At 45.8% G+C, this 57,671-nt stretch carries 49 protein-coding genes and 1 tRNA gene (1 of these 50 running past the window's edge); 30 read left to right on the top strand and 20 right to left on the bottom strand.

All coding sequences use genetic code 11. The annotated features are described in order from the left end of the window. Positions 1 to 723: the start of an ATP-binding protein gene (locus tag H6F77_RS27675; protein WP_242021793.1), read on the bottom strand. Its footprint begins 2,772 nt before the window's first position; only the first 723 of its 3,495 coding nucleotides appear in the window; its start codon is at positions 721 to 723; the stop codon falls past the left edge of the window. A 656-nt stretch (positions 724 to 1,379) separates the two neighbouring features. Between H6F77_RS27675 and H6F77_RS00440 the strand changes: the two genes are divergently transcribed. The 7 genes from H6F77_RS00440 to H6F77_RS00410 all read left to right on the top strand — a co-directional run bounded on the left by H6F77_RS00440 (position 1,380) and on the right by H6F77_RS00410 (position 6,174). Further along, positions 1,380 to 1,526: a hypothetical protein gene (locus tag H6F77_RS00440; protein ID WP_190484159.1), complete on the top strand. Its 147-nt coding sequence runs from the start codon at positions 1,380 to 1,382 to the stop codon at positions 1,524 to 1,526. Between the two features lie 256 nt (positions 1,527 to 1,782). Beyond that, positions 1,783 to 2,703, top strand: a complete 921-nt coding sequence (gene lgt / locus H6F77_RS00435) for a prolipoprotein diacylglyceryl transferase (RefSeq protein ID WP_190484297.1) — start codon at positions 1,783 to 1,785, stop codon at positions 2,701 to 2,703. Positions 2,704 to 3,528: 825 nt separating this feature from the next. Further along, positions 3,529 to 4,362 (top strand): precorrin-4 C(11)-methyltransferase, encoded by an 834-nt coding sequence (cobM, locus tag H6F77_RS00430; protein ID WP_190484158.1) that lies wholly within the window; start codon positions 3,529 to 3,531, stop codon positions 4,360 to 4,362. Positions 4,363 to 4,392: 30 nt separating this feature from the next. Continuing rightward, the gene (locus H6F77_RS00425) at positions 4,393 to 4,794 is read left to right on the top strand and encodes a zf-TFIIB domain-containing protein (protein WP_190484156.1); all 402 of its coding nucleotides are present in this window, start codon (positions 4,393 to 4,395) and stop codon (positions 4,792 to 4,794) included. Between the two features lie 140 nt (positions 4,795 to 4,934). Continuing rightward, positions 4,935 to 5,069, top strand: coding sequence for a zf-TFIIB domain-containing protein (locus tag H6F77_RS28800; RefSeq protein WP_375335907.1), 135 nt, complete (start codon positions 4,935 to 4,937; stop codon positions 5,067 to 5,069). 181 nt (positions 5,070 to 5,250) lie between these two features. After that, on the top strand, positions 5,251 to 5,733 hold the full coding sequence (locus H6F77_RS00415) for a flavin reductase family protein (protein WP_190484154.1): 483 nt from the start codon (positions 5,251 to 5,253) through the stop codon (positions 5,731 to 5,733). Between the two features lie 87 nt (positions 5,734 to 5,820). After that, a complete protein-coding gene (locus H6F77_RS00410) occupies positions 5,821 to 6,174 on the top strand; it encodes a phenylpyruvate tautomerase MIF-related protein (RefSeq protein ID WP_190484153.1) in 354 nt (117 codons plus the stop codon). A gap of 47 nt (positions 6,175 to 6,221) precedes the next feature. Here H6F77_RS00410 and H6F77_RS00405 read toward each other — a convergent pair whose 3' ends face one another. Next, positions 6,222 to 6,395, bottom strand: coding sequence for a hypothetical protein (locus H6F77_RS00405; protein ID WP_190484150.1), 174 nt, complete (start codon positions 6,393 to 6,395; stop codon positions 6,222 to 6,224). Here H6F77_RS00405 and H6F77_RS00400 point away from each other — a divergent pair. After that, complete coding sequence (locus tag H6F77_RS00400) at positions 6,395 to 6,598, top strand: hypothetical protein (protein WP_190484148.1); 204 nt, start codon at positions 6,395 to 6,397, stop codon at positions 6,596 to 6,598. The two genes, H6F77_RS00405 and H6F77_RS00400, sit on opposite strands and share 1 nt — an antisense overlap. Before the next feature lie 180 nt (positions 6,599 to 6,778). On the opposite strand, the gene H6F77_RS00395 is transcribed toward H6F77_RS00400, so the two are convergent. Further along, positions 6,779 to 7,024 (bottom strand): AbrB/MazE/SpoVT family DNA-binding domain-containing protein, encoded by a 246-nt coding sequence (locus H6F77_RS00395; protein WP_199321101.1) that lies wholly within the window; start codon positions 7,022 to 7,024, stop codon positions 6,779 to 6,781. Between the two features lie 199 nt (positions 7,025 to 7,223). Between H6F77_RS00395 and ispG the strand changes: the two genes are divergently transcribed. From ispG to ctpC, 3 genes are all read left to right on the top strand, one after another. After that, a complete protein-coding gene (gene ispG / locus H6F77_RS00390) occupies positions 7,224 to 8,441 on the top strand; it encodes a (E)-4-hydroxy-3-methylbut-2-enyl-diphosphate synthase (RefSeq protein ID WP_190484146.1) in 1,218 nt (405 codons plus the stop codon). Between the two features lie 328 nt (positions 8,442 to 8,769). Next, positions 8,770 to 9,417 (top strand): hypothetical protein, encoded by a 648-nt coding sequence (locus H6F77_RS00385; RefSeq protein ID WP_190484144.1) that lies wholly within the window; start codon positions 8,770 to 8,772, stop codon positions 9,415 to 9,417. 84 nt (positions 9,418 to 9,501) lie between these two features. Beyond that, positions 9,502 to 10,782, top strand: a complete 1,281-nt coding sequence (ctpC, locus tag H6F77_RS00380) for a carboxyl-terminal processing protease CtpC (protein WP_190484142.1) — start codon at positions 9,502 to 9,504, stop codon at positions 10,780 to 10,782. 44 nt (positions 10,783 to 10,826) lie between these two features. Here ctpC and H6F77_RS00375 read toward each other — a convergent pair whose 3' ends face one another. Together H6F77_RS00375 and H6F77_RS00370 are read right to left on the bottom strand one after the other, a co-directional pair. After that, positions 10,827 to 11,015: a DDE transposase family protein gene (locus tag H6F77_RS00375; RefSeq protein ID WP_190484140.1), complete on the bottom strand. Its 189-nt coding sequence runs from the start codon at positions 11,013 to 11,015 to the stop codon at positions 10,827 to 10,829. Positions 11,016 to 11,104: 89 nt separating this feature from the next. Further along, positions 11,105 to 13,168 (bottom strand): elongation factor G, encoded by a 2,064-nt coding sequence (locus H6F77_RS00370; protein WP_190484138.1) that lies wholly within the window; start codon positions 13,166 to 13,168, stop codon positions 11,105 to 11,107. A 283-nt stretch (positions 13,169 to 13,451) separates the two neighbouring features. Here H6F77_RS00370 and H6F77_RS00365 point away from each other — a divergent pair, with 283 nt between their 5' ends. Further along, complete coding sequence (locus H6F77_RS00365; RefSeq protein ID WP_242021791.1) at positions 13,452 to 14,519, top strand: tetratricopeptide repeat protein; 1,068 nt, start codon at positions 13,452 to 13,454, stop codon at positions 14,517 to 14,519. Positions 14,520 to 14,585: 66 nt separating this feature from the next. Here the strand turns inward: H6F77_RS00365 and H6F77_RS00360 are convergent, their stop codons facing one another. Both H6F77_RS00360 and H6F77_RS00355 read right to left on the bottom strand, forming a co-directional pair. Beyond that, a complete protein-coding gene (locus tag H6F77_RS00360; RefSeq protein ID WP_190484136.1) occupies positions 14,586 to 15,731 on the bottom strand; it encodes a fatty acid desaturase family protein in 1,146 nt (381 codons plus the stop codon). A 510-nt stretch (positions 15,732 to 16,241) separates the two neighbouring features. Next, positions 16,242 to 16,523, bottom strand: coding sequence for an HNH endonuclease (locus tag H6F77_RS00355; RefSeq protein WP_190484134.1), 282 nt, complete (start codon positions 16,521 to 16,523; stop codon positions 16,242 to 16,244). Between the two features lie 302 nt (positions 16,524 to 16,825). Between H6F77_RS00355 and H6F77_RS00350 the strand changes: the two genes are divergently transcribed. Next, positions 16,826 to 17,566: a PspA/IM30 family protein gene (locus H6F77_RS00350; RefSeq protein ID WP_190484132.1), complete on the top strand. Its 741-nt coding sequence runs from the start codon at positions 16,826 to 16,828 to the stop codon at positions 17,564 to 17,566. A gap of 66 nt (positions 17,567 to 17,632) precedes the next feature. Here the strand turns inward: H6F77_RS00350 and H6F77_RS00345 are convergent, their stop codons facing one another. From H6F77_RS00345 to H6F77_RS00335, 3 genes are all read right to left on the bottom strand, one after another. Continuing rightward, complete coding sequence (locus H6F77_RS00345) at positions 17,633 to 18,262, bottom strand: cytochrome c oxidase subunit 3 (RefSeq protein WP_190484130.1); 630 nt, start codon at positions 18,260 to 18,262, stop codon at positions 17,633 to 17,635. 60 nt (positions 18,263 to 18,322) lie between these two features. Beyond that, on the bottom strand, positions 18,323 to 20,086 hold the full coding sequence (gene ctaD / locus H6F77_RS00340) for a cytochrome c oxidase subunit I (protein ID WP_190484128.1): 1,764 nt from the start codon (positions 20,084 to 20,086) through the stop codon (positions 18,323 to 18,325). A 170-nt stretch (positions 20,087 to 20,256) separates the two neighbouring features. Further along, a complete protein-coding gene (locus H6F77_RS00335) occupies positions 20,257 to 21,354 on the bottom strand; it encodes a cytochrome c oxidase subunit II (RefSeq protein WP_190484126.1) in 1,098 nt (365 codons plus the stop codon). Between the two features lie 362 nt (positions 21,355 to 21,716). Here H6F77_RS00335 and H6F77_RS00330 point away from each other — a divergent pair, with 362 nt between their 5' ends. The 6 genes from H6F77_RS00330 to H6F77_RS00305 all read left to right on the top strand — a co-directional run bounded on the left by H6F77_RS00330 (position 21,717) and on the right by H6F77_RS00305 (position 29,899). After that, the gene (locus H6F77_RS00330; protein ID WP_190484124.1) at positions 21,717 to 22,754 is read left to right on the top strand and encodes a COX15/CtaA family protein; all 1,038 of its coding nucleotides are present in this window, start codon (positions 21,717 to 21,719) and stop codon (positions 22,752 to 22,754) included. Positions 22,755 to 23,057: 303 nt separating this feature from the next. Beyond that, positions 23,058 to 24,044, top strand: a complete 987-nt coding sequence (locus H6F77_RS00325) for a heme o synthase (RefSeq protein ID WP_255515674.1) — start codon at positions 23,058 to 23,060, stop codon at positions 24,042 to 24,044. A gap of 552 nt (positions 24,045 to 24,596) precedes the next feature. Continuing rightward, on the top strand, positions 24,597 to 27,068 hold the full coding sequence (locus H6F77_RS00320; protein ID WP_190484122.1) for a diguanylate cyclase: 2,472 nt from the start codon (positions 24,597 to 24,599) through the stop codon (positions 27,066 to 27,068). Between the two features lie 366 nt (positions 27,069 to 27,434). Further along, the gene (locus H6F77_RS00315; protein WP_190484120.1) at positions 27,435 to 28,454 is read left to right on the top strand and encodes an ABC transporter ATP-binding protein; all 1,020 of its coding nucleotides are present in this window, start codon (positions 27,435 to 27,437) and stop codon (positions 28,452 to 28,454) included. Between the two features lie 83 nt (positions 28,455 to 28,537). After that, complete coding sequence (locus H6F77_RS00310; protein ID WP_190484118.1) at positions 28,538 to 29,434, top strand: ABC transporter permease; 897 nt, start codon at positions 28,538 to 28,540, stop codon at positions 29,432 to 29,434. A 66-nt stretch (positions 29,435 to 29,500) separates the two neighbouring features. Further along, positions 29,501 to 29,899 carry a hypothetical protein gene (locus tag H6F77_RS00305; RefSeq protein ID WP_190484116.1) on the top strand — a complete coding sequence of 133 codons (399 nt, stop codon included), beginning with the start codon at positions 29,501 to 29,503 and terminating at the stop codon, positions 29,897 to 29,899. A gap of 96 nt (positions 29,900 to 29,995) precedes the next feature. On the opposite strand, the gene H6F77_RS00300 is transcribed toward H6F77_RS00305, so the two are convergent. Further along, complete coding sequence (locus tag H6F77_RS00300) at positions 29,996 to 30,436, bottom strand: peroxiredoxin (RefSeq protein ID WP_190484114.1); 441 nt, start codon at positions 30,434 to 30,436, stop codon at positions 29,996 to 29,998. 198 nt (positions 30,437 to 30,634) lie between these two features. Between H6F77_RS00300 and H6F77_RS00295 the strand changes: the two genes are divergently transcribed. From H6F77_RS00295 to H6F77_RS00275, 5 genes are all read left to right on the top strand, one after another. Further along, complete coding sequence (locus H6F77_RS00295; RefSeq protein ID WP_190484112.1) at positions 30,635 to 31,045, top strand: Npun_F0494 family protein; 411 nt, start codon at positions 30,635 to 30,637, stop codon at positions 31,043 to 31,045. Positions 31,046 to 31,156: 111 nt separating this feature from the next. Next, positions 31,157 to 32,662, top strand: a complete 1,506-nt coding sequence (gene cobQ / locus H6F77_RS00290; protein WP_190484110.1) for a cobyric acid synthase CobQ — start codon at positions 31,157 to 31,159, stop codon at positions 32,660 to 32,662. 70 nt (positions 32,663 to 32,732) lie between these two features. Next, a complete protein-coding gene (locus H6F77_RS00285; RefSeq protein ID WP_190484109.1) occupies positions 32,733 to 32,993 on the top strand; it encodes a 2Fe-2S iron-sulfur cluster-binding protein in 261 nt (86 codons plus the stop codon). A gap of 784 nt (positions 32,994 to 33,777) precedes the next feature. Continuing rightward, complete coding sequence (locus H6F77_RS28680; RefSeq protein ID WP_190484107.1) at positions 33,778 to 35,712, top strand: serine/threonine-protein kinase; 1,935 nt, start codon at positions 33,778 to 33,780, stop codon at positions 35,710 to 35,712. 467 nt (positions 35,713 to 36,179) lie between these two features. Beyond that, on the top strand, positions 36,180 to 36,461 hold the full coding sequence (locus H6F77_RS00275; protein WP_190484105.1) for a hypothetical protein: 282 nt from the start codon (positions 36,180 to 36,182) through the stop codon (positions 36,459 to 36,461). Between the two features lie 263 nt (positions 36,462 to 36,724). On the opposite strand, the gene H6F77_RS00270 is transcribed toward H6F77_RS00275, so the two are convergent. The 3 genes from H6F77_RS00270 to H6F77_RS00260 form a co-directional block, all read right to left on the bottom strand. Beyond that, on the bottom strand, positions 36,725 to 37,171 hold the full coding sequence (locus tag H6F77_RS00270) for an SRPBCC family protein (protein ID WP_190484103.1): 447 nt from the start codon (positions 37,169 to 37,171) through the stop codon (positions 36,725 to 36,727). Positions 37,172 to 37,239: 68 nt separating this feature from the next. Beyond that, the gene (zds, locus tag H6F77_RS00265) at positions 37,240 to 38,706 is read right to left on the bottom strand and encodes a 9,9'-di-cis-zeta-carotene desaturase (protein ID WP_190484101.1); all 1,467 of its coding nucleotides are present in this window, start codon (positions 38,704 to 38,706) and stop codon (positions 37,240 to 37,242) included. Between the two features lie 91 nt (positions 38,707 to 38,797). Further along, on the bottom strand, positions 38,798 to 40,435 hold the full coding sequence (locus H6F77_RS00260; RefSeq protein ID WP_190484099.1) for a DUF6930 domain-containing protein: 1,638 nt from the start codon (positions 40,433 to 40,435) through the stop codon (positions 38,798 to 38,800). Between the two features lie 316 nt (positions 40,436 to 40,751). Here H6F77_RS00260 and H6F77_RS00255 point away from each other — a divergent pair, with 316 nt between their 5' ends. The 4 genes from H6F77_RS00255 to H6F77_RS00240 all read left to right on the top strand — a co-directional run bounded on the left by H6F77_RS00255 (position 40,752) and on the right by H6F77_RS00240 (position 42,753). Next, a complete protein-coding gene (locus H6F77_RS00255; RefSeq protein WP_190484285.1) occupies positions 40,752 to 41,108 on the top strand; it encodes a HesB/IscA family protein in 357 nt (118 codons plus the stop codon). 84 nt (positions 41,109 to 41,192) lie between these two features. Then, positions 41,193 to 41,615 (top strand): tetratricopeptide repeat protein, encoded by a 423-nt coding sequence (locus H6F77_RS00250; RefSeq protein ID WP_190484097.1) that lies wholly within the window; start codon positions 41,193 to 41,195, stop codon positions 41,613 to 41,615. 197 nt (positions 41,616 to 41,812) lie between these two features. After that, on the top strand, positions 41,813 to 42,691 hold the full coding sequence (locus H6F77_RS00245) for a M48 family metallopeptidase (RefSeq protein WP_190484095.1): 879 nt from the start codon (positions 41,813 to 41,815) through the stop codon (positions 42,689 to 42,691). Beyond that, a tRNA-Leu gene (locus H6F77_RS00240) sits at positions 42,670 to 42,753 on the top strand. The genes H6F77_RS00245 and H6F77_RS00240 overlap by 22 nt, the downstream gene beginning before the upstream one ends. Positions 42,754 to 43,013: 260 nt before the next feature. Here H6F77_RS00240 and H6F77_RS00235 read toward each other — a convergent pair. From H6F77_RS00235 to H6F77_RS00210, 6 genes are all read right to left on the bottom strand, one after another. Beyond that, entirely contained in the window at positions 43,014 to 50,000 is a 6,987-nt protein-coding gene (locus tag H6F77_RS00235) for a PAS domain S-box protein (protein ID WP_190484093.1), read from the bottom strand. A 429-nt stretch (positions 50,001 to 50,429) separates the two neighbouring features. After that, entirely contained in the window at positions 50,430 to 51,689 is a 1,260-nt protein-coding gene (locus H6F77_RS00230; RefSeq protein ID WP_190484091.1) for an alpha-L-fucosidase, read from the bottom strand. A gap of 266 nt (positions 51,690 to 51,955) precedes the next feature. After that, on the bottom strand, positions 51,956 to 53,104 hold the full coding sequence (locus tag H6F77_RS00225) for a WD40 repeat domain-containing protein (RefSeq protein WP_190484089.1): 1,149 nt from the start codon (positions 53,102 to 53,104) through the stop codon (positions 51,956 to 51,958). Continuing rightward, the gene (locus H6F77_RS00220) at positions 53,101 to 53,568 is read right to left on the bottom strand and encodes a heavy metal-responsive transcriptional regulator (RefSeq protein ID WP_514131580.1); all 468 of its coding nucleotides are present in this window, start codon (positions 53,566 to 53,568) and stop codon (positions 53,101 to 53,103) included. Before H6F77_RS00220 ends, H6F77_RS00225 begins: the two co-directional genes overlap by 4 nt. Then, on the bottom strand, positions 53,540 to 53,833 hold the full coding sequence (locus H6F77_RS00215; protein ID WP_190484087.1) for a hypothetical protein: 294 nt from the start codon (positions 53,831 to 53,833) through the stop codon (positions 53,540 to 53,542). Before H6F77_RS00215 ends, H6F77_RS00220 begins: the two co-directional genes overlap by 29 nt. Before the next feature lie 215 nt (positions 53,834 to 54,048). Next, on the bottom strand, positions 54,049 to 54,222 hold the full coding sequence (locus H6F77_RS00210; protein WP_190484085.1) for a CAB/ELIP/HLIP family chlorophyll-binding protein: 174 nt from the start codon (positions 54,220 to 54,222) through the stop codon (positions 54,049 to 54,051). A gap of 188 nt (positions 54,223 to 54,410) precedes the next feature. Between H6F77_RS00210 and ald the strand changes: the two genes are divergently transcribed. Further along, a complete protein-coding gene (gene ald, locus H6F77_RS00205) occupies positions 54,411 to 55,499 on the top strand; it encodes an alanine dehydrogenase (protein ID WP_190484280.1) in 1,089 nt (362 codons plus the stop codon). A gap of 117 nt (positions 55,500 to 55,616) precedes the next feature. After that, a complete protein-coding gene (locus H6F77_RS00200; protein ID WP_190484083.1) occupies positions 55,617 to 57,449 on the top strand; it encodes a serine/threonine protein kinase in 1,833 nt (610 codons plus the stop codon). Positions 57,450 to 57,671 lie beyond the last annotated feature (222 nt).

The raw sequence follows: 57,671 nt of genomic DNA, 5'->3' as shown, positions 1-57,671 counted from the left end.
CAACGTTTCTTTGGGACGTTGGCTATCGGCGACAAACACCGCCGCGGTTTCACAGCCATAGCCTCCATAAGCTGCCATAAAGTACCACTTTGCCCAGTCTTCAAAGTTTAGGTTTGACCAACTGGTGGGAAAAAAACCGGGGCTATTTGGCGAGAAGGCTAACCACCCCATGCCTTGAGTGCAAAACAATAGTAGAAATCCGAATGCCGGAATAACGAAGAATAAGTGCAGGATACTCAAGGCGCGGATACCGCTAAACGCCACAATATAAGCGATCAGCGTGAAGCCAATTCTTAGACCCCATTCCGGATAGGCAATACCTAAAGGCTCTAAGTTGTACTTAATAAGATCTGTGAGGACGATAGCGGTTACGGGTGGAATGGAGACCCATCCCAAGTAGTAACCGATTGCTCCGTAACGTCCCAACCCTGGATAATTTTTCAGTAGCCTAGTTGTGTAATTCGGCGTTCCTCCTGCTACTTCGGGCCAGTGTTCTCCTAAGCGTTTCACCTGTAGGTTCAGCAGTAAGCTGACGATCGCTATTGGCACCCACACGAAGAGGGCTTGCGTTCCAATAGCCGCGTGGAGCGCAGGTGCCGTACTAATCCATGTGAGATGAGGCGTGAGACCAAAGCCCCAAGTTTCAATGGCGCTGAGGCTCCGAGGAAGGCGCGTTGAGGAAATGCGATGATTATTTGCTGTTAAAAATTTTTCAGCAATCATTCTTTATTTGCTATTTAAATGTGCATTAGTAATTACACTATCGTCTTCTTATACAGTTAATACGGACTAAATTATTAATTTCTAATTAATGACAAGAGCATTAATATCAGTAAATTTACTGATATTAATGCCTAGATGAAAATCTCGCTCGGTATTTTTCAGGAGGAAAAATTTCGTTATAGTAGGTACGCCAATTTTGTCTGCAATGTAAGAAATAGGTTTAATTAAGCTAGTTTAATATTTTTGTAAAATAATTAACGCTCTCAGGTTAGATTTTTTTGTGCTTTTAATTTTTTAAACAATTCTCCTACTAACTTAGTCAAAACTTCATAACTTGTTTTTATAAAATTATCAATTTTTAAATTTATAGATAATACCAGGTGTTAAAGTTATCACCTGGCCAAGATTGTCTTGTACGACAGCAGTTTGCGCCTAGCTTAAAGATTTTTTGGCGATCGCAGGCTCTAAGCAATTTACTTTTGCAATTGCTGGCGTGTTTAGAAGCTTGCGAATATAGAAAAGCACAAAACAAAATAAATCATATCGGCTGCGTTATACCCGTCTGGGTAGAAATTAAGCAGTTGACCTACACTACCTAAGAGAATTTTTATGCTAAAAACCAGGAATTGCTCTGGCAAACTCTTAGCAAACCGCTGATGTTGGAAGAATTTGGGGGGGAGCAGCTTGCAAAAATTCAGGCGCAGATGATTTGGTCAGCGATCGCTCTCGCTTCAAGATTTTCCCGCCTACATATCCCCCCGCCAGACAAAGTAGATAAATCGCTCAAACGCACAATCCTGTAGATCGGTACAGTTTCCGTCAAGCTGAAGAAGGATGCGATCGCGCCATAGGAGGGCAATCCAGGATAGTCCGCACTATAGGTTGATCAAGATGCAGACTAATCGTCCCCAAGCAAGCCGACAAAAGAGAGATACCTAAAAACTGTCCAAAAATAGCGATCGCCATTCCTAGCAACCCAAGGCAACATACAATCTATCGTGTAGCTAACTGTAGGGGGTGAGGAGTTTTCTGCCTCTCATCAGGATGACAATAAATTCTATGCTGCTGGGGATGTTTACTCTGCCCCTAGCTTTTCAATTTACTTCTCCTGGCCCGATTCTCTATAAATTTGGGCCTTTAAGCATCCGTTGGTACGGCCTTTTAATCGCGTCTGCGGTGTTAATTGGCGTCACCCTTTCCACTTATCTGGCTAAGCGCCGCAACGTTAATCCAGATTTGTTGGGCGACTTGGCAATCTGGCTCGTTGTTGGTGCTATACCCAGCGCCCGCTTATACTACGTGCTGTTTCAGTGGGAAGAATACGCCCAAAAGCCTATGGAGGTCTTTGCAATCTGGAAAGGTGGCATTGCAATTCATGGTGCGATACTGGGGGGCTTGCTGGCAGCGCTAATTTTTGCCCGACTCCAAAAAGCTTCTTTCTGGCAATTAGCAGACCTTGCGGCTCCCTCAGTGATTCTCGGTCAGGCAATTGGTCGCTGGGGCAATTTCTTCAACTCAGAAGCTTTTGGGCGTCCGACTAACTTGCCTTGGAAACTGTATATTCCGCCGTATATTTTCCAAGACGATGGTCAAAAAAGAATGCTCCGTCCTCCGGAGTACCCCAATGTTGAATACTTTCATCCCACATTTCTGTATGAGTCGCTGTGGAACTTGATGGTATTTGGGTTACTGCTTACCCTGTTCTTTCGGGATTTGCGGGGTAAGCCGCGCCTCAAGGTGGGTACTTTGTTTCTGATTTATGTGGTGGGTTATAGCGCCGGACGTGTTTGGATTGAGGGATTACGCACCGACAGCCTAATGCTAGGGCCGTTACGGATAGCTCAATTGGTGAGTTTAACAGGAATGACGTTGGGGTTGATAGGTCTGGCGTGGCTTTACCTGTTGCGTCGCCCTCTGCCCGATGTTGTCCAAGACATCAGCGATCGCAATCCAGAAGGCAGAACAAACGATGAATTATAATGGCTTGCGATGTTTTTCGCAGCTTTAGCCCCGGTTGCATTTTTGCAAAAAAAAACTCTAGAGCCAAACTCTAGAGTTAAACCAGGGTGCATCTACCAATTCTTAATTACTAGGAATATGGGTAAAATCCGGAACAATACTGCCAAGAAATAAAAAGTGTTGAACAAGTCAAGGAGTCATTAATTAAGACAATAACCATAATTAAATTACCAAAATAAAAAGCCCTAGAGTCCAAACTCTAGAGCTTAACCAGGGTGCATCTACCAATTATTACTTACTAATAAAATGGGGTAAATCCGGAACGATACTGCCAATAAAAAAATTCAACAAGCCTAATGTTCATTACTTAAGGGGCAAAATATCTTTCAAATTTCCCAAAATAAAAAGCCCTAGAGGTTGGCCTCTAGAGCTGAACCAGGGTGCATCTACCAATTCTTAATTACTAGGAGAATGAGGGAAATCCGGAACGATACTGCCAAGAAATAAACATTCTTTTTGGCAAATCCCCACTTTGCACCCGCCAACGCTGAAAGCAGAGGGAGGTAGTAAGGCGGAGGATGTACATCATTAATACGCAAAAAAAAAGCCCTAGAACTTGAGTCTAGAGCTAAACCAGGGTGCATCTACCAATTCTTAATTACTGCGAAAATAGCAAAAATCCGGAACGATACTCGCAATAATCCCAAAATTTTAGCCGCGTCCCACCATCCGGATGAACCAGGAAGTATGAAGTATGAATTAGGCTGCCTTAACCCTGCCGTAAATCCTAAAAGTTCTGATAAGCTGTATAACCTTTAAAAGCCAATTGTACAAAAGAGGTATTGTGTGTCTGACTTTGCTACCCAATCGGATTTGCCAAAATCGCTTCCAGCTTTAGCACCAGCGGTTTATATTGTAGGTGCTGGGCCTGGAGATCCAGATTTGTTGACGGTCAAGGCGCAGAAAATACTAGCAGCAGCCGATGCGATATTATTTGCTGATTCGCTTGTACCCATAGAGATTTTGCAGCTTTGTCGTCCTGATGCCGAGATTATCCGGACTGCGAATAAAACGTTAGAAGAGATTTTGCCAATGATGATTGAAAAGGTGCGATCGCATCTTTCTGTCGTCCGCCTCCACTCTGGCGATCTCAGTCTCTACAGTGCCATACACGAGCAAATGCAAGCTCTAACGGAAGCGGAGATTCCTTTTGAGGTAATACCCGGAATCAGCGCTTTCCAAGCCGCTGCTGCGAAGCTAAAAGTTGAGCTAACCGTCCCCGGACTGGTGCAAACTATCATCCTCACGCGCATCAGCGGACGCGCCTCAGCAGTACCATCGGCTGAAGAGTTATCCTCCCTCGCAGCGCATCAAGCCAGCCTTTGCCTTTATCTAAGTGCGCGGATGGTGGAAGAGTCGCAAGCAAAGCTGATGGAACACTACCCAGCCGATACTCCTGTAGCGATTTGTTTCCGTGTGGGTTGGCCAGATGAGAAAATTTGGGTGGTGCCTTTAGATCAGATGGCAAGTGTAACTCGACGGGAGAATTTAATTAGGACTACACTTTATGTGATTAGTCCAGCATTGAAGGGAGCAGAGGTAAACGCTAGCCAAGCGCGATCGCGTCTTTACGATCCCGAACACTCCCACTTGTTTCGCCCAAATCGTCCTATACGCTGACCTAAAAACAGGCTGTGAATGTCAAGCACTATGAGCGAGATAAAGTGCCCAAAATGTCAGCAAAGCCTAGAACAAGTAGTCTATGCCAGTATTGAAGTAGACCGCTGCCTAAACTGCAAAGGGATTTGGTTTGATTCCCTTAAGGCTGACAAGCTAAAAACTATTCAAGGTTCTGAAAGTTTAGACATTGGCGACCCTGAAACTGGTACTGAGTTCAACCAATCAGAAGGCGATATTAATTGCCCGCGATGCAGTGCCAAAATGATTCGTATGGTAGAAATCGACCAGCACTGTATTTGGTATGAAAAATGCCCCGCGTGCCAGGGTATTTGGTTGGATGCAGGTGAATTTAAAGATTTCAAAAACAACTTCAAACCAAAAGGAATAATCAAGCGATTTAGAAATATTTTTACCAGAGGAGTTAAAGACTAAAAATATTGCTTGGTGCAAACTGCGGTTTGAGGTGGGCGATCGCTGGTTGCTTCTAGTATTTTTTTTGTAAAAATGGCGATTTATAATTCTTGTGTTCTTGGTGTTAATCTTCTAGCCTTAAATAGCACCGAGGTTGAGTAATGAGCAATATACAATACCCGAGGTTTCAAGGAAGCTGGGAACAAGTAGTCTATTCCAATACTTTGTATGAAAAATGCCCTGTGTGCTATGGGGTGTGGTTTGATGCTGGGGAATTCAAGGATTATAAGGAATAATGGAAGTTTTCAGAGATTTGTTTCTCAAAGGCCGAAATTAAGTCTAAAACTAGCGGGGGTTTTAGATTTCAGTACTTTTATCAATTATAAAATCCAATGTGCGCCTGCCTAAAGCATTATGCTTAGGTTTGTAAAGATTGCTAAACTTAAACACTGTAGTATCAATTAGGTAGGCAAAGCTTTGCTAGACGAACAAGCTAAAAAGACAATTCTGCGTAAGATTCCTCATGGACTCTATATCTGCGGTGTAAAAGATGGCGAAGAAGTCAACGGCTTCACAGCCAGTTGGGTAATGCAGGCTTCGTTTAATCCGCCTTTAGTGGTGAATTGCGTTAAGCAAGATTCCAAGTCTCACGCGATGATTAAAGCCAGTGGCGTTTTTGCTCTCAGCATCTTGGAAGCAGGACAAAAAGAAGTAGCGCAGAAATTCTTCAAGCCGCAGCGCCGCGTTGGTAATAAGTTTGAGGATGTGGAATTCTATCCGGGCGAACAAACTGGCTGTCCTATAATCTCAGACACTCTTGGCTATGTTGAGTGTAAGGTTGTGGGAGCAGTGGAACAAGGGGACCACACTGTTTATGTGGGTGAAGTTATCGGCGCTGGCGTCCACAGAGAGGGCGAACCTCTGTTGCTGGAAAGCACTGGCTGGCAGTACGGTGGCTAAATAATTTTGTAGTGGTTAACGGTCATTGGTCATTAGAATGATGGAATAATAACTAATGACTAATGACTAACATATAGCAACAAAGTTATGCCGCTAATCAAAGTTCAAACTTCTGTTACAGCCCCAGACAAAGCTGAAGTTGAAGGATTGCTTAAAAATCTTTCAGGGATGTTGGCGCATCATCTGGGGAAACCGGAATCTTACGTGATGACTGCTTTTGAACCTGGGGTTGCTATGACTTTTGCTGGAACTGTAGATCCAGTTTGCTACATCGAAATTAAGAGCGTTGGTAACATGAGTTCGGGGCAAACTAAGACAATGAGTGAGGAGTTTTGCCAGCAGATAAACAAGACGCTGGGCGTGCCCAAAAATCGGATTTATATTGAGTTTGCCGATGCTAAGGGTTCGATGTGGGGCTGGAATGGTTCGACTTTTGGCTGAGTAAGATCGCTGTGTGATAGCGCTATAGGGTAGCCCGCGATCGCATATCACTTTGGGTAGAGGTTCCTATCCAGAGCGATCGCACTTAAGACAGCTATAACTCGGCGAAATATTATTATAATTTGTAAAAGTGAAATGGTGGTAGCGATCGCTTGTTTGCCCTGTGTCCGAGCAACCCATCTGCTAGCCGTCTTGAGAATTAGAGAAAGGGAAGGTGACAATGGAAGTTACTGTGAACTGCGCTGAAGCCTGCGTAAACGGCTGCATTTTAGGCGACAAATGCCCCAATAAGGAAAATGCAGCAGCAGCCTCAAATTTCATCAATAATACTTCGTTGGATAAGATGCTAGAGATTGCTGAAGAAGCGCGAAGAAAAAAACTCACGGAACCTCCGAAATGGATTATTCCTGACTTTCCTGAGTGAACGTAAATAAAATAATCTATTACTAGGGTGGGCATTGCCCACCTTATGTTAATTAAGCTTATCTACTTACTATTGACAGGTTTTATTATTCTTTAATTTAAGGATGTTTGTACTTAAAAAATTACTCAAAAAAGTATTAAAACCTCAACCCGATAAAACCGCGCTGCTTGAAAATATAATTCACCAAATTTCTTCAACCTCTGTTTTACCCCAACAGGCTTCTTCGCTAGATTCAATAAATCCAGCTAACAATTCATCCAACGTATATTCTGGAGGACTTTGTACTGGTTCTATTATCAATTTGCCGTCTTCTACACTACAAATAACAGTATCCTTCACATTAAGTTCTAGATACATGGCAATATGCTTGGGGATTCTAAAAGCTAAAGAGTTTCCCCACTTGCCTATGTGCGCCTTAATTTCCATATAAATTTAAACACAAAATATACAATGTAAATCTTACCAATATCCCGTAGCGTTAGCGTTAATCGCCTTATCCTTTGCCCTCCTACAGAAAGACAGCAGATGCACTAGCAGCATCGCCTTACCCAAACGGCCCCATCTATGGCAACCTGAGAAACAGGAGACAACCGCATCACTCGCTACAAAAATTACCTCACAGGTTATGCAAACTCTGCCGATTCCTAACACCGCATCTAAGCAACCCACCTTTGACACCACCATCAAGCGGCGCAAAACCCGTCCCGTCAAGGTGGGTTCCGTTACCATTGGCGGCAGCTACCCCGTTGTAGTGCAGTCGATGATTAACGAAGACACCCTAGATATAGATGGTTCAGTTGCCGGAATTCGTCGTCTGCACGAAATCGGCTGCGAAATTGTCCGCGTAACCGTCCCTAGCCTCGCACACGCTAAAGCTTTGGCGGAAATTAAACAAAAGTTGGCTGCAACTTACCAAACCGTCCCCCTAGTTGCCGACGTGCATCACAATGGGATGAAAATCGCCCTAGAAGTTGCCAAGCACGTTGATAAGGTGCGGATTAATCCGGGTTTGTATGTATTTGAGAAACCCAGCACAACTCGCACGGACTATACCCAAGCCGAATTTGAAGAAATTGGCGATAAAATCCGCGAAACTCTAGAACCTCTAGTCGTTTCCCTGCGCGATCAAGGTAAAGCTATGCGAATCGGCGTCAATCACGGCTCCCTCGCCGAGAGGATGCTGTTTTCTTATGGCGATACCCCAGAAGGCATGGTAGAGTCAGCCCTGGAATTCATCCGCATTTGCGAATCCCTCGACTTCCGTAACTTGGTTATCTCAATGAAAGCTTCGCGGGTTCCAGTCATGCTAGCTGCTTATCGCCTAATGGCACAGCGCATGGATGAAAACGGCATGGACTACCCCCTGCATTTGGGTGTAACTGAGGCAGGAGATGGCGAATACGGACGCATCAAGTCTACCGCCGGAATTGCCACCCTGCTAGCTGATGGCATTGGCGATACTATTCGCGTGTCTCTCACAGAAGCCCCAGAAAAAGAAATTCCAGTCTGCTACAGCATTCTGCAAGCTTTAGGGCTGCGGAAGACGATGGTAGAGTACGTCGCCTGTCCTTCCTGCGGTCGTACCTTATTTAACTTAGAAGAAGTGTTGCACCAAGTCCGCGAAGCAACCAAACACCTTACGGGGTTAGACATAGCGGTTATGGGGTGCATCGTTAATGGCCCTGGTGAAATGGCCGACGCTGACTACGGCTATGTGGGCAAACAGCCGGGTTACATTTCTTTATATCGCGGTCGAGAGGAAATAAAAAAAGTACCAGAATCTCAAGGTGTAGAGGAGTTGATTAACTTAATCAAAGCAGATGGTCGGTGGGTAGATCCATAGTCAGTGTAGCTGCTTCTTTTGAACCCAACCTCTTCAGCCGTCTTCAGATGAGGGTGGTTAGGAGGTTGGGAGAATTACTTGAAAAACCTTGAATTTAAGCACTCAACAGTCTGTGCGAATCCGGATTTGAAATCTATGTACGTGCATAGAGATATGAGTGGACTTGCTCCTACCATTGCCTGTGCTAGAGTTAGCCTAGAGGCTAGTACTCAATTTTCTGGTATAACATAGGTAAAAGTAGCGTAACGCGCTAGCAATATTTTGTTAACCGCATTGCGCGAAAAATGTAGATTTTAAATAGCCTATAAACAATTTAAGTTACATAAGAATGATAGTAGTAGAACGACCCGTAGCAAATAGGTCAATAAATCGCGTATTTAACCAAATTAAAGCAGCTCTACCATCTTTCTTAAGTATTAACCGTATAAGCAGTAAGCGGGTTCAAAAAATTACTCTGAACCGCCTTAAACAAGTGGCTAACTATCAGTATGGCTGCAATAGCAACTTGATTATCGGCCGGGTAGTAAGGCGGGAACCAAGGCAGCAAGTTAGTGGTTACAATACTAGAGCGAAGCAACAGCTTGAAATAGATAAACTAAGCGATCGCAAGTTTGCAGGCATTCCCCATCGGAAAATGGTGCAGCTACAATACAAAGTGGCGCTATCTGGAATCGAAGTTAAATTAACTGACGAGCCTTACACCGCTAAAACTAGCTTCTTAGATAAAGATTCTGTGAGTAAGCATCAGCTTGGCCAGGGATATCAAGTCAAAAGAGGCTCGTTTGGGGCATCGTGGGGAAAGTTGATAAATGCCCCCTTCAAGTTGGCATTTATCACAAAACTCTCTTCTTCCATTGGGGGTTGGGGGTTGGCATTCGGGAAGGACGTTTTTGCGTCGGACTCGATAGAGGCGTTTGCGGTTGCGCCAGTAAGGGACCAGCCCTTGCGAATCCATAAAATGCAAAAAGCTGCCTAAAATGTCGGTCAATACCGCATACAAGCAGTGTTTAGCATACCGCAATCACTTTGCAGTAGTTTCCATCCGGCTTTTGAAAGGATCATGGTAATCACAAAACGCGGTCTGGTTCTCGGTGCGACAGCAGTACTGCTATCGACCGTTGCTGTTACAGTCACGGGCTGTCAGATATCTCCGAGTCTTGCTAGCTTGCGAGAAAGCCCCAAAGAGTTAGTCGATGAAGTATGGCAAATCATAGACCGCCAATATGTGGATGGAACGTTTAACAAGGTAAATTGGCGGGCGGTTCGCAACGATTATCTCAAGCGAAACTATACCAGCAAGCCGGAAGCCTACAAAGCGATTAGAGAAATGCTCAAGAAATTGGGCGACCCCTACACCCGCTTTATGGACCCAGAAGAGTTCAAGAATATGCAGATTGATACTTCTGGGGAATTAATCGGCGTGGGTATCCAGTTGGCTAAAGATGAGAAAACCAAAAAGCTGGTAGTGATTTCGCCTATTGAGGATACACCCGCCTTCAAAGCTGGCATACTCGCCAAAGATATCGTCACGAAAATTGATGGCAAGAGTACCGATGGGATGGATGTCAATGACGCGGTAAAGCTGATTCGCGGGCAAGAGGGAACGCAAGTGAAGCTTACCATCCTCCGAGAAAGTAAAGAAATAGATTATCTGGTGAAGCGGGCGCGTATTGAGATCCATCCAGTGCGCGAAGCGTATCAGCAGAGTCCGGCGGGTGGTATTGGTTACATTCGCCTGAAGCAGTTTAGCGCCAATGCTACGGCTGAAATGCGTCAGGCAATTGAGAAGCTAGAAAAGCAGAAGGTTGCTGGCTATATTTTGGATCTGAGGTCTAACCCAGGTGGCTTGCTTTACGCCAGCATAGAAATAGCCCGGATGTGGCTGGACGAAGGCACCATTGTCTCTACAAAAGACCGCCAGGGAACAACAGACCTGCAACAGGCAAACCACAAGCCGCTGACTAAGAAACCTTTGGTGGTGCTGGTGGATGGTGGTTCCGCTAGTGCCAGCGAAATTCTATCGGGGGCGTTGCAGGACAACAAACGCGCTGTTTTGGTGGGGACAAAGACGTTTGGCAAGGGATTGGTGCAATCGGTGCGCCCCTTGGGAGATGGATCGGGTTTGGCGGTGACAATTGCGAAATATTACACTCCCAAGGGACGAGATATAAACCAAGAGGGAATTCCGCCAGATGTGGTGCTGGAACTGACAGATGCTCAACGGAAGGAGTTGCAGGGCGATACCACTAAAATCGGTAGTGCAAATGACCCGCAATACACGAAGGCTCTGGACATACTAAAACAGAAGATTGCTCAAAGCGGAACTACAGCAGAGAAATAAAAAGTAAAAAGGCAAAAGAAAATATTTCTTTTGCCTTTTTACCTTTACTGGGGTTGGCATTTACCAGCCCGAATTAAGCCAATACGCTTTGCGATCGCTTCTTGTTGTGATTGAAACGGCCCCCATTTCTCTACAAAAGCTGATTCTTCCTCCCCTTCTACTTGCGAGTTGGGGAGGATTTCGCAATTTCCCTCTTCGCGCTTGACAATATACCAAGTTTGTAAGCTTTGCATTGGCTAAAGTTGAACGGCTCCAGGCGCAGAAGAAGCACAGACGAGAAAAGGCAAAAGAAAAGATTATTTTCCTTTTGCCTTTTTACTTTTTACTTGCCATTACCGTTGCTGGTAGTGGCTAGGACTCTTTCAGCTAGCTTGTCGGGGACTTCTTGAAGATGGTCGAAATGCCAGTTGAAGAAGCCAACGCCCATAGTGAGCGATCGCAACTCTACGATAAAATCATGCATCTCGGCTTGCGGTAAATATGCCGAAACACAATCCCAACCCGACCAATCCGCCTTACCTTCGTAACCCAGAATTTGCCCGCGACGACCGCTAACCAATTGCAGCACCTTCGAGGTAAACTCAGCCGGAGCGCACACCTCAATAGAAACAATCGGTTCTAGCAGCGTTGGTTCGCACTGCGCCATCCCCGTTTGCATCGCTAGCCGCGCCGCCTGCTTAAACGCCTGTTCGGAACTATCTACCGAGTGATAGGAGCCGTTCGTCAGCGTTACAGCTACATCGACTACAGGGAAACCCAAGGGGCCGTGTACTAGATACTCCCGCACGCCTATTTCCACGCCGGGGATATACTGGCGCGGAACCACGCCCCCTACAATAGTTTGATTGAAGCTGACACCTTCACCGCGCGGCAGAGGCTTAATGTCGAGATATACATCGCCAAACTGACCGTGACCGCCCGATTGATGCTTGTAGCGCCCGTGAACCGATGAGCTTGATTTGCGGATAGTCTCCTTGTAGGGAACTTGCGGCAGGTGAGTTACCATTGGCAGGTTGTACTTGCGTCGCAGTCGGTCTAGCGCTACCTGGATGTGAATTTCACCTTGACCCCAGAGGATGACTTCGTGGGTGTCGCCGTGTTGTTCCCAAGCCAGACAGGGGTCTTCTTCGAGTAATTTGCCTATAGCGCTACTGAGTTTAACTTCATCGTTGCGCTTTTCGGGTGCGATCGCTAGGGCAAAAACTGGTATTACCTTCTCTGCTTTAGGTAACTCCGCCGCTATTTGTTCGTTGCTGGCTGCTAGGGTGTCTCCAGTTTTAATTCCCTCCAAGCGTCCTAGCGCGACAATTTCACCAGCACCAGCAGAAGCTAAGCTCTGTTGTTGTTGACCCATCATGCGGTACAACCCACCGACGCGGACGCCATTTAAGACAATTCCATCAGTCAGCGTACCCTGCCATACTCGCACTAGAGAAAGTTTGCCGCCTTGGGGGGTGTAATAGGTCTTAATTACTTGAGCCAGTGGCGCATCGGCGTGGAGGACTATTCCCCGACGTTCGGCAGTAGTTGTCGGGTCTGGTGCTTCGCGCAACAATGCTTGTAGTAGGGGACGAACGCCGTAATCTTGCTCGGCAATGCCGATAAAAACGGGCACTATTAAGTCTGCCCCTAATTCCATTTTCAGGTCTTGCAGAATTTCTTCTTGCGGTGGTTCAATTTCCTCTAAGAGTTCTTCTAGCAGGTGGTCGTCAAAATTGGCTAATGTCTCTAACATTTCCGCCCGTGCTGCTTGTTCCTGCTCTCTTAAAGCCTCTGGAAGCGGTACTGGGTCAGCAGGCGCACCGGGGTGATAGTGATAAGCTTGTTCGCTCACTAAGTCTATAAAGCCGATTATTTGTTCGCCTTGACCAATGGGATATTGGTGCGGCACGATGGGTCGGCTGGAGACGCTTTTGAGGGCGTACAAAACTTCTTTAAAGTTGGTAAGGCAACGTGTCTCGTCAGTGCAAACACGATCCATTTTGTTGATAAAGACTAGGTGCGGGATTTCCCAGTCGTCGAGGAATTTAAATAGAGGAGCGAGGGTGAGGACGCGATCGCTTGATGGTTCGCATACTACTATTGCTGCATCAACGCCTATTAAGGCGTTATATGTTTCTCCCGCAAACTCTACGGAACCGGGGCAGTCTACAAATGTAAAGCGCACGCCTTCATAATCGGTGCAGGCGGCTGCTACCTCTACACTCATATGGCGATCGCGTGCCTCAGTCGAACTATCGCCGACCGTGTTACCATCGCTTGTGCGTCCCTTGCGGGTAATCGCACCTGTTACAAACAATAAACTTTCTAGCAATGTTGTTTTGCCGCTTAGATACGGGCCAACAATTGCCACATTCCGCGTGCCTGAAATGACTTTTTCGTTCATAAGTCACCCCTTAAGATAGATAGGATTAACGCGACTTGACCCCATTTATTTTGCCGGGATCAATAATGACTTCATCTAGATGGACATTAACCATCTATGTTTGTGAGATTAGCGCGTATCGAGCTAGTTGAAATAAAATTGCAATCTCTTGTAAGGCAAACTTGGTTTAAAGTTAAGTAAAATTAATGAGTATGAATTAATGGTAATTTATATGAATAAACTCGACACCCAGCGAGGTATTTGTTTACAAAAAATAAGCGATTTGTCCCAGATAAGAATAACAATGGTAAAGACTAGGGCAAGCAACACGATGAGGTACGTTCCTCCCGAAGAGGCTAGACTAAGGCATCAGCGTAAGGGATGGATAAGAGGGTGGGTTAGTTTGCTGTTGTTTGCTACGCCCATGACGCTAGTTGTTGCACAAGGAGCGATCGCAACACTACCAGTTAGCAAAAGTCTAAGATCTGCAATCCAAAATCCCATTCCCCACAGCCTGGGAACGAGCAAAACGCAAAATGGAATAACGCCGCCGTTAGAAATAGCCCAAAGTGGTAGTAAAACGGCAGAGGAGTTGATGAATCAGGGGCTACAGTTGATTGGACAGGGGAAATTGCCCGATGCGATCGCTGCTTTTCGACAAGCCACCCAACTAGATCCTCGACTAGCACCAGCACAATATAATTTAGGGCTAGCTTTGCGACAGCAAGGGGAATTGCAGCCAGCAGCAGATGCATTTTATAAAGCAACGCAGGCTGACCCTAATTTTGCTTTAGCGTATGCAAATTTGGGAGCAGCTTTACTAGAGGGGAATAATTTAGAACAAGCGCGGGATTATTTGGGGAGGGCGATAGAATTAGACCCAAAAATGGGAGTAGCCCATTACAACATGGGTTTAGTACAGTCGCAATTGGGAGAAAGCGAGAGAGCGATCGCGTCTTTTAAACAAGCGATGCAGCTAAGTCGCAATGCCCCAGAGCCAGCTTACCATTTAGGTTTGGCCTATCTACAACAAGGCAAACTTGATGAAGCGAAAAAAGCCTTTGAGCAATCAATTCAAATTAGCCCTAAATATCCAGAAGCGCATTACAATTTAGGTTCAATTCTTTTAGAGCGGGGAGACTTAGACGGCGCTCTAGACGCCTTCCGTAAATCGGCAGAGGCTAACTCGAACTATGCTAATGCATATTACGCAGCTGGGCTAGTATTTATACGCCAAAACCGATATGCAGATGCTCAGCAAGTTTTAAAATACGCTAAAGAGCTTTATGCAGCTGGGGGTAACAGGCAGTGGGAAGCAGCAGCAGAGCAGTTATTGCAAAAAGCTAAAACTGCCAATTCTCCCTCTCCTTAATCAAATACTTTCCGAATTAATGGTTAATTGTAATTTACAATCAACCATTAACTTAAAACCCTATAACTATAGGGATGAAACTAACTTACTATCAATTATCTCCTTCGGGGTTAAGCTTTTAGATTCTTGGCTGAGAGGGCAAGTAACAGACTTTTCCCCTGACCAGTCTGTAAAGGTATTTTCATCTATGTAATGCCGAGGAGTTGTCCTCAGCAAGCGCCACGCCTCTCCAGCATCAACTAAATTCATCCGTCCGGGATAGTGAATTTCTAATAACTCCCGAACTAAGGGATAATACTCAGAATTCATTCCAGGGAAGATGTGATGTTCCGTGTGGTATGAAAAATTCAAATGCAATAGATCGAATATTTTAGGAACCCGTAGAGAAGCACTGTTGATCAGAGGATCGTTAATGCTGGTCATCCGGCAAAACATATGATTGGTGTAGATATAAAATATCAGACCAGCATAGCCAATTCCAATGGGTAGAAAGTAACTCAGCACGAGTTTTAGCAAATCAAATTGTAGATATGCCACTATACTCAGATGAATTGCAAAGATTGCCAGAAATTCACCTAATATTGCGCGACGATCTTTAGCGCTAACTGTAAACGCCGCAGGGACGTAATCGACAGATTCACTATTAAACAACAGCACAGAAGTTAGATTCCGAAATGTATGCACTCCCCAGGCTGTTGCCATTCCCACTGTTAACCATAGAGGGTTTACTTCCGCAGAGGGAACAAATAGATTCTGAATCCCTTTACCCCAATTATTAGGCTGTTCGTGCAAATAATTGCGATCGGGATCTGCTAAGGAATTTGTTTTACTATGATGCACTCGATTATGAACTGATTTCCATAATGTTGGTGGCATCCATAACATAGCTAGCCCTAGCAAGCTGAATGCACGAATTATACGAGGAGAGTTTCTGATTGTGCTTCCGTGCATTAGTTCATGAGAGCTAAATAGCAAGACAATGACGCTATTTCCCATGACTAGGGCTAAAGGTAAATAAAGCACTAAGAGATATAAAGGCCAACGATCTAATTTAGACGCGATCGCCCAGCCTAAAATCAATATAGCCAGATTAATCACCAAGATTAATAACTTGCTGGGATCTGGTTCAAAAGCTTCGTCAGGAAGTAAAGGGCGCAATTTTTTCGCATACTCCCCTTGAGGAATCAGGGTTTCCTCTTCAACAAAATTCATCAAGTTGCCGCAACTCCAAAAATGTTTTAGCCAATTTTTAACTGAGTTACCACCAGTTTTTTTGCTTCGGGTAACATGGCAATACTTTCAGGGATAATTCAAAAGTTTACCAGTAGTTGTAATTAATATTACAATATTTGCAGGTAAAAACATCTATATATTGGCAGTTCACAATATCAAAAAAATGCCTTATAAGACAATAGTGTAAAATTTTCTCTGCCCACGTCTAGAAATGCACAAGCAGAAGATTATATCAATAGCTTAAAGACAACTCTTTAACCTTGTATACCTTATTTGACCAGCAGCAGGCGAAAGCCAAAACCCTCCACTCTCATATGGAATATGTCAAATTAGGGCTGATATGGTATAAGTATTTATTCAAATTTGTGGGTAATGTTGTCAGCAAGAATAGCGCCTGGAACGATAACGAGTAATAGTTGCTCGTTAATGCTTAATAAGGCATATTCCTGATATTTATTAAATAGAGCGGGCAGCGCCCACCATAGGCAATCATGCTCTTTGCCGATGCGCTTTTATTCGCTTACCCGGATCTTGCTTTTTAACCCAAGACAGAAACTTATGCATCTGAGGATCGCTTTTAAGCGATTCCACGGAGTTCAGTTCCCGTGCTAAACGGGTATTATCAAACAGGTTGTGAATCTGTCTGTGGCAGGATGAACAGATATTAATAGTTGGCCCTGGAGGTTCCTTTTTACGTTTAGTTTTTTGTTTCGGAACCAGGTGATGTACTGTTAAATGCGGGACTTCTCTTTCGCACAACTCGCAGATCATTGTTTGCTCAAAAGCACGTTAATACTAATTATATAAGTAATAATTTTTATGCCCTCCTTGCCGTTGCTGAGGTAATCTATCCTAAGAGCGGTTTAGACGATTTAAGAGCAAAATCTAGCGGCGTATGTGGCGGGAGGCGCGATCGCGGCTGCTGGTGTTTCTGCTACCGTTGACGGGATGAGATTTGCATGGATCGATCTACTGTGTTGGGAGCGATCGCTAGTGCAGCAGCTTATAAAGCTGTTCAAGGATTTGGAACATAGATAATGCTTCTATAAAACATTTCACAAGGAAAAATACTTATGGGAATATTTGACGCGAATCCATTTGTTATCGGTACCGTGGCTAACCAAAAACTTATTGAGCAACAATATATCAAGACTCAAGCTGAAGTTAATAAATGGCAGCGACGCGCTGAAATTGCTATGAAAAAAGGTCGCGAGGATTTGGCTAGAGAAGCTATTATTCGCAAGCAAGAACTTAGTGAAACTGCTGCTTCTATTAAGGCTCAAATTGACCAGCCTACAGAAAATACAAATAACTTCAACGGCAACTTACCAAAGAGCGCGATCGCTCCCACTTCTGAAGATATTCTAGAGAAGTCTATCCTAAACACACGGGATGCTGTAAAGCTTGCTGTATCAACGCTTGAGCGAATGCAACACCAGCACGAGCAAGCAATAGTTGAAGTTAAGAACTATCACCACCAAGCTCAGGTAGCTCTGCAAAACGACGATGAAAATTTAACTTTTCAAGCCCTAATTAATAAGGCAGTTGGCGGTAGAGTTGCTACAGCCCTACAGACTCAATTAGAGCAGCAGTCAGTAATGGTAGAAATCCTCAAGCGAAACTTGGTTGCTTTAGAAAATATCAAGCAAGCGCTTAACGCACAGCCTGAAATTAATCACAATTCTAATCAAGAGGAGTCTGTTATTGAAGCTGAGTTATATTTACCTGCCGCTGATGAAACTGGTGTCTCTAAATCGGATGACGTTGTTGATGTGGAATGGGAAACGTTGGGCACGGAAATAGATCAACTTTAGCAATTAAAATAAAAACCCCTTGGGGGGGTTCTCATTGCTTATTAATTATCAAAAACTCGACTGAGATTAGAGGATGTAAAGCAGCAGGAACAGTATGATCCACACGACATCTACAAAGTGCCAGTAAATCTCAGCCGCTTCTACACCAAAGTGCTTCTCGCTGGAATAATGGCCTTGTTTGAGACTGCGCCACAGGACGCCAGCAATCAGAACTAAACCAAAAGTAACGTGCAGACCGTGAAAGCCAGTTAACACGTAAAACGTGCTGGCAAATAAATTGGTTGTGAGGCCAAATGGCAGATTGCTGTACTCATAGATCTGGCCGCCCAGGAAAATAGCTCCCATGATCCCAGTTATTAGGAACCATGTCCGCAGACCTGCTACATCGTTCTTTTTAATGGCAGTCTCGGCGTTGTGAATAACAAAACTGCTTGATATCAGAATGATGGTGTTAATTCCCGGCAGCAATAACTCTAATCTTTCGGTTCCCTCTGGCGGCCAACTTGGTGCTACAGCGCGGAAAGCGAGATAAGCCGTAAACAAACCGAGAAAGATCATGCTCTCTGCAATCAGAAACACGATCACGCCCGTGACGCGGAGATCGGGATGCTCTGCGTGATGACCGTGTTCCGAGGTTGTCTCGGCGGCGTGGTAATTGAGGGCAGCCTTAGATGGCTCAACGGTTGAACTTGACATGAATCTCTAGTATGCGAACAACTGGACGATTATGTAGGGTGGGCATTGCCCACCCTACTGCTAGCGATTTTTACTTTCCCCTTGGCGGTCATCGGGATGAGCCGCGACGGCTGGATCTGGGTCAGCCCTCAAGACGGAACTAGGGCCAGCCGACAAAACGGGGTCTTTAGCATCGGAGAGGGGCACTTCAACTTGGGTGCGGCGATCGCCATACCCATAGTCATATGGCCCTGTCGCTAAGACTGGATCTGATTCAAAGTTCTCTACTGGTGGTGGCGATGTAGTCATCCACTCCAGCGTCAGCCCTTGCCAAGGATTATCACCAGCCTCCGGGCCATACATCCAACTCCAGATGGCATTCACCAAGAATGGCAGGGTAGAAACTGCCAGTATGTACGCACCAATCGAAACAATCAAATTGATCGCGGCAAATTTGGGGTCGTACTGGGCAACGCGCCGGGGCATACCTTCCATACCCAGCTTGTGCATGGGCAAGAAGCATAAGTTAAAGCCAATCAAGGTGAGGGCAAAATGTACCTTACCCCAGGCTTCGTTCATCATCCGGCCTGTCATTTTGGGGAACCAGTGGTACATCGCAGAATAAAGGCCAAACACGCTGCCGCCAAATAGGACGTAGTGCAGGTGAGCTACTACAAAATAGGTGTCGTGAACGTGGATGTCAAAGGGAACCGCAGCGACCATAACGCCGCTGAGTCCGCCGATAACGAACATAGACACAAATCCCATCGCAAACAGCATGGCGCTGTTAAGGCGGAGTTTGCCTCCCCAGATGGTAGCTAACCAGCTAAACACCTTAATCCCTGTAGGCACGGCAATGATCATGGTTGTGATCATAAAGAACATCCGCAGCCAGGCAGGGGTGCCGCTGGTGAACATATGGTGCGCCCAGACAATTAAGCCTAAGAAGCTAATGGCGATACTGGAATAAGCGATCGCTTTATATCCAAATATCGGCTTGCGCGAGTGTACTGGCAAAATCTCCGAGATCATCCCAAATACAGGGAGGATCATTATGTAAACCGCTGGGTGCGAATAAAACCAGAATAAGTGCTGATAAACAATTGGATCGCCTCCACCTGTGGGATTAAAAAATGAAGTTCCCACCAAGAGGTCAAACGCTAGCAGAATCAGCGCCCCTGCCAATACAGGCGTAGCAATCAGCGTCAGCGCGGAAGTTGCTAACATCGCCCAGCAGAACAAAGGCATCTGATTGAAGCCCATCCCTGGTATCCGCATCTTCCAAATAGTGACAAGAAAATTCAGGCCTGCCAGAATCGAAGATGTACCCAAGGTGAGGACGCTGAATATCCATATCGCCTCGCCAGCTTTACCGCTGATTATGCTTAACGGCGGATAAGATGTCCAACCTGCCCCTGGTGCGCCGACTAAGAAACTGGCGAGGAGCAACAGTCCTGCTGGGGGAATCATCCAAAAGGCGACGGCATTCAGCCTGGGGAACGCCATATCCTTCGCCCCAATTAACAAAGGAATTAGGAAGTTCCCAAATCCCCCAGTCCCGGCAGGCACGATCCACAAGAAAATCATTATGGTGGCGTGAACCGTAAACAGACTGTTGTAAACTTCGGGGCTGACGAAATCACTTTCCGGCGTTGCCAGTTCGGTACGGACAGCTGTTGCTAGTACGCCACCTATGAGATAGAAAATAAACGTCGTGACCAGGTATTGAATCCCGATCACTTTATGGTCGGTACTAAAACCAAAGTATTCTCGCCAATTTCTCTGTGCTGGTTCCATGCCATGAGCAGGGACATTGGCATTTTCTTGAAGCTGTACTTGTGTCATAGAATTTTGGATTTTGGATTTTGGATTTTGATTTTGAGTTTTCGATTTTGGATTTTGGATTCATCCTTAATCTAAAATCGCCAATCTAAAATCTAAAATCTTTCAATGTTGTCTCACTTCTGGTAGTGAGTTGGGTGAAGGGTTAGCATTGCCAACCCTCCATTTAAAAGCTAATGATGAGCCTCGCGATCGCCAGAAGTGTGGAGCTGCTCTAACATTGTGGAATTAATTCCCATTTCTTCAGCATAGGTCGCCAGAAACTCAGAAGCGGATCTATCGGCTGAGTTGACTGCAACAGCTTGATCTAAAGCTTCCTTACTTGCAACTTCTTGCTGCTCCTTAACCCAGCTATCAAACTCTTCAGGTGTTTCGACAACCACCTGTGTCTTCATAGCTCCATGGTAGGCACCACAAAGTTCAGCGCAGTTTACTGTGTATGTACCCAACCTGTTGGGTGTAAATACTAGCTCATTTTGCCGCCCCGGAATTGCATCCTGCTTTAGGCGGAACTCTGGCACCCAAAAAGCATGGAGGACATCGTTTGCTGTTATGTTTAATAACACCTGTCGCCCAGCAGGTACGTGCAATTCACCAGTAGTGATGCCAGTATCAGGGTAGGTAAAAAGCCAAGCAAATTGCAAGCCAGTGACATTGACCACCAATTCTGGAGGTGTGCCTTGCTTGTCTGGGCTGGAGCCAATGCGGCCAGAAGTCACGCCGATATCTGAAGCATCGCGTCGCTGAGGAATTTCCTTATTCCGGACTGCCGCCGTAGCCGGGTCTTGCATGGCTTCATCTGAAGCCTGCTGATTGATATTTTCGGTATCTGTCAGCGTAGCAGCGATCGCTGCTCCTGGCATTTTGGCAAAGTGTTTATCGCTCTTCATATGGGCAACTGAGTGGGCCATGGGATCTAGGCCGCCCATCGAGTTATAAACCTCAAAGCTGTATACAGCCAATACCAATACGATTACTGCCGGAATCGCCGTCCACAATATTTCTAAAGGAACGTTGCCATGCACTGGTGGCCCATCTGTATTATCGTCTTTGCGACGGCGAAATCTAATCGCAGAAACGATCAGCGTCCCCTGAACTATCAGGAATAGACCTGTCGAGATGGTCATCATCATGTTAAACAGTCCATCTACTAGGGGAGCTTCTTCCGAAGCTGCAACTGGCAGCAGACCGTGATTTTGACCGTACCACAGGCTGACAAGGGTCAGCACTATGCCGACCAGTAAGGTTGTTATATTACTTGGGATGTTCACAACAAAATTCTTAGTATTTCCTGCACAACTTCTTTCTTTTTACTTTCTACGGTAAAGCAGCTAACGACTTTAGGTTGACTATCTTTCCATATCCTTAGCTATTTCTTTGGGATCGCGCTGGTATAACCTCGCTGACTGTAGGGGATCGCACAGGAACCACTTTTATATTACTAAACTTTACTTTTTGTGAAGTGTCTGTAACTTTTGATAGATATACTCGAAATCAGAAGAAATGCCTAAAGCAGTACACCAGTAGAGGTAGCCCAGTTAATGTAGTAAATAGAACTAGCTAGATGCTGGCATGAGCAAATGCTCATAAATTGATTAACAATGATTTGCAATTGACGCGCTTGGTACAATTTATGGCTGAATCTGTACTGCATAACCAGGGGGGGGATGCTGGGGGAGAAGCCCCTGAAGCAAAGCTGCATAGCGATGTCTCCCTAGTCGCAGGTGCAAAGAAGGACACCGCTGCCCCGGCCAGCCCCACTGACAAGCTGAGGCGCCTTGTATTTAGGATGGCCTTGGCGACGCTGATTTTGATGGCGATAGGCAGTGCGACGCGAGTGATGAATGCCGGGTTAGCCTGCCCGGACTGGCCCTTGTGCTATGGTCAGTTGGTGCCCTCAAAGCAGATGAATTTTCAAGTGTTCTTAGAGTGGTTTCACAGGTTGGATGCGGGGTTGATAGGCTTGGGAGCGATCGCGCTCGCAGGATTATCATGGTGGTATAGGCGATCGCTACCTAACTGGCTGCCTTGGGCATCCACATTCGCACTCTTTTTGGTGGTCTTCCAGGGCGTATTGGGAGGACTGACCGTTACGCAACTGCTGCGGTTTGATATTGTCACCGCACACCTGGGTACAGCGCTATTATTTTTCTGCACCCTGCTAGCCATAGGCATGGCAATGCTACCGTATCAAGGCACTGGCACGGTTGGCAAACTGCCCTGGATCGGCTGTGGTGCTGCCATTTTGGTTTATCTGCAAAGCCTGCTGGGTGGACTGGTTGGTTCTCAGTGGGCGCTGCATCAGTGCTTTGGAGCGCAAGAATTATGTGCTGTTATGAACAGCCATATTGCCGGAGTTGTTCCGGCAACCCTTGCAACTATCGCAGTTGTAGTTATGGCATGGCGCACGCCAGCACTACATCCAACCCTGCGACAGTTGGCTAATCTGGCGGGTTGGTTGCTAGTATGCCAAATCGCTCTAGGCGTCGCTACTTTCCGATTACACCTCCAGGTAGAACCGCTGACAGTAGCACACCAAGCAGTAGGCGCGGCATTACTGGGATCGCTCGTAGCTTTTACAGTTTTGGGATTGCGAGATCGGGCGGAATTTGGTGTCATACCAAACTTAACCCCACCCTCAAGCCCGGACTATACATCACAGGCGGGCTAAAAATCGACCCTTGCCAAGCGGATCTGTAATTACCCACAAATGTTTACGCAACCTCAGCCATCCGCCTGGGGGTTAAACCCCAAACTAATAACTGTAGAGACGCAGATTCGCTCGCCTCTCCCTTAAAACGGACTAAAGAGCATGAATTTTAGTAGTTTTTATCTTCGGTGGCGGAACCCAAGCGTTAGCAGTGCGATGCAGAGGTACTAGGCGGTAAATGTGGATACGGACAGAACCGCTAAAAGGGTGGCATACACGAACAAACCATGCTGACGCATGGTGTGGAATTCAGGAAAAAAGCTGATGCAAGAAATGATGCTTGGAGCTGATGTCTCCCGCAAACATCAAAACTTCCTACAAGTGATTCACAGCTACTACCAGCTGACGAAGCCGAGAATTATTCCCCTGCTGCTGATTACAACAGCGGCTGGAATGTGGATGGCATCCGACGGACGGGTAGATCCGGTGTTGTTATTGGTGACGCTGGCTGGTGGTACTCTTTCTGCCGCATCTGCCCAAACGCTGAACTGCATTTACGATCGCGATATAGATTATGCAATGGAGCGCACGAGGAGCCGTCCTATTCCTTCGGGTAGAGTTCAGCCCCGCGATGCTCTGATATTTGCGATCGCTCTCGGTACTCTATCTTTTACTCTGCTTGCAGTTTTTGCCAATCTGCTCAGTGCTTTGTTGGCAATGTCCGGCATTATCTTTTACATGGGCATTTACACCCACTTGCTAAAACGCCACACGACGCAAAACATCGTGATTGGTGGTGCTGCGGGTGCTATTCCCGCCTTAGTGGGTTGGGCTGCTGTAACTGGCGAACTTAGCTGGGCAGCTTGGTTGCTATTTGCCATAGTGTTTTTGTGGACTCCTCCCCATTTTTGGGCGCTTGCTTTGATGATTCGAGATGACTATGCCAAAGTAGGTATCCCGATGCTGCCCGTTGTAGAGGGAGAGGTTGCTACTACTCGTCAAATTTGGGTTTACACGCTAATAGTTGTACCGATAACATTTCTGCTGATTTATCCTGTGGGAGAGTCGGGATTAGTTTACGGTATCTTTGCCGCCCTTTTGGGGGGTATTTTTATTAAGAAAGCATGGCAGTTATTACAAGAACCTGAGAATAAACAATTAGCGCGATCGCTCTTTAAATTCTCCATTCTTTACATGATGCTGTTGTGTACTGGAATAGTTGTAGACAGCTTGCCCATAACTCATCAACTGAGTGCAACATTAGGGGCAAATCTACATACGCTAGTAAGCGCGATCGCAGTTTTCCAATAGCTCCCAGAAAACTACATAACGCCTATAAAGACAAAACCCGCTTATCCTTCATGAGGTAGGCGGGTTTTCGACGAAGAGCGTTAAAATTCCGCCGGAGAGTGTATTTCTGCACCAGAAGAGGGAGCAGAATTTGTGATTGAAATACCAAGGCGGCTGCAAAGTAAAAATATATTTAATAGCTAGCTTGCAGGTAAGCTAGCCAAATTTGGGTATAAGCGATCGCTACTTTGTCTCATTTATTCCTAAAAAGCGCGATGCTGCTAGCGCAGCCGCTTCGCTACGCACCCTCCTATATTTAAATATTTAGCCTCAACCAATAGATCGTATAGCGCTACATTAAACCCCTGCAATATTATTTTAATCAGGCGACTCATTTAGCACTGTCATTTTGTACTAACCTCTACCTAAGCCAAAATACGGTTGAAAGTACCGTAGGTATAGAGATAAAATTTACACCTTATGACATTGAAAAGCAAGCATTATACCACTCAGGTGTAATGTTGAATTCATCCATATTCAGAAATTATATTGTTCGATATATAGTTGGTGGTTATGATAAAAATTTCGACAGAGAAAAAGGTAACGGTTAGCTTGGCTGCTACATTGCTATTTCTTAGTTTTGTCGGTGGAATTACTTATTGGAGTATCACCCGACTCAATGAACTGGCGGCTCAAGTTACCCAATCCAACCAAATCATCGAGCGTTTAGAACTCCTGCTATCGGATCTCAAGGATGCAGAGACGGGACAGCGAGGGTATATTTTGACTGGGAGCGAGGAGTATCTAAAACCCCATCTAATGGGGGTTGAAGCAACTAATCAAGAACTACAACAACTGCGGCAAATCATTGACAACGATCCCAACCAGCGGCAGTGCCTCCATAAGCTCGAACCATTAATTGCAACCAAGCTGGCTGAACTTGCTCAAACGATTCAGTTGAGGAAGACTGAAGGATTTGCGGCTGCGTTGCAGGTGGTTCAAACAAATCAAGGTAAGCAAGCAATGGATGCCATTCGTGCAGTTGTTCGTGAGATGAAGGCTAACGAGCAGCAAAGACTGCAATACCAGCAGCTCCAGCGGCAGAGGCAAACTCAGATTGTAACTGGAGTTGTCGGAATTGGTGGGTTATTAGCTTTTACCTTAGTCCCGCTGGCTATCTTTGCGATTAACCGGGATTTGCTGAAGCGCAAGCAAGCTGAGGCATTGTTAGTTGAGAGCGAGGAACGATTTCGGCAGCTTTCGGAAGCGACATTTGAGGCGATCGCAATTACAGAAAATGGCAAAGTTATCGATGCTAACTCGCGCTTCGTTCAACTATTTGGGTACGAAATTTATGAAGCCATTGGAAAACCAATGGCAGATTTTTACCCACCTCAATGGATGGACTTAGTGAAGCAGGAAATTGCCATTAACGATGAGTGTTGTTATGAAATTGAGGGACTCTGCAAAAATGGAATGACTTTTCCCCTAGAGGTGCGCGATCGCGTAATCTCTTACAAAGGGCGAACAGCCCGAGTCATGGCAATTCGCGATATGACTGAACCCAAAAAGGCTGAAGCCTTGCTCCGCAAAAGTGAAGCGACTAACCGCGCTTTACTTAAAGCCATACCAGACTTGATGATCCGCTACACCCGCAACGGAACCTACCTGGATATCATGCCTGCAAAAACCTTTCATCTGGTTAATCCTCAGATCGCTCGCATTGGCAAAAATATCGTTGAGGTCATGCCTCCGGAACTGGCGCAGCAACGGCTACATTACATTGAACAAGCCTTTCAAACTGGCGAAGCGCAAACCTACGAATTTCCCGTACAACTGGAAGATGGACTGCATTATCAAGAAGCCCGCATCACCGTTAGTGGTGAAGATGAAGTATTGGCAATTGTGCGAGACATTAGCGATGCCTACGGCGAGCTTCGCTTACGCAAACTGGCAGAGCAAGCTTTGCAGCAAGCTAATCAGCAATTAATAGATTCCGTTAAGCAATTAGAGGAGAGGAACCAGGAGATTGCCTTATTAGCCTCCCTTAGCGATATGCTCCAAGTGTGTCTGACAATTGACGAAGCTTACCGAGCGCTGGCGGAACTGGTGCAACCGCTTTTTCCAGAGGTAGCTGGAGGAGTATTTGTTATCAGTGCGTCAAAGCATCTGGTGGAAGTTGTGGCGAGTTGGGGAGACAAAGCATTGCTCAGCCAAGCGATGTTTACTCCTAACGAATGTTGGGCGCTGCGACGGGGGCGATCGCATTTAGTCAGCTTGGATCAACCTGGGATGCGTTGTCAGCACATCTACAAGCCTTTTGAGGCTGCTGATGGGGCATCGGCTATTCATGCAGCAGTACCAGCAGAAACTCTCTGCGTTCCCATGATGGCGCAAGGAGATGCTTTGGGCGTGGTGTATTTGGCAACAGCCCAACGGGGATGGTTTACTCATGCTAAAGAGCAACTAGCAGTCACGGTATCTGAACATATCGCTTTAGCACTGGCAAACCTAAAACTTAGAGAAGCCTTGCAGCAACAGAGTATTCGCGATGCACTCACCGGGCTATTTAATCGACGCTATATGGAAGAGTCCCTGGAACGAGAACTGCGGCGGGCAGAGCGCAAACAGCAATCTCTCGGCATTATTATCTTTGATGTGGATTACTTCAAGCGGCTCAACGACACTTATGGGCATGAAGCAGGCGATACAGTGCTGCGAGAACTGGGACTATTCATCCAATCCCAAATCAGAGGCTCCGATATTGGTTGTCGCTATGGGGGAGAAGAATTTCTGCTAATTTTGCCGGAAGCATCATTGGAAGTCACACGACAACGGGCAGAGCAGATTCGAGAAGGTTTCAAACACCTAAATTTGCAGAACCGTCGTCAACCGCTGGGAACGGTAACAATGTCATTAGGGGTTGCGGTGTTTCCAGAACACGGCTTGACTGGAGCGGCAGTTATTCAAGCGGCGGATGCAGCGCTATACCGAGCCAAACATGAGGGACGCGATCGCGTTGTCAGTGCCATTTCACTGTCTTAACCTCAATACACCCAACTAACACAACAGATATTTCCTATAAATAAGAATCCACGACACAAAATCATCACCACTACATAAATTATCCCCTGATGATTTTCTGCAAATAATTCCTAATCTATAGATCCCATCGAAACGCTTCAGGGGCGAACCCTGTTGCTGTTCGTTGATTCATCTTAGGACTTACGCACTGTAACCAAGTTCTGTCATCCTGAGCGATAGGGAATCTAAAATCTAAAATCCAAAATCCAAAATTGTATTACGCACCAATACGAGGCGTGAAACCCGCATCCCCAGTCCGGGCTTATTTGCAACTAAAGGCTTAAAATGGAACTAAAGATTGTTTAGATTTGTTAACCTGGGACAAATATGGCTCCCGCAGTTTTAATTCAGAACCTTCAAAAGCGCTACGGCTCGGTTGAAGCCGTCAAAGATGTATCCTTTCAAGTAGAAGCAGGGGAAATTTTTGGCCTACTGGGGCCGAATGGCGCTGGCAAAACCACAACCCTCAGATGCTTGTGTACTCTGGCGACTCCCGATGCGGGCAAGGTTGAGGTATCTGGTATCTCCGTAGTCGATAACCCCAGATCTGCACGTCAACGCTTGGGCTATGTGGCTCAGGAAGTTGCCTTAGATAAGGTGCTGACTGGGCGGGAACTCCTAGAACTGCAAGCCGCACTTTATCACCTCCCCAGGAAAGCGGCAAAACAGCGGATTAACACAGTCCTGGACTTACTAGGCTTAGAGGAATTCGCTGATAAGAAGACTGGTACTTACTCCGGTGGTATTCGCAAACGCCTAGATTTAGCCGCAGGATTGCTACACCAACCGGATGTCCTGGTTTTAGATGAACCTACAGTCGGACTTGATATTGAAAGCCGCGTTGTGGTTTGGAATTTCTTGCGCCAGTTGCGGGAATCTGGAACTACTGTTTTAATTACTAGCCATTATTTAGAGGAAATTGACGCTTTAGCTAATCGCGTGGCAATTATTGACAGAGGTGTGGTGATTGCTGCGGGAACGCCTTCGGAGTTAAAGGATAAAGTAGGAGGCGATCGCATCACTCTCCGCATCCGCGAATTCTCCCCCATCGAAGAAGCAGAGAAAGCTAAAGATATGCTCCAATCTCTGCCATTTGTCCAAGAAGTCATTATTAATAACGCTCAAGGTAACTCGCTCAACTTGGTTGTAAAACCCCAAAGCGACGCCTTGATGTCAATTCAGCAATCCCTTAAGGAAGCGGGTTTACCTACATTTGGCATTGCTCAATCCCGCCCCAGCCTTGATGATGTTTATCTAGCTGCTACTGGTAAAACTTTGTTGGATGCCGAACTTGCAGCAGCCGGAAGTCGCGATTTAAAGGCTGAGAAAAAACAGGCTATGCGCTAGTAGGGTGGGGTGCGAACCGCCAAGACCGCCTCAGCGAAGCGCGTAAGCGCGTTAGAACGCCAAGAAAGTGAAGAGGAAGAGAGATGAGTACTACTGTTACACCTCCTAAATCTAATATCGGTTTGCAGCCTCAGTCGGCTGGTAAGGTTAATGTTGATGCGCCGCCGAATTTGGTCGGCGAATTTGTTCAAGAAACTTTGGCTTTGACTAAGCGGTTGTTTATTCAATTACAACGGCGTCCTTCGACGTTAATTGCTGGAATTATTCAGCCGTTTATGTGGTTGGTGTTGTTCGGGGCGCTGTTTCAAAATGCACCTCAAGGTTTATTTGGTAATAGTGTCAGCTACGGACAATTTCTGGGTGCTGGCGTGATTGTTTTTACCGCGTTCGCCGGGGCGTTGAATGCTGGTTTGCCAGTAATGTTTGACCGCGAGTTTGGTTTTTTGAACCGCTTGCTGGTGGCTCCTCTCGCGTCGCGGTTTTCGATTGTGTTGGCGTCGGCTATTTACATTCTGGTGCTGAGTTTGATTCAGACGGCGGTAATTGTGGCGGCTAGTGCTATCTTGGGTGCTGGTTGGCCGGGATTGGTGGGAATTGGCGCGATCGCTCTAATTGTCCTGCTCCTAGTTGTCGGGGTTACTGCTTTGAGTCTAGGTTTGGCTTTTGCCCTCCCCGGTCACATCGAGTTACTTGCTGTAATTTTTGTTACTAACTTGCCCCTGCTTTTTGCTAGCACTGCACTCGCGCCCCTGTCGTTTATGCCGCATTGGTTGCAGGTTGTGGCGACTCTCAATCCCCTCAGCTATGCCATCGAACCAATCCGCTATCTTTATCTACACGGCGATTGGGCACTTAGCAGTATAGTGATGCAGGCTCCTTGGGGTGGGGTAACTTTTGGTACGGCGCTTTTGGTTTTACTAGGTTTCGATGCCTTTGTGTTATTGGCGATTCAACCACTATTGCGTCGCAGATTTGCTTGAATTGTAGTGATGCGATAAATCAGACGCGATTTATCGCGTCTCTACTTGTTTAACTCCCAAATTGCCATGAAAATAAAAACTCACCTAGCTCTTAGCCTTTTAGCGGGAATGGGGATTGCCTTCTCTTGCGTGCCCCAAACAGTTCTGGCGCAAACAGGGGACGCGCAACCATTACAGGATTTCCAACAAAATCAGCAAAATAAAGACCCCTTTTCGAGTAGCAGCGAAGGGGAATCGATGGGTGTCTTTGACTTAATCCATCGCGCCCAATTGGGCAACCTCCGCAGCTATGATGAATTTTCTGCGGAGCAGGGTAAAAATATCGATAGCGCTGCTGCAAAGTTCCGTAGTCTGCAACGAGAACGGCTTCGCAATTTAAATCAGGGAACAGGTGTAAGTCCTGCAACTCCTGCAACTCCTGCAAATTCTGTAACTCCTGCGATCGCGATTCCTGCGAAGAATTAATATCTATCCGTCGGGAAAGTTACCTAAAAACCCGTTTTCTAATGAGAAAACGGGTTTTTTACTTGCGTTTAAAGCTGCCCTCAGCTCTAATTGAGCTTAATAACCCAGCTCGGCTAAGATGTCGCTAGCATGAGTTTCGTGTTGGATGTTGGAAAAAACGTGGCTAATATTGCCTTTGCCGTCAATAACGTAGGTCACTCTTTGGGCGTAGCCGCTGGGAGCCTCAACGTCATAAGCTTTGGTTAGGCTACCATCAATATCTGCCAGTAGGGGAAAGGGGAGATTAAATTTGCTGGTAAATTGTTTGTGAGAATTCTCATCATCTTTGCTGACGCCTAGTACAACAATATCTTTGCCCTGATAGTCTGCATAGGCATCTCTAAAGCTACACGCTTCTTTGGTACAGCCGGGGGTATCGTCTTTGGGGTAGAAGTAAAGCACTATTGTTTTTCCCGCCAGTTCTGAGAGGGTGACGGTTTTGCCGATTGTGTCTCTTACGGAAAAATTTGGTGCTTTTGTTCCAATTGCTAGAGCCATTGATTTTGTTTCCTTCTGTTGTAGAGTTATTTGCAAATATATATTCTACAAAATGTTTATAAAACTTTAAAATAAAAAGATGGCATAGGCAAGCCTATCCCATCAGGTTGAAAAAGATTGAGTTGAAAGGTCAGCTTTAGACTTTAAACTTTAAAAAATAAAGCAGTCCATAGTTTGATAGTTAACAGTCCTGCCGCAATGATCTCTATTAAGCCAAAAAACGAACATTCGATTCAATATTCAAGCCGGACGGTAGAAAGAGCAGAAAGGGCAATGCGCTGTTCGCCGTTTAAGCTGCAATTATTTGCGAGTATGCTACAAAGTAGCGTATCGTTGAACGCGATCGCGGGTGAGTCTGGTGTCAAACAAAACTACACAAATCGGCCACTCTCTGAGTTAGCAGCAGAAAGCCCCCTTTTGTGGCTCATTGAGGTCGGCATACTGCGGCGAGAAGTTGATGGTCAAGGAATTACCGATAGTTTTCGTCTCACACCCTTGGGGCGCCAGCTACTAGAAAAATGGCAAAGCCAGGGTGGTTCATTGCCAGCGCCCTCTCTTTTGGATCGCCTTTACAATTCCTTAAGCCGTTGGCTGCGCTGGAACTTTTAAATTTTAGATTTTAGATTGTAAATTGTAGATTGGGATCATAAATCCAAACTCCCCTCTGGCGCTCTGGGCTATCGTCACCGCCAAAAATCCACAATCCAAAATTAAAATCTAATGAAAGCCATTATGGTGGTGGGCACAACGTCCCACGCAGGAAAATCGTTAATCACAGCAGCACTTTGTCGCCTGCTGTCACGGCGCGGCTGGCGGGTTACTCCGTTCAAAGCGCAGAATATGGCGCTGAATGCTTATGTAACGCAGAATGGCGGTGAAATTGGCTATGCACAGGCAGTGCAAGCGTGGGCGGCGGGGGTGACGCCTTGGGTGGAGATGAACCCGGTTTTACTCAAGCCGCAAGGCGACATGACCTCCCAGGTGATTATCAAGGGCAAAGCTGTTGGGATAGCAGGTGCGGCAGAATATTACGAGAAGTATTTTGACCAGGGTTGGCAGGCGGTTGAAGAATCGTTGAGACGTTTGGGTGAAGAGTTTGATTTAATTGTTTGCGAGGGAGCGGGTAGCCCAGCCGAGATTAACCTCAAGCACCGCGACATGGCAAATATGCGAGTTGCAAAGTATTTAAATGCGCCAACTATACTCGTGGTTGATATTGACCGGGGGGGCGCTTTTGCCCATGTTGTGGGTACTCTGGAGTTGTTGGAACCGGATGAACGAGCGTTAATCAAGGGGGTTGTAATTAATAAGTTTAGAGGGCAGCGAAGTCTCCTAGACCCTGGTATTACTTGGCTAGAAAAACGCACGGGTATTCCCGTTTTGGGCGTGCTTCCTTGGGTAGAGCAAATGTTCCCAGCCGAGGATTCCCTCGATTTGCTGGATCGTCGCAGCAGCAAGGCTCATAGCGATATCACTATTGCTGTTATCCGCCTTCCCCGAATTTCTAATTTTACGGACTTTGACCCCCTCGAAGCCGAACCCACCGTCACGGTGAAATACATTAGCCCCCAAGACTCTTTGGGACATCCAGACGCAGTTATTCTACCGGGTTCCAAAACTACAATATCTGACTTGCTGGTTTTGCAAAAGACAGGCATGGGGCAGGCAATTCAAAATTACGTCCGAGCTGGTGGAACGCTATTGGGAATCTGTGGTGGATTCCAAATGTTAGGCAAAATTGTTGCCGATCCAGAGGGAATTGAGGGTGAAGCGGGACGCTACAAAGGGCTAGAATTGTTGCCCATAAAAACTGTTATTACTAGCAATAAAATTGCCCGCCAGCGAATTGTGACTTCTAACTACCCCCAGGTTGGTTTACCAGTGGCGGGGTATGAAATTCATCAAGGTCGTAGCAGGCTGCTGAAGTTGGAGGAGGGAGGATCTCCACTAGGGTTGTCGGCGAAAAATGCTCCTTATAAGGCTTTGTTTGACGATCCTAATTTGGGAATTGTGGATGCAAATCAATCGGTGATGGGGACTTATCTGCACGGTATTTTTGATAATGGCCCTTGGCGACGTGCCTGGATAAATCAACTACGTCAACAACGCGGATTATCTACTTTGCCTAATGGTGTTGCAAACTACCGCGAACAGCGAGAAGCCATTTTAGACTCGATGGCTAATATTGTTGAAGCTAACTTAGATTTAAGACCAATTTTGGGTTAGAAGAATTACTTTTGCTTACATGATGGGAGAGGAATTCGGCTAATTAAAAATTAATAACTAATAACAAGTCATGGGCGTTCAAATTAGATTTTTGCCGGATGATGTTACGGTTGAGGCAGAGGCAGGAGAGCCAATGCTGCAAGTGGCTAAAAGGGCTGGGCTGTCCATTCCCACTGGTTGTTTGATGGGTTCGTGTCACGCTTGTGAAGTGGAGATTGTTCGCGAAGCGACACCAAATGCTGAGGGAAAGATGGTATGTGCTTGTATTACCGCAGTACCTGCGGGGCGATCGCACTTAACAATTAATCTCTATATTGACCCGAATTGGTAATTGTTAAACTACCAAAAGTCTCTGAGTAATGCTAACAATAGGCATATTCATAGCTCGGAGATTGACAACTGTATTTTATTGGAAATTTTATTTATAGAGGCTGAAAGTTACTGCCAATTAAATAAACAGCGATCGCATCTTAAATTCACTCTCTATATTCACCCAAATTGTTAATTTTTGAACGGCTGAGATTAAAAAATATAGCTATAGAGGCTGAACGCTCTGCTGTACCTAGCACAAGTCCAAAAACATACTCGATTTCTTGGTAGCTTTCAGACTAAATTAAACCTGCTGGCTTGTCAATCTAGCCAGTTGGTCAACATTTTATAAATTTCTCCCGTCAGTTAAAAACTTATTACCCGTTAGGCTAGAGCGGAGGCAACAAATTGAGGAAGATTTTGCACGGCTCGAACGAGTTAGGCTGGAAATTAACCAGGATCAGCGACAGCTTGGAATTGAACGACTTGAGCTAGAGAAAGCGACCAAGAACCTGCGGAATCCTCAACGTGAGCCTAGACCTGACGATGCCATCCTGGGCGGTCAAAATCAGCGCTTGTAGTGATAATATCTTATATTGCACTATATTTAGCCATATAAATCCTTACGCTAAGTTTTTCTACTCTAGACACTAATGAGAGTAGAAATAATGCCAACTTGCCTTGCGGTCAGGGAACACTACAAGTAAATAACACGTCAGCTAAAAGCGTTACGAGTCCCCCCTTTTGGCTGAGGAAACCATCAGTATTCCATGCCAAAATTTATCTAAAAAGGCTGGAATATTGCCGTGATTAGCCGACTTTTAGATAGGCGCTACAAAATACTTAAAATATTAGCATCAGGTGGCTTTGGGCAAACCTATTTAGCCGAAGATACTCGTCGTCCAGGCCATCCTCCATGTGTTGTAAAGCAGTTGCGCGTTCTTAGTAACAAACCTGGAGCTTACCAAACGGGACATCGCCTGTTTAAAAAAGAAGCAGAGGTATTAGAAAAATTAGGTAAACACGACCAAATTCCTCGCTTGCTAGCCCATTTTGAGGAAAATAAAGAATTTTACTTAGTTCAAGAGTATATTCCAGGCCATCTTTTAAGTGAAGAAATTGTACCGGGTAAACCTTTACCGGAAGCACGAATTATCAGCTTATTAGTAGCAGTATTACAAATTTTGTTTGTTGTGCATAAGCACGGCGTAATCCATCGAGACATCAAGCCTAATAATATAATTCGGCGACAAATTGACGGTAAATTAGTTTTAATTGATTTCGGTTCTGTTAAAGAAATTAACACTCAAGTAGCCTCTGGGGCAATCACTCAAACTGTTGCGATTGGCACGAGAGCGTATATGCCAATTGAACAATTCAAAGGATACCCGCAATTTAACAGCGATATTTATGCCTTGGGCATGATGATGATTCAAGCTCTAGGCGGTTTTACAGTTGAGGAATTACTAAACCTGCGAGTTGGTAATAATCCCCAAACAGGTGAATTTGTCTGGCGCGATCGCGTGCAGGTTAGTTCAAGGCTGGCAGATGTTATCGATAAAATGGTGCGGTTTGATTTCAATCAGCGCTACAAGTCAGCAAGAGAAGTTTTGGCTGACTTAAAAAGTATAGTTACTAATTCTAAGAATTTAGCCAATACGCCAAGGCTCATTACTCGAAATATCGGCTCTGCGATCGCTTCTACGGTTCCAGCAGCATTGGCTTCAGCCGGGAAGTTTCCAGCTATTTCTGCTAATCAAAAAACCCAGTTAGAGCAGACAACAAATATAGCACGCCGATATCGCTGGGAAGCAGCAGCTACTTTGCTAGCGGCGGGTGGAGTAATTGTTGCTTTGTTGACTCAGCTACCGCACGTATTTGTATTTATAGGAGCAAATAAAGCGAGGGGAGGAAATTACCAGGAAGCTATTCAAAATTTTAGCTGGGCGATTCAGTTGAAATCAGATCGCGCCGATGCATACTATGACCGAGGTTTTGCTTTTTTTGAGATAGGAGATAACAAGCGATCGCTTGAGGATTATACTCAAGCACTTAAACTAAATTCTAAGTTGACATTTGCGTATATTGGTCGGGGAAATGCTCGTTTTACTCTACAAGACTATCAAGGGGCGATCGCCGATTACACAAAAGCTATAAAAATTACGGCTAATGAGGACAATAACAATATCCCCCGAGGAATTGCCCATCGCTTCTTGAAAGATTATCAGGGAGAAATAAAAACTAAAAAGCAAGCAATTGGCTCTCGTCCCAAAGACGAAGCACTATCTTACAAGCAAGGGTTTGTTTCCAAAACTTTAGAAAATCCCCCTGGAGCAATTCAAAGCGATACTCCGCCTTTGCGTATTGCTTTTAACCTAGCGGTAGCTTACAACAACCGAGGAATTGCCCGTGCTAAAATGGGCGATAATTTAGGAGCGATCGCAGATATATCTCAGGCAATTAGGCTAAGTCCGAACGTTGCTGATGCTTGGGAGAACAGAGCAAACATCCGCCGTAGATTGAAGGATTATAAAGGAGCGATCGCCGATTACACTACTGCCCTTAAAATTAACCCCAATGATGGGCATTCTTACTACAATCGGGCGCTTGCACAAGTAAGTTTAGGAAATAAACAGGCAGCTTTGTCTGATTTGCAAAAAGCCGCCAATATCTGTATTAACCAAGGCTTTAGCAGTTGCTATAATAATGCACAGGCTAGCATCAAACAACTTGAGTTATAGCTAACATTTACTTTGAGAGAACTAATATCGCGCTGCCATTTGTCACATTAGAGCGATCGCGGCTTATTATTTCTACGACTTCCAAGGTGCTAACATAAGTTTACGCCCTGACTAGCCAAAACAAGACGTTACATAGGGTGTCCAAAGAATTTGCATATTTTGCTAAATTTTCCCGAATTTAATTAATAAAAATATTTATATCGTTACTTTTTTTAGAGTATTTAAAAAATGTTAATTTCACTTATTACTAAAGTATTTAGTTGCTATGTTGTACTTAGCTGCAATGTAAGAGCGGCTAAAGCTGAAGAAGGTTAAATATTGCTGTTGGCAATAAAACCAGATGGGTATTATTGCCAACGGGGTTCTAGCGCGATCGCCGTAGAACCGCCTTGATTGACTGAATCTCTAACTAGGGAGTATCTTAAACCAATCCGGTTTACTATAGTTCTAACCGACGGGGTTTTATTATGGCATTCATCAGACTTGACGATAGTGTTATCAATACATCTCACATCGCTTATATCGAATGGGAAGCTTATGAGGATGTATCCGCTAATCCTCTTTACAAACTCGACGATAATCCCCCAGCATCAGTAAAGATTAAAATGAGAGAGATAGATAAATGGAATGAATCTAAATTAAAAGTAAAAGCTAAAGTTTATATGAGTCTCGAAAATAATAACGAGAAAGGTGAACTTTTTTTTGAGGGGAATTCCGCTATTAAATTGTGGAAGCACTTTGAGAAGTGAAGTATTCTTAGCTGATAGTTACAACTTGGGATTTATTAGGTAATAAATATAGGTGTTATCAATAATAAATTCCAAAATATACCTACAATGCTCCCACTGCTGTAAAAAGCTGAAAACCGCTATATTCAAACAGAAAACAAGGCTTGGCGACCCTACTATTCCACATTAAATTGGTAATAGTCGATCGCGTTTAGAGATATTAGGTGTTTTGAGTTGGCCTTTAAAGGTGGACATAAATCAACTTTTTTATGCCCACCTAATTACTAAGATTTAGCTTGAACTTGAAGGGCGTAATCGCGAAAGCGTTCTAAATCAGCTTGGATCGTAGATTCAACAACGCGACCCAAAAACAGATTATCCATAAGCTTACCCAAAATGCCGGGAATTGCGTAAGACACGCTCATTTTGACAATGCTACTGCCCTGTCTGTCATAAAAGCGAATTGCTCCTTGGTTGGGCAATCCGTCCACCGATTCCCATTGGATAATTTGGTTAGGTACTATTTTCAGGATGCGCGATCGCCAACTGAATTCCAATCCACCTGTAGCAAGTTTCCAGCGCGATAAATTTGGATTATCCTCCTGGACTTTAACAGAGTCAATCCATTTCATCCATCGGGGCATTTGCTCTAGATCTGACCACAGACTCCACACCAAATCAATGGGAACCTGTACTTCTACCTGGACGCTATGTTCTAACCAATCAGACATGCGATTTTAGATTTTAGATTTTGGATCTTCGATTGGCAGGCAAAGCCGTAAATCTCAGCTTGACAATATCAAGCTGTGGTCACGGGGGTTCTAGCAAATTTTTGTGAACTTTCTAAAATTGCTTTCGCTGCCTGACGACCCGACAAAGTTGCCCCTTCCATACTATCGATATAGTCTTGCTGCGTGTAGCTACCCGCAAGGAAGAAATTTGCTATTGGCGTCTTTTGAGGGGGACGATAGGCGTCCATTCCTGGTGCTTCGCGATATAGAGATTGGGCGAGTTTGACGACGCTATACCAAGTCATGTTTAGCTGTCGCGAAGATGGGAAGAGTTCGTGAACTTGTTTGAGGACGTGTTGAGCGATCGCCTCATTACTCTCCTTTATAAACGGATCTCCCGGAGTCAACACCAACTGCAACAAGGAACCCTGTCCTTCCCGATAATAATCAGATGGGCTAGTTAGCGCCATGTCTGCAAAACACGAGAAGTCAGCATCGGCAGTATACAGCAAATTATCAATTCCGGCGGCACGATCTAGCTGTTGCCGTTTCTGGGCATCGTGCAACTCAGTGACCCAACCATCAAATCGCAACTGCACCGTTGCTACGGGAACTGCATCTAATTTATAAATATTGTCAAACTCAGACCATTGACGCCAAGCTTGAGGCAAAACGCGCTGAATTCCCGGCACATCGCAGGCGCAGACATAAGCATCAGCAAGGATAGTTTCTTCCGTCTCGCCTTTGGCAACAACTAAGCCAGTGACTTGCGTTTCGCTACCAACGCCAGTAAATTGAATTTCCCGCACGCGGCGACGAGTGTGAATTTTTGCCCCTCTTGCTTCTATGTATTTAATGATGGGCTTGTGGAGGTACTCGTCGGGAGAACCTTCCAGCATCCGGAGTACCGATGCTTCGGTTTTAGCGGCAAATAACTGGAAAATAGTCAGCATGCAACGGGCTGAGATATTTTCGCAATCAATAAAGCCGAGTGCATAGGCGATGGGGTTCCACATCCGCTTGATGCTGCCATTACTACCGCCGTGACTGCGGAACCAATCGGCAAAGCTGACTTTATCTAGTTCGCGGATAGTTTTCATCGATCCCTCGAAGTCTACCAAGCCGCGCACTATTGTGCTGGTTCCCAGAGCGATCGCATTCTGTAATTTATCCTGTACAGACAGCTGCGATGTCGTGAAAAATGCTTTCAATCCATTGAAAGGCGCACCCGTGATGAAGCGAAAATCTAACTCGCCAACATTACCGCCTTTATTGATAAAAGTGTGGGTATGCTGTTTCAGGCGCAGATTGTCTAACGCCCCCACCTTCTTCATTAAGTCAAATAGTTGGTAGTAGCAACCAAAGAAGACGTGCAACCCCATTTCAACGTGATTGCCATCGGCGTCTACCCAACTACCAACCTTACCCCCCACAAACGGACGAGACTCAAAGATTTCTACTTCGCAACCAGCATCGACTAAATCGACTGCCGCCGCCATTCCAGCTAGCCCCGCTCCTACGATTGCTACGCGCATCCTGCCTTTCCCGTTCAATTGCTTTACGGATTGTAACAAAAATGAGCGATCGCGCAGTAGTACAAACTAGGTAAGGGGCATGAGCGGGATATCAATCAAATTGGGGTATGAGCTGGAGAGTTCCCATTCCCAAGTCTTTAGCAGAGAGCGATCGCGCTTCAAAAAAAGCCATCATATCGTTAAACTGGGGATTGCCGCGAGAAGCCCCGGTTAAGCCTCTGGCAATAATCAAGCCGCAATAGCCTTTAGTTTTCTTACAACGCTGATCCCACTTTTTGCGGGCGGCGACATGAACTGGATCTTCCTCAATAAACTCGCCAAACAGATATAAATCACCATTTTCAGTTTGGAGAATTCCCAAGTCATAGCGATCGCCATCAAACGGATCTTCTCCCGGATTAAAGCCAATTCCTTTTACCCCCCCGGCAGTCTTAATATTCTGAATCATCTCAAGAGCCTTGGGGCGGGTGGTTTGAATCATAATCACGGGCATTCCCTCTCCCGACGCCTTAACCTCTTTAGATTCATAGCAACCAATACCCGCACGCAGTAACTCTAGGCGTTCCCAAGTCACCATCCCCAAACTGAGGAAAGAATTTTTGGGTACTAGATCGTCGCGCAGGGGTGGGTCTGCATCGTCTGCGTCTTCATCCGATTCTATAGCAGCCAACTCCGCCATATGGAAAAGATCGGACGACACATCAGGGACAGTTGCAACCTTTACCGATATAGTTTGGCGCGGCGTGGCTTCTTCGGGGACGGGGATGCGGTAGTTTTTGGTGAGGGTTGGGAATTTGTCTTTGGCGAGTTGTTTTTGCCCCGCGCGGAAAAAACGATGCAACGCTTCGAGAGCTATATAAACCGCGATCGCTTCTTCGTCATATAGAAAAGGTCGCATCCCCTCCAAGGGATGCACGTTGCCGAAACTTGGCTGAATTTCTGACATCGGCAAGTCAGCGAGATCGATGTCATCATCGTCGTCATCGCCGTTATCGTCCTCTTGGTCGAAAGTTACAAACAAGCAATCTTGCCCTAGAAATGCTTCTTCTAGCTGTTCAAAAGACTCCTCAGCCAAAACAGTTGCGCGAAACCGTTTGAGCGAATCGAGCGAACGATACAACAAAACCCCGTACTCCATGCCTAACATTCCCATTACTGAGACGTATAGAGTACCGATATCCCACTGATTCAATTCGAGGGAGATAATTTGGTGGTCGGCAAGAAAGTCCCAAGGCGCATCTTGCCAAATTTCATAAGCCTTTTCCAGCAGTAAATCGGCATACTTGCGAGGAAGCTGAGGCGGACGATGGGACGCAAGTTCTTGGAAGCCCCGAAACACTTCATCAATCAGGGGCAGTTCTGATTCATATTCGATGGTAATTTCTAGCTCTTGCAGGACGCCCCGCAAAAAAAACTGAAGTTCGCGATCGCGGACTACAATCTTTTGAGGTCGTGCCGGGCCAGCAGGGGTGTGGGGATGCTCCATAGCTCGCAGCAAAGTGCGAACTATAGCTTCTTGGCCAATTTCCGGCGATACGACATCCATTGCGCGAACAATGCCTTCAAAGCCATCTACCCAGATAATGCATTCACCGTTGCCAGAAGCATCTTCATCTGCTGGATCTTCACTTAGAGGAGCGGATAACGGACGGCGATCGCCCTCCCACACACTGGGAATTTGCGGTAATGTTTTGAGCCGACGACGGGTAGAGCGATTGAGCGTGGTCATACACAAGGAACTTGGGTGGATATAATTGGCGGCGAGCTATTTGCTCAAGACGGTATTTCTATAGAGGGGTGATGCTGGGGGGATCTGCAAGGGGTAGGTAAAATCAAGTAAAACACTGTCTTGAAGTGGATTGACGATAGATACCCCATTTTAACGGTAATACTTTACGCACAATATCGCTGTTTGGTATTGGCGGCGCGATCGTTCATACAATTAAACCTTGGCTCGTAACGAAGGCCAGATTCTTCTGTTGTACAGTCAGACTCGTTACTATAAAGATAAAAAGCTTTTCCATAAATTAGGAGTCCCCGCGCCGATGACACAAACAACTCAGTCACAAACACGAGGCATACAAATGACAGATGCCGCTCTGAAGCACGTTATGGCCCTGCGCGACAAACAAGGCAAAGACCTCTGCCTGCGCGTTGGCGTGCGCCAAGGCGGTTGTTCTGGAATGTCCTACATGATGGATTTTGAAGATGCCTCTCAAATTCGGGATAACGATGAAGTCTTCGACTACGAAGGCTTCAAGATTGTATGCGATCCCAAGAGCATGCTATATCTCTACGGTCTGGTGCTGGACTACAGCGATGCTATGATTGGCGGCGGCTTCCAATTTACCAACCCAAACGCAGCTCAAAACTGCGGTTGTGGTAAGTCTTTTGGCGTCTAACAATTTAACTGTTTAGACCATACATTTATGTAGGGTGGACAAGACCCACCCTACATACCGACCAAATACTTCATTCTTGGGCAAATGACCGATCAAGTTACATCTCTTTTAGACGCTGGTCTCGATCGCTACAAAGCAGGAGAAGGGCCAGATACATTGATTCCGGTTTTCAAAGAAATATGCGATCGCACCCCCAAACAAAGTGCCCCCTGGACTTGTTTGGCATGGCTGTATTTGTTGGATAACAAAGGGGATCTGGCTTATAAAGCCGCTCAAAAAGCAGTTAAGTCAGATCCGGCGGAGCCGCAAGCGCGGATTAACATGGCGATCGCTATGTTAGAAACTGGTCAAAAAGGCGTCCGCCAACACATTGAAGCAGTTGAACAAATTGCTTTCAATAATTCAGACCTGCGTCGCGAACTTCAAGAAACTCTTGAAGAAGGATTGAGCAGAAAACCCGATTGGGACAGTTTAAAGCGCGTCAAAAACTGGTTGTTTCCTTCTTGATTAGTTGAATGCAGGTAATGGGCGAAGAGTTAGTAGGTGCGGAGTTTAGTAGAGATGCCGATTTATCGCCTCTCGGAGCTAAGAATTTTTCTTCATAACTCATAACTCATAACCCTCCACGCGCCCAATCCCCATTTATTAGCCCCGGACTATACGGGGCTTCGCCCAATACCCAATTACCAATTTACGATTGCTCAATGTTATTCTCAAAAACACCGTTGATTGGCCTAAAAGCTGACCAGTTTCGCCATCCGCTGGACTTAGAGGCGACAAATGCTTTAAAGCAGCTACCTGGACTAGACTTACTGGTGCGGAATCTGCTTGGCCCGGTAGCGGAACAGTTTTTCTATCTAGAAAATATCGCGGCTGGAATCCTTGTAGGCGAACAACAATTGCCCCACATCCACAAACTGTTGTTAGAAGCCTGCCAGATTTTAGATATAGAGCCGCCTCAACTGTACGTGCGGCAGCATCCTGCTCCCAATGCTTATACTTTTGCGATGCGGGGCAAGCAGCCTTTTATAGTGTTGCACACCTCTTTGATCGAGCTGTTGACGCTTGAAGAAATTCAGGCGGTAATTGCCCACGAGCTGGGGCATCTCAAGTGCGAACATGGGGTTTATCTGACACCGATAAATATAATGGTGTTGGCGGCGGGGTTACTGCCAAACTGGGGTGCGGCGATCGCCGAATCGTTGCGATCGCAGATGTTGGAGTGGTTGCGTTGTGCAGAATTTACCTGCGATCGCGCCGCCTTGCTTGCAACCCAAGACTCCAGAGTAGTAAGTTCAGTATTAATGAAACTCACCGGAGGTTCGCCAACACTCTCGCCTCAACTCAACCTTGACGCCTTCTTAGCTCAAGCCAGAGCCTACGACGACATCAGCAACAATCAACTGGGCGAACTGCTCAAACAAGCCCAAACCGCTCAACTCAGCCACCCCGTCCCAGTTCTGCGGGCAAGAGAGATCGATCGCTGGGCCAGCAGCCAAGTTTATCAAAACCTCTTGCAAAAACATTCAACTGGGTATTACAATGGAAAGGTTGACACCAAGGGCGGGTGGCGGAACTGGTAGACGCACTAGACTCAAAATCTAGCGGCCTTGCGGCCATAAGAGTTCGATTCTCTTCCTGCCCACTGCGGAGACGCAATAAATCTGCGTCTCTACAACACTACCGAGAGGGCATAATATGGCTCAACGACTCAAAAGCTGGGAATCACCCCGGCGCCAGGGTAGAAACGATAAGGGTCGAGGCGGTTCCGCAAGGGCTAGACAGCTCAGAAAGCAACAACAAATGCTGCGGAAGAAGCTAAAAGACCAGGGCACAACCGAAAATAACAAAAATAAAGAGAGAGGGGATGAAAAATTCCCTCTCTTTTTTTATGCTCAGTTTAGATTAGGTTTCGGGTTGGAAAATTGGGATTTCAATCCAGAACTCAGCACCATTACCAGGTTGTGACGAACATTTCAAAACACCACCATGTTTCTCAACGACAATTTGATAGCTGATGGATAAACCCAAACCAGTGCCCTTACCGACAGGCTTGGTAGTGAAGAACGGGTCAAACAGGCGCGATCGCACCGCCTCCGTCATTCCTGGCCCATTGTCCCCAATCCGAATTAAAACGCGGTCTTGATCTTTAAGTTCAGTATGAATAGCGATCGCTCTCGGCGCTGGTTGGTTCTCCAACGCATCAATGGCATTGTTGAGGATATTCATAAAAACCTGATTGATCTGCCCTGCATAGCAATCCACTTGGGGCAAGTTGCCATAGTATTTCACCACTTCAATGGCAGAATTGCTCCCGTTTGCTTTTAGCCGATTTTGCAATATCAGCAGACTATTATCAATTCCCTCGTGGATGTCTACCGCTTTCATATCCGCTTCATCCAGGCGGGAGAAGTTGCGTAGCGACAGAACAATCTGACGGATGCGGTCTGTCCCCATCTTCATCGAAGTCAAAATTTTGGGGAGGTCTATCACTAGAAAATCGAGATCGATAGCTTCAGTTTCATGTTTAATTTCAGGGACTGGGTTGGGATAGTTCTGTTGGTAAAGGTGGAGGAGATTGAGTAAGTCTAGGGTGTATTCGTTTACGTGGGTAAGATTGCCATGAATGAAGTTAACAGGGTTGTTAATTTCGTGAGCAACACCAGCGACCATTTGACCAAGACTCGACATTTTTTCGCTTTGAATTAGCTGCGCTTGGGTTTGTTGCAACTGTTGCAAAGCAAGCTGGCGCTGTTGTGCTTGGTCTTGAGCAAGACGTGCCGCTTCTTGGGACTGCGTGTAGAGTTCAGCTTGGAAAAGCGCGATCGCCAGTTGGTCAATTACCGCTTGCAGTAATTCCACTTCCGAGTCAATCCAAGACCTAGAACCACTATGATGCCCGCACTTGAGTATACCAATCTCACCAGAAGACGTTTTAATAGGCAGCGCCAGAATAGCTGTGTAACCCTTAACGGTATAGAATTCCTGTTCGGCAGCATCAGTAGCAGTCGCAAGATCTTCAACTTTTAAGATTTCCAGATTGGTGAACTTCTGAGTTACCAAACTTGCTGGGGCGGGGTATTGGCCTAGAAAGCTGGGCGCACTGGGAATCTTGGCTTCTTTCACTACATCCCAGATAAGTTTCTGTGGCGATTGCCGATACCAAACAAACAAGCATCGGTCAATCTGCAACAAACTGCGGATCTCTTGCACAACAGTTTCCAGGATAGTATCAACATCTAGCGAGTTGCGGATATCCCTGGACAAACGGTTCAGCAGTGCCTCTCGTTGGGCGAGTTGCCTAAATCGTGCTTCCGACTGCCGCAACGCCTCCTCCGCTTGTTTGCGCTTAACGCCCAGCGCAATCTCATCCGCTGCAAATTCTAGCGCCCTGAGAGTAGCTTCCGTAAGCGGTTTACGCGCAAACATGGCAATCACCCCTAAAATCTGTCCTTCAATAATCAGGGGATAACCAGCGAAGGAGATCAAACCCTCTCTTTTTGCCCAATCTTTATCGCCAACACGAGGATCGTCGATGACACAGTTGCTCAGGTGGGGTTCGCCCTGTTGGGCAATCAGGCCAATCTTAAATTGACCTACAGGCACGCGGCTGTGAGAGCCATCAAGATGGGTGTACATTCCCGCACTAGCTTGCAACTCTAGTACGTTTTCCTTGCTGTTGAGCGTCCAGATGCGAGCAAAGGCGGCATCGATATGTTGGACGACAGCCTCGGTGCAGCGTTGGAGAATGCCTTGCAAGCGATCGCTCTGAGTAAGAGCAGTATCTACATCCGCGCGAAATGCGGCTAGGCGGGCTTTCTGGGCTAAAGCTTCTTCTGCTTGCTTGCGCTCAGTTACGTCTACGCCAATGCCCCAAGTAGCCCATCTGGGAATGGGGAATTCCTCGGATATATTCGACCATGCAATTGTTTTGATACTTCCATCTTTAGCTGTAATCTCCCATTCCCAATTACGGTAATTATTGCCAAGTTCAGCCCATACGGCCAGCATTGATGTGCGATAGGCAGGATCTGGATACACCAATTCCATTGCTTTGGGATTGCCAACCATCTCAAACTCACTGTAGCCTGTAACCCTTTCACACTCGCGGTTCCAGACAGTGATGTTTCCGTCTGCCTCGAATGCAGTCATCATAACTGGCATATTCTCAAGAATCTGGCGCAATTGTTCTTCCCGCTGCCGCAACGCCTCCTCTGCCTGTTTGCGATCGCTAATATTTTGCGCTAATACCATTCCTGCAAAGATTTCACCTTGCTTATTAGTAAGGGGAAGCGTTTGCAATAAATAAACGCCATTGTCATAAGGAATTTCAGAAACCGTCGTATTGCCAGCCAGTGCAGCGCGATACATCGGCTCGACATTTTCACAGGTTTCAGGGGGAAAAGCTTCCCAAAGGGTCTTCCCTTCCATTAATTCCTTTGAAAGCCCGAATTCGGCTAATTCGATGCCATCCGCCAGTATGTAACGTAAGTCAGCATCGAATAAAGCAACCGAACCATTGGGCAAATTGCGGGCGAGGGCGCGGTAGAGTTCTTCGCTTTGCCGCACGGCTTCTTCTGCCTGTTTGCGATCGCTGATGTCTAGCCCTACCCCCAATAGCTTAATGACCTGGCCCTGTGAGTTCAATATCGGCTGCCCTTTGGAGAACATATATGCGATCGAACCGTCAGGTCTTAGGCTCCGGTGGTCAAATTCATAAGGTTTGCCTTCTGTAATTGCCAAATTTATTGCTTGGGCAAAAACTTCTCGGTCTTCGGGATGAATTTTTTGCAGTAATTCTTCATATGTCGGTACGGCTTGGGTTGGTTCCATCCCCCAAACGCGGAACAGTTCCTCTGACCAAGTAATTTCTCCAGTGGCGAGATCGAATTCCCAACTACCGATGTGGGCGACTTTTTGAGCTTCTGCCAGCCTCGCTTCGCTTTGTCGTAATGCTGCTTCGGCTTGTTTAGCAGGTGTGATGTCGCGGGCTATGGTTGAGAGAAATTCCACAACTCCGTTTTCGTCTTTGTGAGACATTATGACTTGCGAGACTGGAATCTCGGTGCCATTGCGGTATTGCAAAGCAGTCTCGCCACTCCACACTCCGTCTTTGATCGCAGCAGGTATGCCGTATGCCAGCATAACTTCGGCTGCACTAGGGGCACAAAACTCAGCGATATGTTTGGTTGAGATATCTTCATCTTCACCAATCCCTAACATTTTTCGACCTGCGCGGTTAATGTAGAGTACGTTGCCTTGGGAGTCAGCAGTGCCTACAAGATCGGGTGTTGCTTCTAAAATTCCGGTCAACCTTGCCTGAATTTTCTCGGCTTGTTTGCGCTGTGTGATGTCTGAAGTCAGACCATCCATGCGGATAGCAGTACCGTTCTCGTCATAAATCAGCCATGCACGGCTGTAAACCCAGCGCACTTGGCCATCCGTTCGGATAATGCGGTACTCTATTTCACCGCTACCCTCTTCCATAACCCTGTGGTTGTATTCAATGGCGCGATCGCGGTCTTCTGGATGAATGACTTCCAGCCAGAGGTCGGAGTTGTCGAAGAATTCCGAGGAGGGGCGACCATAAAGCTTATCAACAATTTGGTTCATGAACAGCACCTCAAAAGTGGTTGCTGAAATAGACCAGACCAAATCTTGTAAGGAATTTAGGATGCTGTTGAGCCGTACTTCGCTTCGGCGCAAAGCCACTTCGGCGTGCTTGCGCTCGGTGATATCATGCATCGCCGTTACAGCACCCAGTTTTTTCCCCTGAGCATCGAAGATTGGCTGTCCGCTTGCAAGTAGGGTGCGCGTTTTTCCATGCTTAGGGGCAATTACCATTTCTACGTTCCGAATCGCTTCTCCCTGAAACGCCCGAAACAATGGGATATCTGCCATTGACATTAATGTTTTCTTGTCGGGCAAATACAAATCAAAGTGTTGCGCCCACTCGCTGGGAGGTAGCGATTCTTCTGGTAAGCCATGAAACTCTCGCGTGGACTGATTAAATAGAGTTAATCCCCCATTTTCATCACACGCCACAATACCAACTTCCAAAGTATTGAGCAGTGCCTTTAAAAATTCTCGTTCTTTTTGTAAAGCTGCTTCTGCTTGTTTGCGATCGCTTATGTCCCGCGCAATGCCAATCAGACCCATGACCTTTCCTTCTTTGTCGCGGTAAACGCTTTTTGTTGAAAGATATGTCCGCATACTATCTGTGGCTTGGACAAGTTCTTCTAAGGTCTGAGAAACTCCGGTTCTCAAGATTGTGTTGTCAGTTTCCCTAACTTGAGATACTACTTCCGGCGGAACCAACTCGCAGTCCTTCTTACCAATTATTTCCTCTACAGGTTTTCCAAATACAAGGGCAGTCGCCGAGTTTAGCAATACATAGCGACCCTGAATATCCTTCACAAAAATGGGATCGGGCGTCCCTTCTATAACGCATTGCAAGAGGCTATAACTTTTTTCCAGCTCTTCTTTAGCTTGTTTAAGCTCTTCCTCTGCCTGCTGGCGATTGGCCATTTCGTCTTCTAGTCTTTGGATCGCATTTCTTAACTCAGCGGTGCGCTCTTCAACTCGGACTTCTAAGGTTTCATTCGCCTGTTTTAATACTTGTTCTGCCAACTTGCGTTCGGTGATATCCTCAGCAACTTTGACAAAATGCGTGATTTCCTGTTGCTCGTTGAAAACTGGGTAAACAGACGCCATTTCCCAATAATATTCCCCGTTCTTTTTCTTGTTATAAAATTCTCCTCGCCACTCGCCACCAGCGCTAATTGTATTCCATAACTCTTGTACTTCTTCTGGCGATTGTTCGCCCAATATGGCGGCATTAGTCCCAATTACTTCTTCATAAGTTAAACCAGTCATCTGGATTAACCTGGGATTGGCATATTCAACAAAACCGTTGCGATCGGTAATCAAAACCATGCTGGGGCTTTGTTCAACAGCGCGATGCAGCTTGCGGAGTTCCTCCATAGTCCGCTTGCGATCGCTGATATTCATAAAGGTGACAACCGCACCTTCGAGCGCCTCACCGTTGCGGATCGGATAAGACGAATATTCGGCAGGGAAACAAGTTCCGTCCCGCCGCCATAAAACTTCGCTGTCCACGCGGCAACTTCTTCCCTTGTCAAAAGCACAAAAGATAGGACAGTCACAAAAGTGATAAGACGAGCCATCAATGCGAGTGTGATGGATTAACTCGTGCATATTTTTGCCTATGAGTTCTTCTGGCTGATATCCCAGCATCTGAGCTGCTGCTTTGTTAATTAAAGTGCAGCATCCTTCTAAATCAATTCCGTAGATACCTTCGCCTGTTGATTCCAGCAGTAATTTGATGCGATCGCCTAATTCCAACTGCTCTTTTTCCGTCCGCTTGCGTTCGGTTATGTCAGTTGCTATACCGCAAACTGCGTAGGGAACTCCGGCAGAATCGTAGAGAGGAAACTTGATCGAAATGTAAGTGTGTAAGCCGTCGTCTTGAGGTACAATTTCTTCCGACTCTAGAGCAGTTCCGGCCTCTAGTACCTTGCGATCGTTTATTTGAAATGTGTCAGCCATCTCATGGGGGAAGATATCGTAGTCTGTCTTGCCCTTGATTTCTTCTGAATTTACCTCGAACAGGGTTGTGTATCGCTTGTTAGCCAGAATGTATCGCCCTTGAGAGTCTTTGACGAAGATGACTGCTGGAGAATTATCCACGATAGCTTGTACCAGCGTTTTGCTCTCTTGCAGCGCTTCTTCTGCTTGCTTGCGCGAGCTAATGTCGGTAATTGTGCCAACGTAACCCGTAACTTTTCCATCGTTCGCTTTCTGGGCTACTGCCTGACCAAATACCCAGGTTGTACCGTTAAGATGCAAGAAGCGATACTCTGAGTGAAATGCTAAGTTTTCTCGGACAGCTTGGTTCCATTGTGCAAAGACGCGATCGCGATCTTCGGGATGTATAGCTTGTAACCAACCTTCTCCTAATGCATCTTGAAGAGAAGATCCGGCGATCGCGCACCATTGCTCGTTTACATACAAACAGCACCCCAACGCATCAGTGTGAAATATTCCCACCGGAGATACTTCTGTTAAAGCTTGATATCGCTTTTCGCTCTCTTGCAGCGCCTGTTCCACCTGTTTGCGTTCGGTAATGTCAATACACGAGCCGATGTAACCAGCAAAGCTGCGATCCGGCATTAACCGAGGAGTTCCTGAATCCAAAATCCAGCGATACTCTCCGTCAGCGCGTCGGAGACGATACTCCATGCGAAACGCTTCACGGGCATCAAACGCAGTAATGTAAGTATTTAAACAAAGCCGCAAATCCTCGGGATGAACACCTTGAGTCCAACCGTTACCCATCTCTTCTTCCAGCGTTCGTCCGGTAAATTCCAGCCAGACTTTATTCAAATACGAACACTGCTTATCGGTACCAGCCGCCCAAATCATTACGGGGGCTGTATCTGCCACGATCCGAAATCTTTCTTCGCTCTCTAAAAGCGCTGCTTGTGCTTGCTTTCGCTCTGTAATGTCACGAGCCAATCCATGAATCGCACCTCTTTCGGTCAATTGTGCTGCTGTCCACAGCAGCCACTTATACGAGCCGTCTTTGCACAAGTAGCGATTTTCAAAGGAGATTGTGGTTATACCTACCGTCAGCTTCTCGGCGAGGTCGATTGTTGCTTCCCGATCTTCGGGGTGTACCCACTCAATTAACGGTTTTGCTAATAGCTCTTCTAAACTAAAGCCCAGGGTTTTTTCCCAGGCTGGGTTCAGGTGCTTGAAATAGCCATCTAAGCCGAGGCTACAAAGAAGATCTAGGGAGAAATTTGAAAAACCTTCCTCCACCCACCCGTAACCTGTAACGCTATCTACTGCGACGGTATCAGCAACCATCTTTTTTCCTCCCTCAATTTTTATCTCTTTGGGTAGAAGGCTTCTCTTTATATTTCCCTTTTAAGCCACAAGTATTTAGTTTTACGCTCAGAGTTAATAATCTTTAATAACCCTTTATACAAAACATAGGAAAATTTAAAGTTTTCAGGCAACAGATGTGTATAGGTTGGGTACAAGACTATAGGATTTACTAAGTGAATCCACTTAGCTTGACAGTTGATCTGTAAACTAAATTTTAAGAAACTAAAAATTTTACGTCCGTTGTCGCGCCGACACCTAAACTATAGCGGTTATAACTTTCATTTATAGAATTATCGATAGAGGCAAAAAATTTTCTACCCATAAATCATATTGCACCGAATTGAGAATCGCTATATTGTTTCGGCTTTAGTTAGTGAGTAGGCTTCAATGAGAAAAACAAATGCGACCTTATAAAGCTGCATCCGCTGGAGTGAAATCAATAGCGATCGCCGTTGCGTAAGGGTCGATCGCTGATTCTGGGACTTGTATCGTTAACTCACCCAGAGGATCTGAATTAGTAAACGAGTCCATAATCCCACAGCGAGTACTATAGTTTAGTTCCATTCTGTTAGCCAAAACTTGCACAGATTTGATTCTTTTAATTGGTACGCCGCGAACAGAAATGGTTTCATAAGGCTTCATCAATAAATGGAGATAAACTCTATTTCCCCTTCGCGTGGAAGTCCCGTAAAATTGCCAAGGCTCCAATCCCGGACTGGTGCCAATGATACTTTCTTGATTAGCAGACAGCCAGGTTTCCACTACTGCCAGACGTTCTAGTAATTCTGGCTGAATTTGGCCATCTCCCATCGGGCTGGCATTTAGTAACAGATTGCCGCCTTTCCCCGCTACTTCGCACAAAGTATGAATTAACTGACGCGCTGATTTAAAGTTAGTATCAGCCGGGTTATATCCCCAACTTTCGTTAATTGTCATGCACGTTTCCCATGCACGATCGGGCGGTTGGGGTGGGATAAATTGCTCTGGCGTATCGAAGTCACCAAAACCAGGCAATCTGTCATTAATTAGAATATCTGGCTGCAAAGAGCGAATCATTTCATTGAGTGCTGCTGTCTGCCATTGTTCTGGCGATCGCTCCCAGCCCCCATCAAACCAGATAATATCAATTTTGCCGTAATTCGTCAGTAACTCCCGCACTTGTGCAAACATAAATTGAACGAATCGCTGCCACTGTTCGGGCGTTGGCTGACGATGTTGACCAAAAACGTAAGGCTTGTCAGCTTCAGTGAAGGCGGGATAATCGGGGTGATGCCAGTCAATCAATGAAAAATACAAGCCAATGCGAATACCATTTTCGCGCATCGCATCAATAAATTCCCTGACAATATCTTTGCCGTAGGGGGAATTTTGAATAGAAAAGTCTGACTGCTGGGTGTGGAACATCGCAAAGCCATCGTGGTGCTTAGTCGTCAAAATGGCATATTGAATTCCCAAGCGCTTAGCTAGACGCGCCCACTCTTGAGGATTGTATTTTTGCGGATTAAATGTTTTTCCTGTACTGTGATATTCGTCAACGGGGATATTGCTACAGAAGGGAAGGCTAAAAACACCACCTACTAGAGGCCATGATAATTCGCAGCCACGTTGAGAACTATGTCCCCAATGTACAAACATCCCAAAACGGGCGGTGTCAAACCATGTTTTCATAAGCTTTATCAGCCAGTTAGCGCAGGAAGGGGATAAAAACCAGCCTACATGATAGCGATCGCTTATACCATTTTGGATTTTGGATTTTGGATTTGAAACGCTTTACCACGAGGGAATTTTAGGAATTCCAATGTAGCCAGATTAAACCCAAATGGTATTAAATAAGCTCTGACTTATAAAGTAATTATTAAAAAGTTAGAATATATTGCCCTGTTTACCCCAAATTATGCTCTACAAACCGCGATTTTAGTAATGCTTGGAATTTATTACAAGTGCGCTTGATAATCTCGTGGTTTATAAGAGTCAATTCGCCAAATATTAATCGTCTTGTCAAGGCTGCCGCTTGCGAGGGTACTTCCATCGGGACTAAATGCAACCGATTCCACCCAGTCCGAATGTGCAGAAAGTTTGGCAATTAGCTGCCCAGTCCTCAAGTTCCAAAGCCGGACGCCATCGCGGCTTGCACTGGCTAGAGTTTGTCCATCTGGATTTATAGCGATCGCCCTTACTTCACCTGTATGTCCAGAAAGCGTATAAGAAAGTTTTCCGCTATTTAAATTCCAAACTCTAATCGTGCGATCGTAGCTGCCTGTCACCAAATTTCTACCATCGGGAGTAAAAGCAACGGTGCTAACAATACCACTATGACCCACAAAACTGCCTATTGATTTACCAGTTCGTAAATTCCAAAGTTTAACTACACCGCTTTTGTTACCGCTAGCCAAAATGTAGCCGTTAGCATTAACGGCAAGGCCATAAGTTTGATTATCGAAACGCACTAGAGTATAAAGCGGTCGCTGCGTTCTCAAATCCCATACTCTAATACCGTCCAAACCCCCCGTCACTAAATTTTGGCTATCTGGGGTAATGGCTAAAGAAAGAGTATTATTAGCATTAGCTAGAAAAGTACGGGTGTACTTGCCACTTTCCCACTTCCATAAGTTGATTGCGGCATCATCGCTACAGCTAGCTAAAGTTTGCCCATCTGGGCTTAAAGCTAGGGCAATAACAGCAGTTCTATGCGCCCGGAGGCTATCAATTTCTCTACCAGTTTTGAGCCACCAAAGTTTAATTTTGCCATCATTGTAACTGCCACCGCTGATCAACATTTTCCCATCAGGACTAAAGACTAGGGAATCAATTGCTCCGTTATGACCCTTAAGCGTGCGGACGAGTTCAACATTTTGCAAGTCGTCATCTAAGGATGGCAAATGATTTTGACTTGACTTTAATCTGGGGCTTAAAGATTGGTTCCTCTGTGGAGATGCGAGGTTTGAATCTTTGGGGAATTGCAAGTTTAAAGCAGACGGAGGTTGTCCGCCTAGGGCATTGTTGCGGGGAATAAGAGTAGCGATCGCTATGCTCCAGGCAATTATTGCCACTAATCGGCAATGCCTAGAAGCAGAATTTTTCATAGCAAAGATTCAATATTCGGGCAAATTGTATGGGAAATGCGGTGAGGCGGGGGTTGCTCTTGCCAACCTGAGAGTAACCCGTTTAGCTCATCGCGCAGGATTTCTAAGGCTTCAATTTGTTCGTTGATTGCTGCTACTTTAACCTCTAGGCGCTCTTTAACAGCACCGCATGGTAAAAGACCGCGATCGTGGATGGCTAAAAGTTCTTGAATCTCACTTAGTCGGAGTCCAAGAGATTGCGATCGCTTGATAAATGCCAGTCGATTGAGTACCTGAGTGCTAAAGAGACGATAGCCTGATTCAGCGCGTTTCACTGCTGGTGATAAAAGGCCCATCTCTTCGTAGTAGCGAATAGTTTTGACAGGCAAACCACTAGCGGCAGCAACTTCGCCGATTTTTATCCATCCACCTACACTAGAAGTAACCATCAAGTTATTAACGCGGTCGGTTTCGCGATTCAGCACTCAACGTAGGTAAAGCTGGGCGCGACGATTGGGCAGGGAGATAGCGTGTAGGGGCTTGAGGGAGGGGTTCATCTTGCGATCTCTGGACAAGCCACCAACGCATAGCGATCGCTACTCCTACCGTACCCAATCCCACTGTAAGCAACGACCACCGTTGATCGACTCCGCCTATTACTGCATCTACTGCTCCAACAATTACTACAAAGCTAGAAATTTGCTCTTTACGATATGCTGACTTCAACAATTTAGACCAGGAAGCATTCATCACGATTTGCTCAGTTCCGTTTAGTCTTTTATCTAATTTTAGGTTATCTCATCTGTACCGCCAGTTGGGTACTGCGGACTGGGGAGACGCGATAAATCCGCGTCTCTACAATAGTGGGGGCTTGTGGCTGGAAACTATAAACTCAAAAAACGAAGCTAAGAACTCTTTTCCTCAATCCCCAATCCCCTTTCCGGTCAAATCCAACAGTTGCGAGCCTATTTTAACCCCAGCCAGGATAATAACCCTTTATCTGTGACGTATTCAATAATCAGCGTCAGGGCAAAGCCAATCATGGCAGCGCGACCGTTCAAGCGCTCTGCATAGTCATTAAAGCCAAATTTCGGTTCTTCCAGTTTGGGAGTGGTCGTAGGTTGGATTTGTGTTGTCATATTTGGCAAGCAAGCTTATCTATAATATTTACATTTTGTTACTTTACAGCGCAACGTGCAACTGTTTAGGTTAAGGATTGAGACTTGGAAACAGGTTTAAGGTTCGCTTGCGGGGGCGATCGCTGCAACTTTTGCTCAGGATATTGCACCATAAAATTAGGCAGACCATCAGTGAGCAAGAAAAAAACATGGAAATTGGCGTTCCCAAGGAAACTAAAGACCAGGAATTTCGCGTCGGGTTGACTCCCAGTAGCGTGCGGGTGCTTACTGAAAACGATCATAAAGTCTTTGTAGAAACCGGGGCTGGTGCTGGTGCAGGCTTTAGTGATGAAGATTATATTCAGGCTGGGGCAAAAATTGTCAACAAAGCTAAGAACGCCTGGAGGCGAGAACTGGTTGTTAAGGTAAAAGAGCCGCTTAAGGACGAGTACAAGTTCTTAGAAAAAGAACAACTATTGTTTACTTATTTACACCTAGCGGCAGACAGAGGTTTAACCGAAAATTTGATAGATTGTGGCGTAAGCGCGATCGCTTACGAAACCGTAGAAACAGAGAAAAACACTCTCCCCCTGCTCACTCCCATGAGCGTTATTGCCGGACGCCTCGCCGTGCAGTTTGGGGCGAGGTTTCTAGAACGTCAGCAAGGAGGTCGAGGTATACTACTGGGAGGCATTCCCGGCGTCAGACCTGGTAAAGTCGTCATTTTAGGCGGCGGCGTCGTTGGAACCGAAGCAGCGCGGATGGCTGTAGGTATGGGCGCTCAAGTTCAGATTTTGGATGTTAATGTAGAGCGTTTGGCTTATCTAGAAACTTTATTTGGTTCCAGAGTTCAACTACTTTACAGTAACTCCTTACAGATTGAAGCAATTGTTCCCGAGGCAGATCTACTAATCGGTGCAGTTTTAGTCTTAGGGCGTCGCGCCCCCATCCTTGTCCGTCGCAAGCTGGTACAAAAGATGAATCCAGGTTCTGTAATTGTAGATGTTGCAGTTGACCAGGGCGGTTGTGTCGAGACAATGCACCCTACTTCTCATACCAATCCTGTTTATGTAGAGGAGGGAGTTGTGCATTATGGGGTGCCAAATATGCCAGGAGCGGTTCCTTGGACTGCAACGCAGGCGTTGAATAATAGTACATTGCCTTATGTGCTGAAGCTAGCCAATCATGGCATGAAAGCCTTAGAACTCGATCCGGCTTTGGCGAAGGGTGTAAACGTGCAGAATCATCGTATAGTTCATCCAGCAGTGCTGGAAGTATTTCCTGATTTGGCCTCGTAGACCGCTGGATTATTAGAAGACGATAGGCGATCGCATTTTCTGCACCTTGCTTGATAAGAGGAAGAGGATAGAGCGATCGCCAACTATATTAAAAATAGATTTACGCCGCAGCTAAGCATGAGCCTTTGCATTAATCCTACCTGCCCCAAAAGTTCCGATCCCGTGAATGCCAATAATGCCATTTGCCGCAACTGCGGATCGGAGTTGTTGTTGCAAAAGCGTTATCGCGTAATTAGCTTGCTTAGTCAAGATAGCGGCTTTAGTAAAGTTTACGAAGCCTTAGATCGCGGCATTCCAAAAATACTGAAAGTACTTAGAGGGGATCTTAACGTTCAGACCAAAGCAATAGAGCTATTTCAGAAAGAAGCAGAGGTATTGAGATCTCTAAAGCATCCAGGAATTCCTAAAGTTGAACCTGATGGCTACTTTACCTTTTTGCCAAGAAATAGCGAAAAGCCTTTTCATTGCTTGGTAATGGAGAAAATCGACGGCTTGAACTTAGAAGAGTGGATGAACAACCGGGATAATCGACCTATTACCCAAGAGCAAGCGATTGACTGGTTAAAGCAAATTACTCAAATTTTAGATAAAGTTCATCAACAAGATTATTTTCATCGCGATATTAAACCGCCCAACATCATGCGGCGGCATAATGGACAGTTAGTGTTAATTGATTTTGGCACGGCTAGGGAAGTAACAGGCACTTATCTGGCAAAAATCGCTAAAGTAGGCAATGTCACGAAAATTACTTCAGCAGGCTACACGCCACCAGAACAAGAAAAGGGTCATGCTGTACCGCAGTCAGATTTTTATGCGCTAGGGCGTACTTTTGTATATTTACTAACAGGGTTAAGTCCTAGCGATGGCGATATGTACGATCCTTATAACGATGAGTTACATTGGCGCAAATACGCGCCTCAAATATCGCCGCGCCTAGCGGATTTTATCGATTACCTGATGGCTCCTAAAGCGGGTAATCGACCGCAAAATACGCAGGTAATTTTGCAGCATTTGGCAGACATCGAGCGTAATTTGCACGATACGAAGGCAATTGCCAAGGTGGTGTATCAACCTCAACTTCAACCTTTGAATTATAGGCCACTAACCCCACTAAAGCGCTTACCTTCTAAGTCCAAAAATAAGTGGCTTCCCTATAGCGTAATGACGCTTTTGGGATTAGCAGGATCTCAGGTTTATCTTCATTTTGCAAATCCCCTCACGGAGCAGATTTCGATAGATGAACCCAATGGGGCAATAATACCAAGAAGCTATAACTCTTCTCCTGAGCCGCTAGAATCTATAGAAAAGTTACGTGTGGAGACGATTCCAAGCGATAATAATTCACCTGAATCGTTAGAAATTGGAGGCTATAGAGCGCTTGTAACATCGCCTTTTGGACTTTCTGTACGGGAAAATCCTTCTGCGGACTCTAATTGGATTGATGTAATTAAAAAAAATGATGTAGTCGTTGTCTTGGAAGAAAGCCTGGATAGAGAATGGCAGCGCGTGCGCCTGGAAAATGGCGGTCGAAAAGGTTGGATTAAGGCTGGTAATATTGAGCGAATAGATGGGGAATTTGCAATTAAAGGAGCTGATACTGCTCAGTTTCCCATTATAAGTGAGGATAAGGGAGTAACCTTTAAAGTGCGTTCAGTACGCAGTAAACGTACAGGTGCTTTAATTCTGGATGTAAGCCTGAAAAATGAGGGATTGCAGCCAGTACAGTTTATGTACGGTTTATTGAACGTTAGCGACGAGCGGGGGCGTCCTCTGAGTGCAAGTATAAGTGACTTACCAAATGAATTGCCCGCGACTGGTGAAGAATTTTTTGGCACGATAATTATTCAGACGGATCTAGTGGAAAGGACCACTAAAATCTCGTTGATGCTGTCCGATTACCCCGAGCAAAACATCCAATTGCAAATATCGGATATTCCAGTAGAAAGGTAAGCAATCAAGTTTAGCTACAGGATTGATTTTGTCGAAGCGCGATCGCCCTTGATTTTTGAATAGCAGCCTTGGTGTTTGAATCCTATATATTCGTTCCCAGGAGGCTTCCCAATACTTCTCGGTTAAGCCCAAAATCAGGTAAATTAACTGTTGTCCCCTAACAGGCGGTCGTAAAATCGGTGCATCTCAGAGAATTCTCGTTTATATCTCCGGTCATAGAAG

This window comes from Microcoleus sp. FACHB-831 (assembly GCF_014695585.1).
Lineage (GTDB): Bacteria > Cyanobacteriota > Cyanobacteriia > Cyanobacteriales > FACHB-T130 > FACHB-831.
The sequence above is the reverse complement of the archived record's forward strand: the minus strand, read 5'-3'. Positions and strand labels throughout refer to the sequence as shown.

Excerpts from the sequence above, each read along its gene's own strand:
- H6F77_RS00440 (WP_190484159.1), top strand. The coding sequence starts at position 1,380 with ATGTTGGAAGAATTTGGGGGGGAGCAGCTTGCAAAAATTCAGGCGCAG.
- lgt (WP_190484297.1), top strand. The coding sequence starts at position 1,783 with ATGCTGCTGGGGATGTTTACTCTGCCCCTAGCTTTTCAATTTACTTCT.
- H6F77_RS00425 (WP_190484156.1), top strand. The coding sequence starts at position 4,393 with ATGAGCGAGATAAAGTGCCCAAAATGTCAGCAAAGCCTAGAACAAGTA.
- H6F77_RS28800 (WP_375335907.1), top strand. The coding sequence starts at position 4,935 with ATGAGCAATATACAATACCCGAGGTTTCAAGGAAGCTGGGAACAAGTA.
- H6F77_RS00410 (WP_190484153.1), top strand. The coding sequence starts at position 5,821 with ATGCCGCTAATCAAAGTTCAAACTTCTGTTACAGCCCCAGACAAAGCT.
- H6F77_RS00400 (WP_190484148.1), top strand. The coding sequence starts at position 6,395 with ATGGAAGTTACTGTGAACTGCGCTGAAGCCTGCGTAAACGGCTGCATT.
- H6F77_RS00395 (WP_199321101.1), bottom strand. The coding sequence starts at position 7,024 with ATGGAAATTAAGGCGCACATAGGCAAGTGGGGAAACTCTTTAGCTTTT.
- ispG (WP_190484146.1), top strand. The coding sequence starts at position 7,224 with ATGCAAACTCTGCCGATTCCTAACACCGCATCTAAGCAACCCACCTTT.
- H6F77_RS00385 (WP_190484144.1), top strand. The coding sequence starts at position 8,770 with ATGATAGTAGTAGAACGACCCGTAGCAAATAGGTCAATAAATCGCGTA.
- ctpC (WP_190484142.1), top strand. The coding sequence starts at position 9,502 with ATGGTAATCACAAAACGCGGTCTGGTTCTCGGTGCGACAGCAGTACTG.
- H6F77_RS00375 (WP_190484140.1), bottom strand. The coding sequence starts at position 11,015 with ATGCAAAGCTTACAAACTTGGTATATTGTCAAGCGCGAAGAGGGAAAT.
- H6F77_RS00370 (WP_190484138.1), bottom strand. The coding sequence starts at position 13,168 with ATGAACGAAAAAGTCATTTCAGGCACGCGGAATGTGGCAATTGTTGGC.
- H6F77_RS00365 (WP_242021791.1), top strand. The coding sequence starts at position 13,452 with ATGGTAAAGACTAGGGCAAGCAACACGATGAGGTACGTTCCTCCCGAA.
- H6F77_RS00360 (WP_190484136.1), bottom strand. The coding sequence starts at position 15,731 with ATGAATTTTGTTGAAGAGGAAACCCTGATTCCTCAAGGGGAGTATGCG.
- H6F77_RS00355 (WP_190484134.1), bottom strand. The coding sequence starts at position 16,523 with ATGATCTGCGAGTTGTGCGAAAGAGAAGTCCCGCATTTAACAGTACAT.
- H6F77_RS00350 (WP_190484132.1), top strand. The coding sequence starts at position 16,826 with ATGGGAATATTTGACGCGAATCCATTTGTTATCGGTACCGTGGCTAAC.
- H6F77_RS00345 (WP_190484130.1), bottom strand. The coding sequence starts at position 18,262 with ATGTCAAGTTCAACCGTTGAGCCATCTAAGGCTGCCCTCAATTACCAC.
- ctaD (WP_190484128.1), bottom strand. The coding sequence starts at position 20,086 with ATGACACAAGTACAGCTTCAAGAAAATGCCAATGTCCCTGCTCATGGC.
- H6F77_RS00330 (WP_190484124.1), top strand. The coding sequence starts at position 21,717 with ATGGCTGAATCTGTACTGCATAACCAGGGGGGGGATGCTGGGGGAGAA.
- H6F77_RS00325 (WP_255515674.1), top strand. The coding sequence starts at position 23,058 with ATGCAAGAAATGATGCTTGGAGCTGATGTCTCCCGCAAACATCAAAAC.
- H6F77_RS00320 (WP_190484122.1), top strand. The coding sequence starts at position 24,597 with ATGATAAAAATTTCGACAGAGAAAAAGGTAACGGTTAGCTTGGCTGCT.
- H6F77_RS00315 (WP_190484120.1), top strand. The coding sequence starts at position 27,435 with ATGGCTCCCGCAGTTTTAATTCAGAACCTTCAAAAGCGCTACGGCTCG.
- H6F77_RS00310 (WP_190484118.1), top strand. The coding sequence starts at position 28,538 with ATGAGTACTACTGTTACACCTCCTAAATCTAATATCGGTTTGCAGCCT.
- H6F77_RS00305 (WP_190484116.1), top strand. The coding sequence starts at position 29,501 with ATGAAAATAAAAACTCACCTAGCTCTTAGCCTTTTAGCGGGAATGGGG.
- H6F77_RS00300 (WP_190484114.1), bottom strand. The coding sequence starts at position 30,436 with ATGGCTCTAGCAATTGGAACAAAAGCACCAAATTTTTCCGTAAGAGAC.
- H6F77_RS00295 (WP_190484112.1), top strand. The coding sequence starts at position 30,635 with ATGATCTCTATTAAGCCAAAAAACGAACATTCGATTCAATATTCAAGC.
- cobQ (WP_190484110.1), top strand. The coding sequence starts at position 31,157 with ATGAAAGCCATTATGGTGGTGGGCACAACGTCCCACGCAGGAAAATCG.
- H6F77_RS00285 (WP_190484109.1), top strand. The coding sequence starts at position 32,733 with ATGGGCGTTCAAATTAGATTTTTGCCGGATGATGTTACGGTTGAGGCA.
- H6F77_RS00275 (WP_190484105.1), top strand. The coding sequence starts at position 36,180 with ATGGCATTCATCAGACTTGACGATAGTGTTATCAATACATCTCACATC.
- H6F77_RS00270 (WP_190484103.1), bottom strand. The coding sequence starts at position 37,171 with ATGTCTGATTGGTTAGAACATAGCGTCCAGGTAGAAGTACAGGTTCCC.
- zds (WP_190484101.1), bottom strand. The coding sequence starts at position 38,706 with ATGCGCGTAGCAATCGTAGGAGCGGGGCTAGCTGGAATGGCGGCGGCA.
- H6F77_RS00260 (WP_190484099.1), bottom strand. The coding sequence starts at position 40,435 with ATGACCACGCTCAATCGCTCTACCCGTCGTCGGCTCAAAACATTACCG.
- H6F77_RS00255 (WP_190484285.1), top strand. The coding sequence starts at position 40,752 with ATGACACAAACAACTCAGTCACAAACACGAGGCATACAAATGACAGAT.
- H6F77_RS00250 (WP_190484097.1), top strand. The coding sequence starts at position 41,193 with ATGACCGATCAAGTTACATCTCTTTTAGACGCTGGTCTCGATCGCTAC.
- H6F77_RS00245 (WP_190484095.1), top strand. The coding sequence starts at position 41,813 with ATGTTATTCTCAAAAACACCGTTGATTGGCCTAAAAGCTGACCAGTTT.
- H6F77_RS00235 (WP_190484093.1), bottom strand. The coding sequence starts at position 50,000 with ATGGTTGCTGATACCGTCGCAGTAGATAGCGTTACAGGTTACGGGTGG.
- H6F77_RS00230 (WP_190484091.1), bottom strand. The coding sequence starts at position 51,689 with ATGAAAACATGGTTTGACACCGCCCGTTTTGGGATGTTTGTACATTGG.
- H6F77_RS00225 (WP_190484089.1), bottom strand. The coding sequence starts at position 53,104 with ATGAAAAATTCTGCTTCTAGGCATTGCCGATTAGTGGCAATAATTGCC.
- H6F77_RS00215 (WP_190484087.1), bottom strand. The coding sequence starts at position 53,833 with ATGAATGCTTCCTGGTCTAAATTGTTGAAGTCAGCATATCGTAAAGAG.
- H6F77_RS00210 (WP_190484085.1), bottom strand. The coding sequence starts at position 54,222 with ATGACAACACAAATCCAACCTACGACCACTCCCAAACTGGAAGAACCG.
- ald (WP_190484280.1), top strand. The coding sequence starts at position 54,411 with ATGGAAATTGGCGTTCCCAAGGAAACTAAAGACCAGGAATTTCGCGTC.
- H6F77_RS00200 (WP_190484083.1), top strand. The coding sequence starts at position 55,617 with ATGAGCCTTTGCATTAATCCTACCTGCCCCAAAAGTTCCGATCCCGTG.